This is a genomic window from Limnohabitans sp. 2KL-51 (assembly GCF_003063645.1).
Taxonomy (GTDB): domain Bacteria; phylum Pseudomonadota; class Gammaproteobacteria; order Burkholderiales; family Burkholderiaceae_C; genus Limnohabitans_A.
This window is the reverse complement of sequence record NZ_NESJ01000008.1, coordinates 1-56,426: the sequence shown is the minus strand read 5'-3', so window position 1 is coordinate 56,426 and position 56,426 is coordinate 1. Positions and strand designations below refer to the sequence as shown.

Here is a 56,426-nt window from a genome sequence, read left to right as displayed (position 1 = left end):
GCCATAAATCACGCCCTCCACCTTGGCGCGGAAGGTGTCGCTCATCACCGTCATGTCGGCCACCGTGGTGGTGGCGTCGAGTTGCTGGCCATAGACCTGTTCGGTCAATGAGCGGTAGGCGTCCAGTTTGGAAGCACGGATCGCCAACAGACGTTGCTGGGCCGGGTTCTTGTGGTTTTGCACGCTGATCACGGCGTAACCGGTGGCCACCAGGGTTTCACGTTTTTCCACCAAGGGGCTGACCATTGAGGGGGCCGGGCTTGACGTGACCGTGCTGTCCTGGCCCATGATGTTCAAGGGCACGGATTGGCATCCGGCCAAGGCCAAGGTGGTCAGCAAGGCGGCTGCCAGTGATCGGTTACGGGTCATTGTGCTTCTCCATGAACGGGCACCCACGCCAACCAAAGCGGCGGGTGGATGTGTTGTGTCTTGATGCATACATCGACAGTAATGTCCAGGTCTTGAGTTGCAGCCGGGCTTTGCAGCGTCTGTGGGGTCATTTTTCGACAAATAAAAATCCAAATGTGAACTATAAAATTATTATTTTTTATGATAAAACTGTATTTTTTGGAAATACTTGCTAAAGTGTGATTTTTAATTGATAAAACAGCCAGTGAAATGACCGACACCTGCTCTTCAACTGCGGCTTGGCGCTTTCAGTGCAACTTGCCAGATCGGCATGCCCCGAACGCCGCTTGGTCCCACCCCACACTGAATTGACATGAAAGCCAGCGCCAAAACCCAAATCATTGGACAAAGCCGAGCGACGCAGTTTTTGCGAGAACTCATCCAGACTTTGGCGGCGTCATCTTCGACAGCCCTGGTCACCGGCGAAAGTGGCACTGGCAAAGAACTGGTGGCCCAGGCCTTGCATGCCCAAGGCCCTCGCGCTGGCGGCCCCTTTGTGCCCATCAACTGCGGGGCCATCCCGCGCGAGCTGATCGAAAGCGAACTGTTCGGTCACCGCAAAGGCGCCTTCACGGGGGCTGTGGCCGACCGTTTGGGCCGATTCGAGTTGGCGCACGGCGGCACCCTGTTTCTGGACGAAATCGGCGACCTGCCCATGGACATGCAAGTCAAGTTGCTGCGCGTCTTGCAAGAGCGCTGCCTCTTGCCCGTGGGCGCCTCGCGTGAAGTGCCGGTGGACGTGCGTGTGGTCGCGGCCACCCACAAAAACCTCGAATCAGAAGTGGCTGCGGGGCGTTTCCGGGAAGACCTGTATTACCGTATCAATGTCTTGCCCATCACCACCACCGCCTTGCGTGAGCGGCCTGACGACATCGCTGCCTTGCTGCAGTTTTATGCGCAAAAGCACACCCTGCCCGGCAACCGCCCCCTGAAGTTTGCAACCGACACGCTGCTGATGCTGCAGGCCTACGCCTGGCCGGGCAATGTGCGCGAATTGTCCAACCTGGTGGACCGCTTCTCGACGCTGTTCCCCTCGCAAACCCTGCAGGTGCACACCGTGCCCGCCTGCATGATGCCTTCGGGCCTGGCCGCTTTGCAGGCCCAACGCCTGAGCCAAATGCCCACGCCAGCCCCGCAGCCTTCGCTCATGGCAGCCGCTTCGGCCCCGCAAGAATCCTTGGCCCCGCAAGACGCTTTGGCACCGGAAGAGCCCAACTGGATAGCCGCCACAACTGGTGACGCCGAAAGCCCCTGGGCTGACAATGATCCGCTGAGCCATTTGTTTGCAGGCAGCGACAACCCTGCTCCCGTCCCCCGAGCCGCCTTCGCCCCCATGCCTTTGTCTGCCTCCAACGACGAAATGAGTTCGGTCGAAGAAGTCATCTTGCTGGCTCAAGGCATTCAGACCCTGCCGCCCGACGGCATCTCGCTCAAGCAACACCTGATCGACATCGAGCGTAACCTGATCGAGCAAGCCCTCAGCCGCACCCAAGGCAATGTGTCTCAAACGGCCAAGCTGCTGCAGCTGCAAAGAACCACACTCATCGAAAAAATCAACAAGTACGAACTGCGCGGCATGGCCTGAGAAGTCTTAAGGAAAGGCGTTGCAGACCCATTGTGGTCGAACTCAGAACGGCGGTTTGATCACTTTGGCGCAAGTGCCCTTGATGAGCTTGACGTTGCGCCCGTCATTCAGGCTCAGGGATTGCACAAAACGTCCTGTCTTGCGGTCCACGACAAACTCTTCGCCGGTGATCATCACGCCAAACCGCTGAAACATGGCAGGGCGGTAAATCTTCAGTCGTGTGCCCATCAGCTGCAGGCTCCCAGAACGGCTTTCGGAGATGGCAATTTTGCCTTGGTACCAGCCTGACTTTTTCTCGAAATCAATCTGTGCCATGGTGATCCTGGAGGGCTCGTTTTCCTTGATGCCCAAAGCCAGTTGACCGTCCAGGTCCAGTTCCAGCTCGCAAATCAGATCCATCACCCCCTTGCTGTCACCGGGCATGCTTTCGGCGGTCAGATTGGGCTCAGAAAGACTTTCCCCCATGAGGTGCACCATGCCCCAGATGCCACCCATGACCAAAAGACCAATGGCGATGCCGATTGCAGTGTTTTTCAACATGGGGAAACCTTTAAAAGGTGTTGGCGCAAGCCAAGGCGATAAGTCATCTTAACGTGCAATAAAGTTGCATTCACACCTGATTACTGGTTAAGCACCGTGATGCTGACGCGGCGGTTGCGCGGGTCGGCAGCATTGCCCGGTACTTTGGGATTGGTATCAGCCACCCCCTCGATGCGTGAGAAACGATTGCCACTGATGCCCTGGGACTGCATGAACTGCCGCGTGGCATCGGCCCGCTCGGTCGACAAAGTCCAATTGTTGCGCATGCTGTCGGGTGCGAAACCCATGCTGTCGGTATGCCCACGAATCGACAATTTGTTGGGCAGTGGTTTGAGCGATTGGGTCACTTCGGCCATCAGGGCGGCCGCTTTGCTGCCCATCACCGCGCCGCCAGAGCTGTACATGGCAAAGTCGGCCTTGTCGATCACCTCAATGCGCAAACCGTCTTTCTCGCGCGTGATGCTGACCTGGTCCTTGAGCTTTTCAAATTCTTTGCTTTCAGACAATTTCTGTTTGATCTCTTTTTCAATCTTGTCGAAATTTTCCTTGTCCTGTTTCTGGCCTGACGAGCCACTGCCGCCACCCTCGCCGGGTGAGCCGGAACCCGTGGCTTTGCCGGGGTCTTGGTCAGAGGGGCCGTCCTTGTTGTTCTCTTCCTTGGATGAGCCAAAGCTTTCGCCAGGGCCACCTTGGGCCTGAGGCGTCAAACGCTCAAGCAATGCGGTCTGCTTGGCGGAGAAAGGGAACCCATCGGTGTCGATGATGGACTTGCCACCGAACAAACCATTAGAGCCCGCCATTTCACCAAACACGATCTGGCTGTGGGAAGCGGGCCTGAAATAGTCCGCCACACTTTTGCGCCTGTCCTCGGTGCTGGCACCCAACAGCCACATCAACAAGAAGAAAGCCATCATGGCTGTCATCATGTCGGCCAGGGCGATTTTCCAGGCGCCGCCGTGCGCTCCCGCATGGCCATCGTCGGCGATGATTTTTTTGACAATGATGATGGGCCGCAACGCCTCTGCAGCAGCAGCAGCTGCTGCTGCGACTTCCTCGGGCGTTCCCGCTGCGGCTTTGTCTGCCTCGGCCATCAGGATCCTCGCATGCCGTCAAAGACTTCGGAAAAACTCGGTTGGTTATGGTGTGAAATGCAGGCCCGTGCGGACTCGATCACCAACGGTTGCGGGTGGCCCTTGAGGTTTCCCACGATCATCTCGCGGATCACGTCGAAGGCTTGCGCGTCTTCGTTGATGATCTGGGTCAGTCGCCCTGCAAAGGGCTCAAACATGCCGTAGGCCAAAAACACGCCCATCAGCGTACCCACCAGCGCGGAGCCAATCAGCGCACCCAACACAGGAGGGGGTTGATCAATCGAACCCATGGTTTTCACCACACCCAACACGCAGGCCACGATACCCAGCGCGGGCAAACCCCCCGCAATGCCGGCCAAAGCGCCGGGAGCCAACAAGGCCTCGTGGTGGTGCACCTTGATCGCCTTTTTCATCAAATCATCCAAGGCATCGGCGTCCAGATTGCCCTGCGAGATCACCATCAAACGAAGGGGATCGCAAATCATTTGAACGATGGAGTGGTCCTTGGCCAGCTTGGGGAATTCACCAAAAATCGGGCTGGAGTCTGGGTTTTCAACGTGCGATTCTAGCGCCACCACGCCTTCTTTTTTCATCACCGTTTGCAGTTTGCCCACCAGCAGCATCAAAGCCAGGTAGTCGGCTTGGTGAAAACTGGGTCCTTTGATGCACTTGCCGATGCCGCCCATGGCCGCCTTGAAAACAGGAAAGCTGTTGGCCACCAAAGAAGCGCCAATGGCCGACCCCCCGATGATCAGAAATTCGAAAGGCGCGGCCTTGATGATGGGGGCCATCTTGCCGCCAGCGATGACGTAACCGCCAAACACCGCACCAAAAACAACCGCTAAACCGACAAAGAAAAACATGGTGGCCCTTTAAGTCTAGACAATGCACCAAACACCGATGCACCAACCCAGCGTCCATTGAAAAAAGAAGTCGATCAAATTGCCCAGCAAAATGACAGGCAGACCCAAATACAGCGCCCCCCACGCCCACCCCGAAATTGTCAAGCGGGCTTTAGAAATGTCATGCCCCAAGATGGCATGTTCTTTAGGAGATGACGAGCTCATTTTTTCCGTTAACACCTGTATTTATCGGTTTCAAATGCGTTATCTTGAGTCGAATTTGAAAAATTTGCCTATTATGACGAGATGGATTTGAAATGGGAGCAATTGCCACAAGCCGATTGGGAAGAATTTCATTCGACCCAGCGCGGCGCTTTGCAGCAGGCATGGAACTACGGCGAAGCCTTGACCGCATTGGGTGTGAACATGTCGCGGGCCATGGTCTGGCAAGAAGGCCAACTGGTGGCCATTGCCCAATTCATGTGCAAACGGGTGCTGGGCTACATCTCTTTGGCCTCTTGCACGCGGGGCCCGATCTTTCATCCCGACCTCAGCCCCGCGCAACGTGCGGACATCTACAAGCGCCTGCGCCAAACGATCCCGCTGCCGCGCCTGAAAGTCCCCTTGTTTTCGCCCGACCGCACCGGCGAACAACTCGATCCGCTCGAAACCCGAGGCCTGTCGCGGGTGATGACTGGCTACTCCACGGTGCTGCTCGACTTGACTCAGCCGCTCACTACTTTGAAAGCCCAGCTCGAGGGCAAGTGGCGCAACCGCTTGAACAAAGTGCAGGCCAATTTGAAGCTGCGCGTCCATGTACAACCGAGCCGCAAGCGTTGTGATTGGCTGCTGGGCCAGGAACTGGCCCAGCGCGAAGCGAAAAAATTCCATGGCTTGCCCACCGATTTTGTGCAGGCCTACATCGCCGCTGCGACCGACCCGCGTCAGGCCTTTGTGGTGGCCTATGCAGAACTCGGCAAGAACACCGTGGGGGGCATGCTCTTTCTGATTCATGGCCGAGTGGCCAGTTACCATATGGGCTGGGCTGACGAAGAGGGCCGGCAAATCAATGCCCACAACGCATTGCTCTGGCAGGCCATGGCTTACTTGCAAGAGCAAGGCGTCGAGCTGCTCGATCTGGGGGGCGTCAACACCCACGATCTGCCGGGCATCTCTCGCTTCAAATTGGGCACCGGTGGTCAAGCCATCACCCTGGCGGGCACTTATTTTTGAGAACAAACATGACGATGCGAGCATTTTCAATGCGTGCTGTAGTGCGCTGGAGCCTGTGCTGTGCAGGCTTGGCCGGCGGCCTGAGCCCACTGACCGCCCAGGCCTGGACCCGCATCGGCGAAACCCAGGACGTGACGCTGTTCGTGAACCGCAAAAGCATCGAGCGGGATGACAACATCCGCCGGGTCTGGGAAATGCAGGACCTCAAAACACCGGACGCCGAAGGGGTGCGGTCCAGGCGCTACCTGAACGAATACGACTGCACTTACAAAATGCACCGATTGGGGCAGATGACCAGTTACGCTGGCCCCAAACTCACCGGCAACAAAGTCGCCGAAGTCAAAGAGATGGGCTACTGGCGAAAGATCCCCCCCAATGGCGTGTTTGTGTTGACCTACATCGCCGTGTGCGTTGAATAAGACCCTTGACGGCACACCGTCCAGAACCGCTTCACTGTGATGGGCCTTGACTGTGCAGTGGGCTGTTCAGGGTCGATGCCTGAGGCCTAGGCGAACGTTCGGTACCCCCAGAGCCTGAAGCGCTGCGCGCAAAAGCAGCCACACCCACCAAGCCCAAACCCAGCAAAGCCAGCGCCGGCAGGGGATGAATCACCCAATAGCGCCCATGCCGTGGCCCCGGGTGCCAATGGCCGTACCACCCCTCAGCCCGCTGCAAATACAGCACCTTTTGGTCCATCCCGCCGGGTCCGATTTGCACACCCGGGTCGGGCGTCAGGCGCACACAGCCACATGTCGCCAGCGCAGTACACAGCGCCAACACCAGCGCTGCAGCAACCCAAGCGGCGCGCGAGCGCCAACTCAACAGGGATGCTGACGGCGCAGGCTCGTGAAAACCATAAAACAACATCACCCCCGCCCAAGCCGCCAGCCCATTGACCAGCCAATCGTTGAAATCCAGATAGTGGCTGTAGCTTTGGGTGGTCCAAAGGTATTGCGCCGTCTCATCCAGGGCCCCGAGCAGCGTGGTGATCAAGACCACGCTCAAGACAGGCCAACGCGTTCGTTCCCCATCCAAGGCCCGAGCCCAAAGCCAAGCCAGCAGCGCAAATTGCGGGTAATGCGCGTATTCGTTCACCGTGAACGTCAGCCAACGGTCCACCATGACACAACAGGCCAGCCACACCAGCCAAGACAGCCCCACCACGCGCAGCCGTGCAGAGCTTGCGGAGCGCGATTGCCGCCACACCCACAAGCACAACACCAACGCCGCCAACATCGAGACATACGGCACAGCATCCTTGAAAGCCCAAGGCCCAGACGCCCCCGCTCGTTGGCTCACCAGCCAAATCGAAAACGGCAAATGCCCCAAGATCGAGACCACCGCCCAACCCAAAGCCAGCCCAGCCCACAACCAGCTCACCCGCGCAAAAGGATTCGACCACTCAACAGTTTGATTCACAAAACACCCCTGATTTCATTCACCATTCGCACCACCCCAAAGTCATCCCAACCCGAATCCGGGATCCGAGTATTTTGTCATCCCCGACCATTCAATGGTCATGCCAGTTCCAATGTGGAACATATCTTTGAAGGGCAGGGCGGAGATTGAATTGGCCAAGCCCATTTACAAAAACTCTGCACGGATCTGACTGGCAATGTCCGACCCGTTGGATGGGTTGGTTGACCCAGAGAAAAGGCAAAACCCGTACAATTAATAAATTGAAATCCTGTACGACATGAGCATGACTTGGTAGGCCAAACCACCTTCTCAACCTAATGACCCTCCGGCATATTTACCGCTTTGTCAGTACACTGATTTTTGCGGCCTTCATGTTGACCATGCAGCCCGTTCTGGCGCAATTGCCAGAAAAAATCCGGGCCAGCACGGTGACTTCTCAATTGCTGCTGAGCAAAGCATCAGCGTTGACAGCCGGACAAAGCTTGGTTCTGGACGACATCGCCGTCACCGCCGCGGGACCTCAATCACTCACACTCCAAAAGTTCGAGGTTGGCAATCAAGACACCCAAATTGTTGTTCACGATGGGGGTTTGCAAACCATTCGAGCTCTCACGCCACGTCATTACTTCAAAGGGTCTATTGACGGCCAGCCCGGTAGTTTTGTTTTCTGGCAGATAGACGACCAGGGCAATATGAAAGGCATCGTTCACTTGGGCGAACGCATTTTTGTCAGTGAACATGTTTTTGATGCCACCGGCAGAACGCTGAGCTCAAGAACCCAGGAAACGGATGGCCCCCCAAACGATCGGCCCTTTCAATGCGACGCCGAAACAGCCGATCAGCCGCAGTTTTTAGACGCAAGTTCACTTGCATTGCGCCAACAATTGCAAGATGCCATCACCTCCAACATCTTGACCGGAAAAGCCCTGACCCCACGCCGGGCCGATGTGTACGTCGAAACAGACTACCCCTTGTTTCAGAAATTCGGCAATGCCACCGCTACCGCCAACTACGTCACCGACCTGTTTGCTTACGTCAGTGCCAAATACCAATCCGAAATCAGCACACGACTCAACATCAAGCAAATCGATGTTTACAGCACCGCTGCCGACCCCTGGACGTTCACCACAACCACGAATGCACTTTCGCAACTGCGATCACGCTGGAATACCGCCCCCTTGATCAGCTTGCCGCGAAACCACGTACACCTGCTGAGCGGTGCCAGCCTCGGCGGCGGGGTTGCCTACATGAACTCGCTGCACAGACCCAATGTTGCCTATGGCGTCAGTGGCAGTATCCAGGGCAATTTCAGTCTGGCCAACCCGACAATCATTTGGGACTCCATCGTGGTGGCGCACGAACTCGGCCACGCATTTGGCAGCGACCACACCCATGCCTTTGCAGCGCCCTACCTAGGCTCAACGACAGGCGGCGCCATCGATGAGTGCACCACGGGTTCTTTGCCTGGGCTGGGCGCTGCCACCGGGGGGACTCGGGGCCAACGTGGTGGACTGATCATGAGTTATTGCCATCAGGTCGCCGGCGGCTTTACCAACATTGGATGGACCTTTGGAACCGACCATGCCTATGGATCCAATCCATCCCGGGTTGCGCAAGTCATGCAAAATGCCTCGCAAACCTATTTGCCCGCCGACACCATAACGGTCAACAACACCATGACCGTGACGAAAGACGTCAACGCCACCGGCACCGGGTCGGTCACCAGCACACCCAGTGGCATCAGCTGCGGCAGCACTTGCACTGCCACTTTTACTGAAACCACCACCGTCACGCTCACTGCAACCCCTGCAAGCGATTCGACATTCATCGGCTGGTCGGGCGCCTGCTCTGGCACCGCCAGCTGCACCTTGGACATGAAATCATCCCGAGATGTGGGGGCCACCTTCAACATCACGCAAAGATTGCTCACAGTGTCCAAATCCGGCACCGGCCAAGGCAGCGTCAGCAGCACGCCTGCTGGCCTCAGTTGCAATGCCATCTGCACATCGTCAACACAATCTTTTGTGCAAGGCACCTCCGTCACGCTCACGGCCAGCCCGGCCACAGGTTCCCAGTTTGCCGGATGGTCTGGCGCTTGCTCGGGCAGTGGCTTGAGCTGCACCGTCTCTCTGTCGTCCAGACTGACCGTCACTGCGCAATTCAACACGGCAGTCAGCAGTCAATATGCCCTGCAAGTCAGCTCTGCCGGAGGGGGCTCAGGCACCATCACCAGCAACCCCAGCGGCATCAATTGCCCGGGCACCTGCACAGCCAACTTCAACAGCGGTGCGTCCGTCACACTCCTGGCCACTGCAGCCACGGGCAGTATTTTTGTGGGTTGGTCGGGTGCATGCCAAGGGTCGGGCAGCTGCACCGTGGCCATGAACGGTGGCAAAGCAGTGACTGCCAATTTCGTCACCCCATCGAGCGCAGGCATCGTCAGCGGCAGCTTTGCATCGCTTGCCGCCACCATGGGCAGCCCCCTTGATTTCTCCATGCTCATTCCGAGCAACGCCGTCAACCTGACGTTCAAGCTATCGGGCGGCACAGGCGACGCGGACCTGCTGGTCAATGCCGAGCAAGCAGCCAGCGCCACTGACTACGACTGCGCCTCTTACCGCGGTGACAATGAAGAGTTGTGTGTCATTCCTGTCAGCCAAAGCACCAATGGCCAGTACTTTGTTCGTCTGGATCCGTATGCCGACTTCAGCAACACCAGTCTTGAATACAGCTACGAAATACCTTACACCCTCACGGTCAGCAAAACCGGGGTTGGCCAAGGCACGGTCGCCTCAACGGCCATCAACACCAGTTATGCCATGCCAGCGCCCGCCGTCAACACCAGAATCGTGGGTGGCAGCAGCGCAGCGGCCAACTCATGGCCCTGGCAGGTCAGTCTTGAAGACACCAACAACAACCTCTCTTGTGGTGGATCGCTGCTGTCCAGCACCTGGGTGGTGACGGCGGCGCACTGCGTGGTCAGCAACGGCACCACCATCTCCCCCAGTGCGTTGCAAGTGCGGGCCGGATCTTTGACCAGCGGCAGCGGCGGTCAAATGGTCACGGTCTCGCGCATCGTGGTGCATGGCAGCTACCAAAGTGCCACCTTCGACAACGACATTGCACTGCTGCAGCTGGCAACGCCCGTCGTCCTCAACGCAGCCGTACAACCCATTGACCCCATCTCGCTGGACAACGAAGCCCTCTGGGCCGCAAACAACGACACATCCACCGTCACCGGTTGGGGTACTTCGAGCTCTGGCGGCACTCTGGCCGCCAACTTGCTACAAGCCAGCATGCCCATCATCAGCACAGCCGTCTGCAGAAGTTCAAGCGGCTATGGCAACGGCATCACCGACAACATGATCTGCGCGGGCTATTTGGCTGGGGGCAAAGACTCTTGCCAAGGGGACAGCGGGGGGCCTTTGGTGGTGGCCAATGGCCGCGGGGGTTATGCACTGGCAGGCGTTGTCAGTTACGGCAATGGCTGTGCACTGCCCACTTACCCCGGTGTTTACACCCGGGTGGCCAACTACCGCAGTTGGCTCGTCTCACAAACAGGCATCAGCTTTGACCAACCCTTGATCTCTTGCGGCAGCAGCTGTTCTGCCAGGTTAGGGGCCAACTCGAGCGTGACTTTGACTGCCACCGCCACGGCAGGGTCAGTTTTTGCAGGCTGGAGTGGCGCATGCAGCGGCACCGCCAGCTGCACAGTGAGCATGGACCAAGCACGCAATGTCAGCGCACAATTTGATGCCAGCGCTGTCAACAACACCATGACCGTGACCAAAGACGGCTCTGGCACGGGTTCGGTCACCAGCACACCCAGTGGCATCAATTGCGGCAGCACCTGCACTGCCACTTTTCCTGCCAGCACCACCGTCACGCTCACGGCCAGCCCGGCAACGGGCTCGACATTCATCGGTTGGTCGGGCGCTTGCACTGGTACCGCCAGCTGCACCTTGGACATGCAATCACCCCGTACCGTGGTTGCCACCTTCAACATCACGCAAAGATTGCTCACACTGTCCAAATCCGGCACCGGCCAAGGCACTGTCAGCAGTTCCCCTGCCGGCCTCAGTTGCGATGCTAACTGCCCATCGGCCACACAATCCTTTGCGCATGGCACCTCTGTCACGCTCACGGCCAGCGCAGCAACGGGCTCGCAGTTTGTCGGATGGTCTGGCGCTTGCCTAGGGTCGGGCAGTTGCACAGTCAGCATGGACCAAGCACGCAATGTGATCGCACAGTTTGATGCGGTGGTAGTCAACAACACCCTGACCGTGACCAAAGACGGAACTGGCACGGGGTCGGTCACCAGCACACCCAGTGGCATCAACTGCGGCAGCACCTGCACTGCCACTTTTCCAGCCAGCACGTCCATCACGCTCACGGCCAGCCCGGCCACAGGCTCGCAGTTTGCCGGATGGACTGGCGCTTGCTCGGGCAGTGGCTTGAGCTGCACCGTCTCTCTGTCGTCTAGCCTGACCGTCACTGCGCAATTCAACACGGCAGTCAGCAGTCAATATGCCCTGCAAGTCAGCTCTGCCGGAGGGGGATCAGGCACCATCACCAGCAACCCCAGCGGCATCAATTGCCCGGGCACCTGCACAGCCAACTTCAACAGCGGTGCGTCCGTCACACTCCTGGCCACTGCAGCCACGGGCAGTATTTTTGTGGGTTGGTCGGGTGCATGCCAAGGGTCGGGCAGCTGCACCGTGGCCATGAACGGTGGCAAAGCAGTGACTGCCAATTTCGTCACCCCATCGAGCGCAGGCATCGTCAGCGGCAGCTTTGCATCGCTTGCCGCCACCATGGGCAGCCCCCTTGATTTCTCCATGCTCATTCCGAGCAACGCCGTCAACCTGACGTTCAAGCTATCGGGCGGCACAGGCGACGCGGACCTGCTGGTCAATGCCGAGCAAGCAGCCAGCGCCACTGACTACGACTGCGCCTCTTACCGCGGTGACAATGAAGAGTTGTGTGTCATTCCTGTCAGCCAAAGCACCAATGGCCAGTATTTTGTTCGCCTGGATCCGTATGCCGACTTCAGCAACACCAGTCTTGAATACAGCTACGAAATCCCTTACACCCTCACAGTCAGCAAAACCGGGGTTGGCCAAGGCACGGTCGCCTCAACGGCCATCAACACCAGTTATGCCATGCCAGCGCCCGCCGTCAACACCAGAATCGTGGGTGGCAGCAGCGCAGCGGCCAACTCATGGCCCTGGCAGGTCAGTCTTGAAGACACCAACAACAACCTCTCTTGTGGTGGATCGCTGCTGTCCAGCACCTGGGTGGTGACGGCGGCGCACTGCGTGGTCAGCAACGGCACCACCATCTCCCCCAGTGCGTTGCAAGTGCGGGCCGGATCTTTGACCAGCGGCAGCGGCGGTCAAATGGTCACGGTCTCGCGCATCGTGGTGCATGGCAGCTACCAAAGTGCCACCTTCGACAACGACATTGCGCTGCTGCAGCTGGCAACGCCCGTCGTCCTCAACGCAGCCGTACAACCCATTGACCCCATCTCGCTGGACAACGAAGCCCTCTGGGCCGCAAACAACGATACATCCACCGTCACAGGCTGGGGCACAACTTACTCAGGCAACCTGTCCGCCAACTTGCAACAAGCCAGCATGCCCATCATCAGCACAGCCGTCTGCAGAAGTTCAAGCGGCTATGGCAACGGCATCACCGACAACATGATCTGCGCGGGCTATTTGGCTGGGGGCAAAGACTCTTGCCAGGGCGACAGCGGGGGGCCTCTTGTTGTATCGAACGGCCGAGGCAGCTACGCATTGGCAGGCATTGTCAGTTACGGCAATGGCTGTTCAGAGCCCACCTACCCCGGTGTTTACACCCGGGTGGCCAACTACCGCAGTTGGCTCGTCTCACAAACAGGCATCAGCTTTGACAAACCCTTGATCTCTTGCGGCAGCAGCTGTTCTGCCACGTTGGGGGCCAACTCGAGCGTGACCCTGACTGCCACTGCCACGGCAGGGTCAGTTTTTGCAGGCTGGAGTGGCGCATGCAGCGGCACCGGCAGCTGTACGTTGAGCATGGACCAGGTTCGCAATGTCAGCGCGCTATTTGATGCTGCGCCTGTCAACATCACCGTCTCGGTGGCCAAACAAAGCAGTGGCAGCGGCAGCGTCAGCAGCGCCATTGCCGGCCTGGCCTGCGACAACACCTGCAGCAGCAGCCAGGCCAGCGTTGCCCCTGGCACTGTGGTCTCGCTTACTGCAACGCCGGCCAGCGGCTCCAGCTTTGGCGGCTGGAGCGGCCCTTGTAGCGGCACCGGCACCTGCAGCTTCACAGCAAGTGCCAGCGGCAGCAACTCGGTGCAAGCCAGCTTTGTTCCGGCGGCGGCCAGCCCAGCCGTGTTGAGTCAAGGCCGCTCGCTCACCAACTTGGCTGCTGCAGCGGGCGTGTCGGCCTATTACCAATTTACGGTGCCCCAATGGGCAACACGCGTTTCGGTGCGCACCAGTGGCGGCACCGGAGATTCCAACTTGTATGTGGGCATTGGCCAAGTCCCCACAACCACGGCCAATGCCTGCGCAAGCACCGTATCCGGCAACCAAGCGACATGCAATTTTGACGCTGAACACAGCCAATCCACCGTGTATTTCGTGCGGCTTGACGCTTTGAGCACCTACAGCGGCGTCACGCTCGACGTCAGCTGGCAAGAAGCCCCCATGCTCACGGTGCGCAAGGTCGGCATAGGCCAAGGCACCATCAGCCATGAGCAAGTCAGCTGTACCAGTACATGCACCTACACCAAGATGCTGAACAGCATTACCACGCTGCTGGCCACACCCGCTGCAGGCAGCACGTTCAAGGGGTGGGGCGGGGCCTGTGCTTCTGCGGGAACGAACAACACTTGCACGGTCACGGCGGATCAGGCCAAAGAGGTGACAGCCAACTTTTTTGACCCTAAAAAGATGGCCGCTTTGATGGGTGTGATTACCCTGTTGCTCGATGATTGACCGGTGTCGCCAATCCTAAAATTACCTCTTTGAAATCAAAAAACCGATTGGGTTGAAAAAACCGCATGACCTATTTTTGTCATCCCGTGCGATGACCCGGGATCCAGGTATTCGTCATCCTGGACGAAGGTCCAGGATCCATGCTGGCAGGGCCGATAGCCACCTAAGAGTGCCCTAAAGGCACCGACCGAAAACCGATCCCCGTGGGTCGAGCATTGAGGGTTCGACAAGCACCCTTTCAAAAATTGATATCATGATATCAATCTTGAAAAATACCCACAGCACTGGAGGCAGTCATGGCACAAGTCATCGTTCGGAACCTTGAAGAAGACATCAAACTGGCGCTCAAACAGCGTGCCAGCTTGCACGGCTGGAGCATGGAAGAAGAGGTTCGCTGCATTCTTCGGCGAGCCGTCAATGAAGAGTCCACCGTCACCAGCCAACTGGGGTCACGCATCGCAGCCCGGTTTGCCGACATCGGGCTTGCCGAGCCCTTGCCCGAACTGCGCGGTCAACCCATCGAGCCCATGAGTTTTGGTACATGATCATTCTCGACACCAATGTGCTTTCGGCACTGATGCAGCAGCAGCCCGACCCAGTGGTCGTGAACTGGCTCGATGCACAAGCAGCCGAGGCCATCTGGATCAGCAGCATCACCCTGTTTGAGGCCCGTTACGGCCTGGCGCTTCTGCCAGACAGCCAGCGCAAAACACAGCTGCAACAGCGCTTTGAGCAACTGGTGCAGTCCGACCTGGCCAACAGGGTGCTTGTGTTTGATGTACGAGCTGCTCACTTGGCCGCCCATCTGGCCGCCGAGCGTAAAAAACGCGGTCGGCCCGTTGACATGCGCGACACCTTCATTGCCGGCATAGCGCTTGCCCAAAGTGCCACGTTGGCCACACGCAACACCCGCCACTTTGACGATCTGGCAACTCCAGTCATCAACCCTTGGCCCAACACAACCGAGAGCGCCAACTGACGCCCTAGATCCAGCTATTCGTCATCCCGGACTCCGACCCGGGATCCATGCCAGCAGGGGAAATGGACCCCGCATCCAGTGCGGGATGACAGGCCAGGGATGGTTTTTTGTAGGAGCCCACCCCGTGGGCGATGGGCGTGGAACACGCCCTCAATTGCACATAAAACACAATCGCCCACAGAGGTGGACTCACACAAACACACCCGAAGGAGAACCGGCCCTTCCTGCGCCTGGCGCACGGCAACATGCTGGTATTGCCGAGGGAATGACCAAGCGCACGGCGCTGTCTGTCAACACTAACCCAAAGTCGCTACCAGTTCGATTTTTGGGGCAACTGCACGGACCATTTTCTGGATGCCGTGGCCAGGGTTGGCTTCACGGTTGGAAACGATCAACCCCAGCTTTTCAAGCAGGCCAACATCCTTTGTGATTGCCGAACGGTTACGGTGCAATCGTGAGGAGAGCTGACTGATGGTTTGAGGTTCATGCATGACCTCAAGCATCAGTTTGCGACGTGCTTCCGACAAAACCGCAAACATCCGTTGTGGGTCTTCAAACGACAGGGTGATACGACCGTCAAAGGGCTTACCCTGATCGGCGCGACGTGCCGCATCCTTGGCCCTGACAAAGAAGCCCGACACATCGTCCGTTCGTACAACGACTTTGGTCATGACGATTTCCCTTTCAAATTGTTCACGATCTCGATCCACTCCGCCTGAAAACGCTCAACCGTTTCAACGTGACTCACATAATCACAAGCTTCAACCGACCCCATGTAGTGCCGATGGTGATAGCCGTGTGCATTGTCGTAGCCCAGTACTCGACCGTTGTCTTTGCTACAGACTGCCTGGTTGATATAGGCCATGTTGTAGCGGGTCACAAAGGTTTTTCCGTTTTCAACATACCCCCAGACCTCGTAGCGCAATATCCCGCCGCCTGATTTCTGCTTGAGCTCGTGGCGCGCTTGTTCAAGCAGAGATTCTTTGGGTGGTTTTCGCATGATACGAGGCCTGCAGGTGTGATTCATGGTAACACACCTGGACTTACCAAGCATTGCATATCGAGCCAGAATGCCGCCCCCCGCGTCATCCCGGGCCCCGACCTGGGATCCATCCCCCGAAGACATGGATCCCGGATCAGGTCCGGGATGACAAAACAATCGGAATCTGACCCCAATTCATGTGACCCCAATTCATGTCAATCCATGTCCCAAACCAGACGACTCACTTGATGTAAATATAGATGTATATAAAATATCAATTTTCAAAAATATCTATTTTCATGCCTAAAACCGCTCGTGCCCTGGTGCAGTTACCGCCTTCAACGTCTGCAGCGATTGAAAAGCTTGGGGCTGATCTGGCGGTTGCCCGGTTGCGGCGAAAAGAGTCGCTCAAAACCTGGGCGATGCGCATGGGGGTTTCGGTGCCCACGCTGCAGCGGCTGGAGTCTGGAGACCCAGCGGTCAGCATTGGCATTGTGGCGACAGCGCTGTGGCTGATTCAGCGCGACGGAGAACTGAGCCACCTGGCTGCGCCAGAACAAGACCGTGGTGCCATCGAGATGGACATTCGTGAGGCGGTGGCGCTGGGCCGAGCCAGGGCAAAGGCCTCTGCACAATCGCGCACGACCAACAGCCGCAAAAAAACGTTGGACAAGGCCTGATCCATGAGGCTCGATGATCTGCACTTGTGGTTTTTGGGCGATCCGGCTGAGCCGCGCTATGTGGGGGCACTCAAACTGGTGGCCGCGGGCAAGGGTGTATCGCTGCACTACGGTCAGGAATGGCTGGCAAAGGGGTTCGCACTCAGCGAAGATTTGCCACTGGTCGACACCGAGTTTTTGCCGCAGGGCCGATTGCTGATGGATGCGCCCCATGCGGTGGGGGCCGTAGACGACGCCAGGCCAGACCGTTGGGGTGAAAAAGTCATTCGCTTTGTGGACCGGCCCCAGCGACTGTCCTTGATGGAATATCTGTATTACGCAGGGGATGACCGCTTTGGCGCATTGGGTGTCTCGACCTCTGCCAGCGCCTATGTGCCCAAGCCCTCGGGGCCACTGCCAAGGCTGCAAGATGCACAACAGTTGAGTGAAGTGGCCGCCAAGATTGAAGCGGCTGAACCACTGACCGTTTTGGAGGCCAAAATCTTGGCCGGAGGCGGGAGCCCCTTGGGGGGTGCCAAGCCCAAAGCGCTGATTACCATCGATGGTGAACAGTGGGTGATCAAATTTTTCAACAACGAGCCCGTAGATGCCCCTCTGATCGAGCATGCCAGCATGCGCTTGGCCGCGATGGCGGGCATCACAGTGGCACAAACGCAAGTGGTGCCCTTGCTCGGCTTGCATGCTGTGGCTATCCGGCGATTTGACCGCGCATCCGGTGTCCGCATTCACAGCATTTCGGCAGGTACGGCGATTCGAGCTGCAACAGCGGCGGGACAAGAGCCACAGCTGGGCTATCCCGAGTTGGCGCGTCTTTTAAGGCGGGCGGGTGTGGCACAAAACGGGGTGAACTTGCTGGACGCTCAAGAGTTGTTTCGGCGCATGGTGTTCAACATCTTGATGGACAACACCGACGACGATGAAAAGAACCATTCCTTGCTCGTCGTGAACCCTTTTGAGCATGGACGACTGAGGCTGGCCCCGGCATACGATGTGTTGCCTACCAACTCAGGGCAGGGTTATCAGGAATTCATTTGCGGTGCACATGGGCGCGATTCGACACTGACCAACGCGATGACCGAATGTGATGCATTTGGCCTGTCGCCTGCCGAGGCTGCAGCCGAAGTGATGCGTGTCATTGAAGTGGTGAGCGACTGGAAATCACACTTTAATGCGCAAGGTGTGAGTCAAAGAGACATCAAGAGCTTGGCCCAGCAAATTGATGCCGACTACTTGTTGGCGCAGCGAACGGGCTTTTCGCCGGAGCAATTTGACAAACCTGCATCCAAGAAGCCTCGCAAAGGACCATTCAAATAACAACGAAACAATCGGGATCTGACCCCAAAGAATCGAAACAGCGAGAATAGCTGTAACACCTATTCAAAGGAGCGACGAACATGCTCACCATGACCTCTCTTGCTGCTCAGAATCAATTTGGGATGCTCATTGATGCATCCCAGCGGCAACCCGTCGCTGTCACCCGACGTGGCCGCCCGGTGGCCGTTGTTCTGTCTTATGAAGACTACCAAGCAAGCATGCGCACCATCCCGTTTCAGGTGGCCATGCTCGTCAGTGAAAACTACCCGCTGCGCGGCAAAGAAGCTGGTGACTCAATGCGTCAGCACCTCGCAAAAATGAGCAACAAAGCCGCCGAAGAAGGCCTGACCGAAGCAGACGTCACGCGCATGCTCCATGAAGACTAAGCCCGCGTACATTGTCATAGACACCAACGTCCTGATCAGTGCCGGCCTGTTACCCCAGTCCAAGACTGCCCAAGTTCTGGCCCTCGCCGTTGAGCACTTTGTGATTGCTCAAAATCAGCAGACTTGGCATGAGCTGGAGACGCGCATAGCGCGGCCAAAGTTTGACCGGTATTTTGGGGACTCCGGCAGCATGGCGCACTTGGTCAAGATTGCCCAGTCCATGCAGCACTTCGAGGTGACGGCAGAGGTTGTCGTCAGTCGTGATTCCACAGACGATAAATTCATTGCACTGGCCCTTGATGCCGGAGCCAGCATCCTCATCTCTGGCGATCCAGACCTGACAGATGTGCGCATGCATCAGGGTGTTGAAGTTCTCTCGCAAGCCCACTTTTTCGAGAGGTTCAAGCCACTCTAAGCTGCTTCTTTCTTGTTGCCGACGCTCAACCAAGGCCCCCACAGGCTCCTTGAGTATTCAAACAATTGGGATCTGACCCCAATTAACGCAGGATAGGGCCTGATCCATGAGGCGCGATAAACTCGGGCCTTGGCCAGCCAACACTTCAGCCGCTTTGGCCCGCATTGCCAGCAGGAGCACACCATGCAAATACTTGTTGAAGTACCCGCTCACATGCCCGACGCAGCTCAGTGCAGCCCACAGCAATTTATGCAAGACGCAAAACTGGCCATGGCTGTCAAGTTGTTTGAGATGAAACGACTCTCGTCCGCAATGGCCGCATCGCTCTGGAGTAAAAATTCATGAATACTGTCAAGAAAATTGTTGAAGAAATACGTTTTTTACCCGAAATGCAAGCGCGCGAAGTGCTTGATTTTGTTGGTTATTTAAAAAGCAAACTCAAACACGCTGATAAAACGGATCAAAACGTCAATGACTTTGACCAATTTGGCTCGGTGTTTGATGGCAATTTTGATCGCGATGCCTGTTATGACCGCCAAATCATTTCTTGATACCAACATTGTCCTCTACACGATCGGACAAGATACGCACAAGAAAACGGTGGCTCGACAACTCGTCACCACTGGCCCCATGGTCAGTTCCCAAGTTATCAATGAATGCGTGAATGTTTGCCTGAAGAAATTCAACTTTGACAAAGTTCAGGCCTACGCCTTCGCTGACACCGTGATGAATAAGGTCAACGTGGTACCCGTGGATGAAGCAGTGATTCGCAAAAGTGCCGAACTCGCCATCAATCACCAACTGTCCAATTGGGATGCCTTGATTGTTGCCGCGGCTTTACTTGCTGACTGCGACACGCTTTGTTCTGAGGATATGCAACATGGGCGGCTCTTTGAAAATAGCTTAAAAGTCATCAATCCGTTCGTATAACAGATTGCTGTAACAATCGGGATCTGACCCCCATGGCACTCGGCGATTCGAGCAGCAACAGCGGCGGGACAAGAGCCGCAGCTGGGCTATCCCGAGTTGGCGCGCCTTTTAAGGCGTGCGGGTGTGGCACAAAACGGGGTGAACTTGCTGGACGCTGAGGAGTTGTTTCGGCGCATGGTGTTCAACATCTTGATGAACAACACCGACGACCATGAAAAGAACCATTCCTTGCTCGTCGTGAACCCTTTTGAGCATGGACGACTGAGGCTGGCCCCGGCATACGATGTGTTGCCCACCAACTCAGGGCAGGGATATCAGGAATTCATTTGCGGTGCGCAAGGGCGCGATTCGACACTGACCAACGCAATGACCGAATGTGATTCGTTTGGCCTGTCGCCCGCCGAGGCTGCGGCCGAAGTGATGCGTGTCATTGAAGTGGTGGGCGGCTGAACAATCGGGATCTGACCCCCCATGGCACAATCATTGCAATCACTTTGAGGAGCCTTGTATGAGCAGCATCACGATCCGAAACATCGACGACAAGCTCAAAGCCAGCCTGCGCATGCGCGCGGCAAGCCACGGCGTGTCCATGGAGCAAGAGGTCCGAAATATCTTGCAAACCACCTTGGCACAAGATGCCAGCCAAGACAGTGGGCTGAGCTTTGCGCTTCGTATCAACCAGCGGTTCAAAGGCTTAGGCGGTGATGGCCTGGTTTTGCCTGAGCGCACCACCTCGCGTCCATTGCCAGACTTCAGCAAGCCATGAGCAACAGCTAGACCCATTGACATACCAGACGCCCAAATTGCCGCTATCGCCCTCGCTGCCAACCTCCAGCTCGTCACCCGCAACACCAAAGACTTTGGAGGCATCGACGGCCTGCAAGTCATTAATCCCTGGCAACTGCACTGATCCCCCCATGGACTTCATCAACCTGAAAACCTAATGCAAGAGCGCACCTAATCGGTGGTGATGACTTTTGTACGACCGCCAGAAAAAACGCCGGAGAAAACGCTGGAGAAAACGCCGGAGAAAACGCCAAACCTGATTATTACCCTGCTTAGAGCGGCCCCCGATGCAACCATTTCTGAACTCGCCCAAAAGCTTGGCAAATCAGACAGTGCCATCGAGCGAGCCATACGCAAGCTCCGAGCAGAAGGCAAACTCACCCGCATCGGACCCGCCAAAGGCGGTCGCTGGCAAGTCATGGGTTGAAGTCATGACAATAAAAAACATGTAACGCACCCTACCCAACCCGCATACAACAACTAGAATCGTTCGTTTTCGTACAGTCAACCCGGCCACCCCGCGCCAAGACCCCCGAAAAAACACCCCCGTGCCCCCGCTGCAAAACAGCGCGCGCACTGCGGTAGCCTGCCCAAAGCACTGCACACGCCCCCCATGACCACCCGCCGATCCCAGCTGCAAGAAGACACCAACTACCGGGTGCTGCGCATGCTGCAAGACAACCCCGACCTGACACAGCGCGAAATCGCTCAGCAGCTGGGTGTCAGCACCAGCGGGCTTAATTACTGCCTCAACGCACTCATCGACAAAGGCTGGGTCAAGGTGCAGAACTTCAGCCAGTCCAAAAACAAATTTGGCTACATCTACGTGCTGACCCCGCAAGGAATTCTGGAAAAAGTCGCGCTCACCAGCCGATTTTTGCAGCGCAAACAAGCCGAATACGAAGCCCTGCGCGCCGAAATCGACAGCCTGAGCGCTGAGCTGAACGCGCCCCCACACGTCAGGTCTGCCAAACCATGACCTCGGCTGTTTGATTCAACATCGAATTCATCATAATATGATGCGAAAATTGATGCATCGAGGTAACCACCATGCGAACCACACTGACTCTTGACGATCAATTGCTGGCACAGGCCCAAAAAATCAGCGGCCTGACAGAACGTTCACAACTCCTGCGTGAAGCCCTACTGGCCTTGGTGCAGCGGGAAAGTGCCCACCGCCTTGCGCAACTGGCAGGCACTGAACCCCAACTCACCGACATCCCACGGCATCGTCCCGCTGCATGATTCTGGTTGACACCTCGGTCTGGATAGATCATTTGCGCCAAGGCGAGCCTGCCCTGGTTCAGGCCTTGATACAAACACAGGTGGTCATCCACCCCTTCATCGTGGGCGAGCTCGCATGCGGCAATCTGCACAACCGCCAAAACTTGCTTGAACTTCTGCAAGCACTGCCCCCCGTCAAAACTGCCATGGACCAAGAAGTCATGCAATTCATCGAAAGCCAAAAGCTCATGGGCAGGGGCATTGGCTACATAGACGCGCACCTCTGTGCCAGCGCACGGCTGTCAGGGTGCAAGCTTTGGACACGTGACAAAAGACTGCTCTCTGTGACTCAAATGCTGGCCTGCCATTGGCCAGAAGCCGTTCACTGACATCACTGCCCAAATACAAATGACCCCCATAACCCAACACATCACCCCCGTCATCCTGTGCGGCGGCTCTGGCACCCGGTTGTGGCCCCTTTCGCGCACAGGCTTCCCCAAACAATTCTTGTGCTTGACCGGAAACGACAGTCTGTTTCAGCAAGCCGCGCAGCGCCTGAACCAGCTGGGCAACGCGCACATCCAAGTCAGCCCCCCGCTCATCGTCACCGGCGAAGAGCACAGGTTTTTGGCGACCGAACAACTGCGCGAAACGGGCATTGAGCTGGGCCGCGCCCTGCTCGAACCCGTGGGCCGCAACACCGCCCCGGCCCTGACTTTGGCGGCCCTGGCGGCCATGGAAGGTGGGCAAGACCCCATCCTCGTCGTCACCCCCGCCGACCAAACCGTGGCCCAGCCCGCCGCCTTTACAGCGACCATGCACCAAGCAATCGCCCAAGCCGCCACCGGCAGCATCGTGATCCTGGGCATCACCCCCCACCACCCCGAAACCGGCTACGGATACATCCACGCACCCCGTCATTGCGAGGAGCGAAGCGACGCGGCAATCCGCCACACCATCCCGGTACAAGCCTTCGTCGAAAAACCCAACCAAGCCACCGCCGAAAGCTACCTGCAACAAGGCGGCTACTACTGGAACGCGGGCATGTTCGTGCTCAAAGCCTCGGTCTGGCTGCAAGCGCTGCAACAATTTCGGCCCGACATCGCCCAAGCTACCCAACAAGCTTGGGACACGCGCAGCACAGACGCCGCCTTTGTGCGCCCCGGCAAAGCCGAATTCACCGCCATTCCCTCAGAATCCATCGACTACGCCGTCATGGAACACTGCCCCGGCAGTACATTCCCCATCCAGATGGTGCCGCTGGACGCTGGCTGGTCTGACCTGGGCGCGTGGGACGCGGTGTGGAACGTGCTGCCCAAAGACGCCCAAGGCAACGCCCATGTGGGCGACGTGCTGGCCACAGACAGCCACAACACCCTGGTGCACGCCAGCAGCCGCCTGGTGAGTTTGGTGGGCGTGCGAGACCTGGTTGTCATCGAGACCCCTGACGCCGTGCTGGTGGTAGACAAAAACCGCAGCCAAGACGTCAAGCACATCGTTGCCCAACTGCAAGCGACAAAGCGCGAAGAACAAACCCTTCACCGCAAAGTGCACCGCCCCTGGGGCTGGTACGACAGCATCGACGAAGGAGGGCGGTTCAAGGTCAAACGCATCCTGGTCAAACCCAAAGCCAGCCTCAGCCTGCAAAAGCACCACCACCGCGCCGAACATTGGATCGTGGTGACCGGCACCGCCGAAATCACCAACGGCGACAAGGTGCTGACCCTGACAGAAAACCAATCCACCTACATCCCCCTGGGCACCGTGCACCGCCTGTCTAACCCAGGCATCATCCCGCTCGAAATCATCGAAGTCCAATCCGGCAGCTACCTGGGCGAAGACGACATCGTCCGCTTTGAAGACACCTACGGCCGGCAAACCCCCTAAGACCCGTGCGCCACGACTCCCATGTCATGTCAATTGTTGGGCCGTGCCAAAGCAACAGCCTCTGCGCAATCCCGCACAACGAACAGCAGCACCCAGACAATGAAAAAGTCCCGAACAACCATGCGGCGCGATAAACTTGGGCCTCGACCAGCCGGCACTGCCGCCGCTCTGGCCCGAATAGCCAGCAGGAGCACAACATGCAAATAGCCATAGAACTGCCTAACGACTTTGTCTCTTTTTTGGGAGCTAGCCAAGTTCAAAAGGAAATCCGCATTTCTTATGCACTGTGGTTGTATCAGCAAAGCCGCGTCACGCTGGCCAAAGCTGCCCAGATTGCTAGCGTTGACATTTATGAATTCATGAGCGTTTGCAAGGCAAACCAAGTGCCAACGCTGGACATCAGTCCTGAAGATTTAGCGCAAGAATTGTCCGAACTTAAAACAGCATGATTCTGGTTGCTGACGCCTCCGCACTCATAGCGCTTGCAACGTGTGATGGGCTTTTATGGCTCGAAAAACTCTTCGGTGAAGTTCTTGTACCCGAAACGGTGTTCTCCGAAGTAGCGATTTCCGACAAATCTCAGTCCCTTCGATTGAGAGCTTACTTAGAAGGCAAAGTGCGTCAAGTTGACATGAATGGTTATGTCTATCTTGACGCCTATGCCGACGCCGGCGAGACACAAGCCATGGTTCTTTACAAAGCCGTCAATGCTGACTACCTTTTGATTGACGACAAGCGCGGCCGTAAAGTTGCTCAGATTAACCAAATCAAAGTTGTTGGCTCGCTAGGTGTTCTTATCCAGGCCAAAAAAGCAGGCCTGATTGATCAAGTTAAGCCACGGTTGGACCAGATTGCACAAAGTCAAATTTTCATGGCCCCCACTTTAGTCAGTGCCGTGTTGGCTATGGCTGGTGAACAGTAAAGCGTCCTACTAACTTCTGAAAAAAATCGGGATCTGAGCACAATTACCCAATTAGCAGACCCCGCATCCAGTGCGGGGTGACAGGCCAAGGATGGATTTTGTAGGAGCCCACCCCGTGGGCGATGGGCGTGGCACACGCCCTCAAATGCGCATCAAAGACAATCGCCCACAGGGATGGGCTCCCACAAAGACAATCGCCTGCCGGGGCCGTGACAAAAAAACATGTAACGCACCACCCCCAACCCGCATACAACAACTAGAATTGTTCGTTTTCGGACAGTCATTCCGGCCACCCCGCGCCAAGACCCCCGAAAAACACCCATTTGCACCGCTGCAAAACAGCGCGCGCACTGCGGTAGCCTTCCTGCTTCTCTGTCATCCCGCCCCCCTGTCATCCCGGGCCCCGACCCGGGATCCATCCCCCAAAGACATGGACCCCGGATCAAGTCCGGGGTGACAGTTAAGATAACTCCACGGGCACACGCGAAGCAAATACATGCGCCTCAGCACCGATCAAATTCAAGCCATACGCCAAGCCGCCACAGCCGCATTTGGTGAAGGGGCGGCGGTTTGGTTGTTCGGCTCTCGTGTGAATGACTCCAAAAAAGGCGGCGACATTGATCTGCTCGTTTGCCCACAAGGCCCCACGGCCGGACATGCCACCGACTCCTCAAAGTCCCAACAAACCTTCATGCAAAAAATCAAGATGTTGAACTTGCTGGAGCGTGCTCTAGGGGAGCGCAAAATTGACATCGTTGTCGAGCACCCGCAGGACCAGCGGCCCATTGTTGAAGTGGCCCACACCACAGGCATCAGACTCCAATGAAGCAAACCCCCGAACAACTGGCGCTGCAGCACAGCATGTCACTGTGCCAAGGCCATGCCGAAGCACTACAAGAGGCCTTGCAAGACATTCAGCTGCGGGACATGGGTTTGGACGACTACACCCATTTGAACAAAGAAGACCGCCGATTGCTGGACCAATTTGCCTACAGATATACCCGGCTGCAAGACGACATGGGCGTCAAACTGGTACCTGCCGTGCTCAAAGCACTGGGCGAAGATGTTGCCCCCATGTCAGCACTCGACCGTTTTGCCCGGCTCGAGCAACTCGGTTGGCTGGCCAGCGCTGATGAATGGCAAACCCTGCGCCAAATCCGCAACCAGTTTGCCCACGACTACCCAGACAACGCACTTGAGCGGTTTGAACGCTTGCAAGCCGCCATCGGAGCTGCAGCCCAGCTCATGTCCGTGCTGACCCGCTTCCAAAACAAAAGCAAATCACAAATGACGGGCTAAGCGTGTCCACACCAACACGCCACCTTTAACCCCATGACCACCCGCCGATCCCAGCTGCAAGAAGACACCAACTACCGGGTGCTGCGCATGCTGCAAGACAACCCCGACCTCACGCAGCGCGAGATCGCCAGCCAACTCGGCGTCAGCACCAGCGGCCTGAACTACTGCCTCAATGCCCTCATCGACAAAGGCTGGGTCAAGATGCAGAACTTCAGCCAATCGAAAAACAAATTCGGCTACATCTACGTCCTGACCCCCAGCGGCATCGCCCAAAAAGCCGCCCTCACGGGCCGATTCTTGCATCGCAAAATGCACGAATTTGAAGCGCTCAAAGCCGAAATCGAAACCCTGCAGACCGAGGTGGGCGAGCAACACAGCGGTGTTGCACAAATACCAAGTCTTTCCCCGGTCCGTCAATTAGCACCGCCCAATCACCCATTTGCCACCCCATGCGCCTGACACCCGTCCAGATCGACACCATCAAAAATATCCTGAGTCGTTACGACCCACAGGGACAAGTGATCTTGTTTGGCTCCCGCACGCAAGACCAACTCAAGGGCGGTGATATTGACTTATTCATGCAAACCAGTCAGCCCATCAGCCTCAAACAGCAGATGCAAGCTAACTGGCAACTGGAAGTGGCGCTGGACACCTGCGTGGATTTGTTGCTGTGTAACCCAGGGGAATCCGAAGAGCCTATTCACACCATAGCCAAGCGACAAGGGGTGCGGATATGAGCCCGGAAGCCAGTCCCTCTCGTCTGGATCGGTTGAACCTCTTGCCAGAAGAAGCATCCTTTGTTATTCAAACTTTTCTGGAGATAGAAATCTATCTACGTGGGAAAGAATTGATCTGACCAAAGTTGCTTGAGCGTATTTTGGTGAGCACAAAATTGGCATCGCTTGAGAGCAGCCACAAGACCAGTGCCCCATTGTTCAAGTAGCCCACGCCCCCGTCATCCCGGGCCCCGACCCGGGATCCATCCCCCCCATGACCACCCGCCGATCCCAGCTGCAAGAAGACACCAACTACCGGGTGCTGCGCATGCTGCAAGACAACCCCGACCTGACGCAGCGCGAGATCGCCAGCCAACTGGGCATCAGCTCCAGCGGCCTGAACTACTGCCTGCGGGCGCTCATCGACAAAGGCTGGGTCAAGATGCAGAACTTCAGCCAATCGAAAAACAAATTCGGCTACATCTACGTGTTGACCCCCAGCGGCATCGCCCAAAAAGCCGCCCTCACGGGCCGATTTTTGCAACGCAAAATGCAGGAATTTGAAGCGCTCAAAGCCGAAATCGAGCTCCTGCAGTCCGAAACTGCGCAACCCAGCGCCGACCAGCCCCAAAGCACATGACCCCACACAAAACCATCGCCATCATTGGCCTGGGCTACGTCGGCCTGCCCCTGGCCGTTGAATTTGGCAAACACCGCGCCACGCTCGGGTTTGACATCAACCCAACCCGCATCAACGAACTGCAAAACGGGCAAGACCACACCCTGGAATGCAGCCCCGAAGAACTGCACAGCGCCACGCACCTGCGCTACAGCGCCAACGCCGCCGACCTGCAAGCGGCGAAAATCTACATCGTCACCGTGCCCACCCCGGTGGACCAGGCCAACCGCCCCGACATGACACCGCTCGTCAAAGCCAGCGAAACCGTGGGCAAAGTGCTCAAAGCCGGTGACATCGTCATTTACGAATCCACCGTCTACCCCGGCGCCACCGAAGAAGTGTGCGTGCCCGTTCTCGAAAAATTCAGCGGCCTCAAGTTCAACCAAGACTTCTTCTGCGGCTACAGCCCCGAGCGCATCAACCCCGGCGACAAAGTCAACACCCTCACCACCATCCGCAAAATCACCAGTGGCAGCACGCCCGAAGTGGCAGACGAAGTCGACGCCCTCTACAACGGCATCATCAAAGCCGGTACTTGGAAAGCCAGCAGCCTCAAAGTGGCTGAAGCCGCCAAGGTCATTGAAAACAGCCAGCGCGACCTCAACATCGCCTTCGTCAACGAACTCTCGGTCATTTTCGAGCGCATCGGCATCGACACCCTGGAAGTGCTGGAGGCCGCAGGCAGCAAGTGGAACTTCCTGCCGTTTCGCCCCGGCATGGTCGGCGGCCACTGCATTGGTGTGGACCCGTATTACCTGACCCATAAAGCAGAAGAGCTGGGTTACCACCCGCAAATCATCCTGGCTGGCCGCCGCATGAACGACAACATGGCCCGATACGCCGCACGCAACGTCATCAAACGCATGCTGCAAAACGGCATCGACGTGGCCCACAGCAAAGTCGGCGTCATGGGCATCACCTTCAAAGAAAACTGCCCTGACATCCGCAACAGCAAAGTGGCCGACCTGGTCAAAGAACTGCAAAGTTGGGGCGTCACCGTCGTCGTCACCGACCCCTGGGCCAATGCTGCAGAAGTCAAACACGAATACGGCATAGAGCTTGGCGAAGTCAATGCCCAGAACCCCGTTGACAGCCTGGTCATCGCCGTGGGCCACAAAGAGTTTCGGGCACTGACACCCGACACCCTCAAAAGCTACTGCAGCACCGCCCACCAGCCCGTGGCCGCCGACCTCAAAACCCTGTACGACCGCCACGCCATGGCCGACGCCGGCTTCACCGTCTTCCGCTTCTGAGCGCAGCCACAGCCCCTCATAAAACCATGAAAAACTTCGCACTCATCGGCGCAGCCGGCTACATCGCACCCCGCCACATGCGGGCCATCAAAGACCTGGGCCACAACCTGTCTGTGGCCTATGACATCAACGACTCGGTCGGCATCATCGACAGCATCTCGCCGCACAGCGAATTCTTCACTGAGTTCGAACGCTTTCAAGAATTTGCCCACCAGCTGCAGCGCATCCCTGCAACGCGGCTCGACTACGTGGCCATCTGCTCGCCCAACTACCTGCACCATCCGCACATCGCCGCAGGCCTGCGCCTGGGCTGCGACGTCATCTGCGAAAAACCCTTGGTCCCCACGCCCGAGCTGATGGACGAGCTGGCCCTGGTGGAGCAAGAAACCGGCAAACGCGTTTACAACATCCTGCAACTGCGCCACCACGACGCCATCCTAAAACTGCGCGACAAAGTCGCCGCCGCCCCGGCCGACACCAAATTTGACGTCGAGCTCACCTACATCACCAGCCGAGGCAAGTGGTACATGGAAAGCTGGAAAGGCGACAACCGCAAATCCTTTGGCGTGGCCACCAACATCGGCGTGCACTTCTACGACATGCTGCACTTCATCTTTGGCAAGCTCCAGAGCAACGTCGTGCACCACACAGGCACCCAAAAAGCCGCTGGCTACCTCGAATACGAACGCGCCCGGGTGCGCTGGTTCTTGTCGATTGACGCGAACGACCTGCCCGCCGAAGTGCAAGGCAAAAAAACGACTTATCGCAACATCGACATCAGCGGCGAACAGCTCGAATTTAGCGAAGGCTTTACCGACCTGCACACCACCAGCTACAGCGAAATCCTGGCGGGCCGAGGCTACGGCCTGGCCGACGCCCGCCACTGTATTGAAACCGTTAACGTCATCCGCACCGCCAAGGTCGTCAAAGGCGAGCTGGGTGAAGTGCACCCCTTTGTACCCAAGCTGGTCGATTGAGCCCCGGTTATTGTTCACCATCCAAATATGCAAATGATGGATGCAGGCCAAAAAAGCTTGCTACGGCCTGATATTCAAGCACTGCGTGCGATAGCCATATTGGCCGTCGTCATATGCCATATGAATCCGAAGTGGCTGCTTGGCGGCTATCTGGGCGTGGACATGTTTTTCGTCATTTCAGGTTTTGTGATTACACAGTCACTACTTATTCAAGAAAAAATAAACGTATGGAAGTTTTGGCTTCAGCGTTTTTTTAGAATAGTACCCGCCTACATTGTGATGTTGGGCGTTATCGGTATTGCAACGTCAATTGTATTTACCAGAGAAAATTTTACTCAATTCAAGACTTCATGGCTTGAAGCCATTTTGTTTTTCTCAAATCAATATTTTTCAAGTTACGGAGACTATTTTTCTCCAAAAATGAACCTACAACCCTTGTTGCATACATGGTCATTGGCTATAGAAATGCAATTTTACTTGTTGTTCCCCATCATTTTTATGCTCAGCAAACGGCTGAATTTTGTATGGTTCTTATTAATAGTTAGTGTTTCCGGTTTTGTTGCCGCAGAGTTGATTTGGCGAGCGAGCAACAACAGTCAGTCGCTGTATTATTCATTATTTCTGCGAGCGCCTGAGTTTTTGCTGGGTTGCTCACTTGCTATTATTTTAAATAAATATAAATTTGAGTGGATCAAAAATAATCAAATATTTTTTGCTCTTACTGGCTTTGTTTTGATATTGTATTCCATTAGTTTTATTAATAGCGATCAATTTTCGCCAGCTACAGCAGCCATAATTTGCTTGGGTGTTGCACTTGTCATAACTGCAGAAATTCAAAGCGGCTGGATATTCAAACTACTCGGCACACCAACTGTCCAGCTCATTGGGCTTATGTCTTTTTCAATCTATCTTTGGCACTGGCCAATTCTTGCGTATGGGCGTTACATATACGGCAATTTTGATTGGACGCTAGACCTTATTTTTGGATACGCATTTTTTGTCGCAGTTGCTGGCTATTTATCTTGGATGTTTATTGAAAGTAAATGTAGACTGAATATTAAAAAGACCTATCTTTTTAATTTCATAAAAATTACACCAGTGATTTGCTTGGGTATTTCACCTATAGTATTTGCCCAAGAAATCAATTCAAAAGTCCCTGATTTGCCAATTGAATATAAAAGGTATGCAGATCCTGAAACCATTTGTCACGGGAAAATATTGCCCATTTGTGATCGTGGTAGTAAATCCTCAGAGAGGAGAATATTATTAATCGGCGACAGTCATGCTGCGCAACTAAACCTCGCCGCAGATACATTTGGTAAAGAATTAGACATAAAAGTTGAAGTCATCACAGCCAGCAGTTGTTTGCCAATTATCGGATTCGATTTAATGCAAATACCAGAATATTCTCGCGCACAATGTCTCAGTCAGATTAAAGTGATTGATCCATTGATTAAAAAATCTAAAAATATCATTCTGGCAGGCATGTGGTCATATCAGTTGCAAAACCCGAAAAATCATAAATTAATTAAAAACTTATTGCGGTACGCCAGAAATAATAAGAAAAATATTTGGGTGCTTGCTCAAGTGCCGAAGATGAAAAGTAACCCACAAAGAGTAGCACACGTTTCACATTTGGGTGTGCGAGTGCCAACTCAAATGGATACAGATTGGCATGAAGCCAATGAATTGATGCGAAAAATGTCAGCTCAGTATTCAAATGTAAAATTTATAGATTTATCTAAAGATGTTTTTTTTAATGACTTGCCATTTAACAGCGGAGATCTTATCTATCATGATGAACATCATTTGAATGAAATAGGATCGAAACGTTATGGCGCATTGTTAATTAATGAATTCAAAAAATATTCGATAGCTAAATAAAACATGCAACAGTTCACCATCCATCCATCGGCCATCGTCGACCAAGGCGCACAAATTGGCGCAGGCTCCCGCATTTGGCACTTTGTCCATGTGTGTGGTGGCGCAAAAATCGGCCAAGGTGTGTCACTTGGCCAAAACGTGTTTATCGGCAACCAAGTCACCATTGGCGACCGCTGCAAAGTGCAAAACAACGTCAGCGTGTACGACAACGTCACGCTCGAAGAAGGCGTCTTCTGCGGCCCCAGCATGGTGTTTACCAACGTGCATAATCCCCGAGCCCTGATCGAGCGCAAAAACGAATACCGCAACACCTTGGTCAAAAAAGGGGCAACCCTTGGCGCCAACTGCACCGTGGTCTGCGGCGTCACCATTGGTGAATATGCCTTTGTGGGCGCAGGCGCAGTGGTCAACAAAGACGTGAAACCCTACGCCCTCATGGTCGGTGTACCCGCCCGCCAAGTGGGCTGGATGAGCCAGTTTGGCGAACAAATTCCGTTGCCGCTGCAAGGTCAGGGCTCAGCCACCTGCCCCCACACTGGTGCCAGTTACAGCTTGCAAGGCGACACGCTCACACGCGCAGCCTGACCCGCCCAAACGAAAGCCACCGCAATGGAATTCATCGACCGCAAAACCCAATACCAACGCCTCAAGTCCGAGATTGACGCCGGCATTCAGCGCATGCTCGACCACGGCCAATACATCTTCGGCCCCGAAGTGGCCGAGCTTGAAGAAAAGCTGCCAAATTAAATCGAAGTCACGTACTGCACCATCTTTTGCAATTAAATGTGCAACCAGTGACACATCAGTTGGAACACAAGATATTTTTTATGAGCAATTTTCTTGGTTCCTATAGTTTTAAAAATTTAAATTAAAAGTTATTGAGATATCAAATGGTTAACTCCTTACCAAAGCTAACATTCCTCAATCATGCTTCTTTCATGATTGAAAACAATGATTCAGTTTTACTGATTGACCCATGGTATGAAGGCGCGGCATTTAATCAAGGCTGGAACTTGTTAGATACGAGTATTAAAAATTGTGATGTAATCAAAAAACTAGTTGATAGCAATAAAAAAATATTTATTTGGTTCTCGCATGAACACTCCGATCATTTTTCGGTTCCTTTCATTAAAAAATTAAAAAATGAAAAAATTGATCTAACATTTTTATATCAAAAAACATTGGATGGACGTATTGGTAACTTTTTAAGAAAAGACAATTTTAAAGTGTTGGAGCTAAATGATGGGCAATCCTTTCACCTGAGTACAAATTTCGAAATTAAAAATTGGAAATATCACTCAGGAGATTCATATTGCTGGATTCGATGCGCCGATATATGTCTCTTAAATTTAAATGATTGCGTAGTAAATAATTCAGATGCAGCATTTGATATTGCAAATAAAATATCGAGCAAAATTGATATTTTGTTTACACAATTTGGCTATGCAAATTGGGTAGGCAATGAATCCGATAAAGAATATAGATCAAAAGTTGCACAAGAAAAATTTGAGCGAATTCAAATTCAGGCTGAAATTTTAAAGCCGAACATTGTAATTCCGTTCGCTTCTTTTATATATTTTAGCCACTCTGACAATTTTTACCTTAATGATGAACAAAATACGCCTGAAAAATTGCGGGTTGCAGAACAACTCATGCTTTTGCAAGAAAATATATTTTTTATGAAACCATATGATCAGCTAATTCTAAAAAACGGATTTGAGATTAGAAATAAATTACAGGTATCAACAAAAATGGCTGAGCAGCACTGGAATGATTTGATGAATAAAATACAGCCCAATATTAATAGTGACAGTACAATTGGTGCCGATTTTTTAGAAAAAAAATTCAAAAAATTTCGCAATAAAACATTTTCCAATTTTTTAATAGCACCTCAAATTTTAGAGTTTTTCGGTTTCATAAAACCATTAAAAATTGAAATTACTGATGCATTGATTAAAATTGAATTATCTTATATCAAAGGTTTCAAAATTTTAAACAATGATGTTGATTTTGATATTGCGATGAAATCGGATGTGCTGGACTTTATTTTTAGCAACGACTACGGATACAACGCAACAGCAGTAAATGGACGATACAAAACAGAATATGTGGATGCCAATGTCAAATTTGGTAGATTTTTTTCACCACAAGAATACCTCAAGAATGGATATGGACTATTGTCCCCATTAAATACCATTGTTATGGTTTTTAAAAGATTCTTTAATTAACCTCATCAAATCCAGGCAGCCATGGACTTCATCGACCTTAAAACCCAATACCAGCGCCTCAAGGCCGACATCGATGCCGGCATCCAGCGCGTGCTGGACCACGGCCAATACATCCTCGGCCCTGAAGTGGCCGAGCTGGAAGAAAAACTGGCCGCCTACACCGGGTCCAAGCACTGCATCACCGTGGCCAACGGCACCGACGCACTGCAAATTGCGCAAATGGCGCTGGGCATTGGCCCGGGGGACGAAGTCATCACCCCCGGCTTTACTTACATCGCCACCGCCGAGACCGTGGCCCTGCTGCGGGCCAAACCGGTGTATGTGGACATCGACCCACGCACCTACAACCTGGACCCGGCCCTGCTCGAAGCCGCCATCACCCCCCGAACCAAAGCCATCGTGCCCGTGAGCCTGTACGGCCAATGCGCCGACTTTGACGCCATCAACGCCATCGCAGCCAAACACGGCATCCCGGTGATTGAAGACGCGGCCCAAAGTTTTGGCGCAACGTACAAGGGCCGCAAGAGCTGCAACCTCAGCACCATTGCGTGCGCCAGCTTCTTCCCCAGCAAACCCCTGGGCTGCTATGGCGACGGCGGGGCCATTTTCACCAACGACGACGAACTGGCCAAAGTCATGCGCCAAATCGCCCGCCACGGCCAGGACCGCCGTTACCACCATGTGCGCGTAGGTGTCAACAGCCGCCTGGACACCTTGCAAGCGGCCATCATCCTGCCCAAACTGGCCGTGCTGGACGAAGAACTGGCTCAACGCCAACGCGTGGCCGACACCTACAACGAACTCCTCAAATGTCATCCCCGCGAAGGCGTGGATCCATCTTCTGTATCCCTCATCACCCCCCACATCGAACCCCACAACACAAGCGCCTGGGCCCAATACACCGTCCAAGTAGCTGACCGCGAAGCCCTGCAAGAACAGTTGAAACAAGCCGGCATCCCCACCGCCGTGCACTACCCCATCCCCCTGAACAAACAACCCGCCGTGGCCGACGCCAGCGTGCAACTGCCCGTGGGTGACGCAGTCGCGCAGCGGGTGATGAGCTTGCCTATGAGTGCAGATCTAACAGCAGCAGACCAACAAACTGTCCTAGGTGTACTAACAACATTGCTTGTTCGTGTCACTAACTGACGCTATCGCTGCGCGAGTGCGCCGCACACTAGCGGCGTCAAAGTACTTGCGTGATGTGCTTTTGCAGGCATCCGGTAACACAGCAGCACAAGTTATCGGCATTGCAGCAATGCCATTGCTTACGCGGCTCTATAGCCCAAGCGACTTTGCTGCACTCAATCTTTTTACTCAGTTCGTAGCCGGTTTAGCCATATTGATAACGCTGCGCTTTGAATATTTGGTCATGTTGCCAGCAGACCAAAATGAGTCTCATCGCGTGCTTGGACTAGTCTTTCGCCTTGGTGCTATTCATGTTTTTTTCTTGACGCCACTTCTAGTCGTACTGCCGGGTTATTGGCCATGGCTTCAAGCCCAAGGCAGCATGGTGGGTTGGCTCTGGTTGGCCCCGGTTACAGCTTGGGTCCTTTCGTTAGCTGTTGGGTTACAGCAAGTGGTGCAAAGAAAAGGTAACTTTCGTACATCGGCAACCGCAGAGTTTATCGGGCGATGCGCATATGTAGCTTGCACGTTAGGCGGAGCTTTAGCACTTCCAAACATCATAGGGTTGATACTTGCTACATTAGTAAATGCAAGCGGAAAAATAATTTGGCTTGTACAAGATATCCAAACATTGTCACCAGGCTTTTGGAAGTTTAAAGAACAGCCAATTTCCAATGCAATTAAAAAGATGGCTTTTTCTACGTCAGCGTCTAACTTAATTTCCTTGATTACAGGTTTTGCTCCACTGATATACATCGCTGACCGATATGGCACAGGCGCACTGGGACAGTATGGACTTGTGATTTCCACATTGTATCTCCCTTCAACGCTTATTGGGCAAGCAATTGGTCAGGTCTATTACCAACGAGCGTGTCAATTACATAATGACGGTAAAAATTTCAAATCATTACTTGTTAATACTGCATTGAATCTAAGTAAAATTGGAATACCGCTGTACGCATGTATATCCGTTATCTCACCTTTTGCATATCCTTTGATATTTGGTGAAAGTTGGCTAATAGCAGGTGAGTTAGCACCTTGGTTGTGCATTGCAGCAGCAACCAGTTTCATCACTACACCACTCGATCGGACAAGTATTATAGTTAATGCTTGGTGGTATACAATCAGTTGGCATTTAATCCGCGCTTTAAGCACATGCGCTTTACTGTTATGGATGTCAAGTAACAGCACAGGCATTCAAGGCTTTGTTGCTGCATTAGCAGTTCTTTCAGCTGCAATGTATTCAATTGATTATTTTGCCAGTTATTTATTTGCAAAAAAATAATTACAATCAAAGGCATTGAAATAAATGATTAAACTTGAAACCTTAAAAAGAATACTAGCTGTAATATTTTTTGCTGCAGGCTATCATGCAGTTTACATAAGTTATTTGCACCCAACATTTGAATATCTGTATTATCGCCTTGAAGATCGCGAATGGTTGCAATGGCTGTTTATTTATGTAATAGCCATTATTCCAGCTATTTGGCAACGCGCACGGAATGATGCAATAGTATGTGTGGTGTCTATTATTTATATGCTACTATACGTACCAGCCTTAATTACCATGTGTGCAATGTGGATCATGCCATTTAATGATCTGGTATTGGTGGCGCTAACACTAATGACAGGTCAATTTATTCTACAGTTTGCGACAACAAAAAATGAAATTAGGTATAGTGTAAAGAGTAAAGAGTTGGATTTTGCAACACCACGCGTCCAGCTTCTGGTGGCAATATTTACTGTTGTATCATTGATTATCTTCATCGATACAAACAGGTCTCATATGAATTTGGTAAGATTCTCGGATGTATATGATTTAAGATTTGCTTCTCGTGATGCATCTAGTGTATTGTCGGGTTATTTAAGCATGTGGTTGTTGGGTGTGTCGGTACCATTTTATTTGGCTGTCGCTGTGCTGCGCAAGCAGTGGCTACCATTAGCAGTTGCAGTATTTATATCTCTAATACTATATATGGGTAATGGTGCTAAGAGTGCTCTTTTGATGCCGATACAAGCAATGATCGTTGGTGCACTTGTCGACAAGAGTAGAAACCCAAGCCAGTTACTTGGGTTAATATTAGGTTCAACTATGTGGTTTCTGTATGCATTGGATTTTGAATCATTAAACACCTTAAAATCACTTTTAATTATGCGGACACTCAGTACGGGCGGTTGGATGATATCAATTTATTATGAATATTTTTCAGAAAATGGATGGACATACTTTACTCATGTAGGTCCGATAGCTAAAATTTTTGGAAAAGTATATCAACTACAACTAGGACAGATTATTGGCTTTGAATTTTTTTCATCGGAAGTAGCAAATCTAAATGCAAATTTCTGGGCAACTGATGGTATTGCTGCCTTTGGGATACCAGGTATAATTATTTCGTCTTTATTAGTTGCTCTTTCTCTTCAAGCAATTAAATTAGTCAGCCATGAATACAATCAAAAAGCAGTCGCAATACTTTTATCGGGCTTATGTCTTTCAATTTTGAATGGATCTATATTTACATCGATGTTAAGTGGTGGTGGTTTTATATTAATGGCGCTATTGATGATTGGAAAGTCAGAGCGCCATTAATGATACAGATAAATATATTACCCCATTTTCAATTGGCTGCAATTTTCATTAAAAAATACATATAAGAACAATCCATGAATATAGTCCATATTTGTATCTGCGGTCCGTTCACGGATGGTTTGACATATCAAGAAAATGAATTGGTAACTGAACATGTGAGATTAGGTCATACTGTAACGGTAATAGCTGCAAGTACAACTTATGGGGAGCAGAAGCATATCGTTGAAGCTAAAGTTGGTACGACCCAATTGCAATGTGGCGCAAAAATTACTCGCCTACCTTATACATGGAAAATTTTTGGTTGGATTTCAACAAAAATCCGCGCCCAGAAAGGTCTCCGGGAATATTTAGAGACACTTCAACCAGATTGCATTCTTTTTCACGGTTTAACAGCTTGGGGTCTACTGAGCGTGGCGGCCTATACGCGAAATAACCCACGGGTAAAACTTTTTGTTGATTGTCATGAAGACTTCAACAACAGCGCCAGAACATGGCTTTCAAGAGAGATACTCCACAAACGCTTTTACAAACCAATTTTTCGTAGATGTGTTGACCAAATTCACGAGGTTCTGTGTATTACGGTTGAATCACTAGATTTTGCTATTGAATTTTACGAAAGTCCACGTGAAAAAACGAGAATGTACCCATTGGGCTGTACGATTGAAGCACCTGAAACTGTTGCGTATCGACGTGCTGACTTCCGGGCAAGAAATGGTTTTTTAGAAACCGACATCGTCATCACCCAAACCGGCAAGCTGGACCACACCAAGAAACTTGAGGCAGCGCTCCAGGCATTTTGTGCTAATCCTTCACCTAATCTCAAACTGGTGATTGCAGGCAGGATGACCGATGCCGTGTGTGCCGTTTGTCTGCCACTTATTAAGAGTGACCCAAGAATTTTAGACTTGGGATGGCAGACACCGGATAAACTCCGCACGGTGCTGGCGGGGGCAGACTGCTTTCTTCAGCCTTTTGGGCAAACAGTGACCACCCAGATGGCTATGGGCTATGGCTGCGTAATACTGGCGCAGGATCTTCCTAGCCACCGTTGGCTTGTTGGTGATAACGACCTCCTTTTTAAAGATGCCAGTGAACTACCCGCCGTATTAAAGAAGGTGGTTGAAAATCAGGCTGGGCTAGACCAGCTTAAAAGGGCGAATTCGGAGTTTGCTGCTACCCATCTCGATTACAAGCAACTTGCCCTGCAGATCGTTAACTAAGCGCAACATATGAACAATCAAAGAATTCTGATATTGGGCCCCCACACCGATGACGGTGAATGGGGTGCAGGAGCCTCTATTGCACGTTGGGTCCGACAAGGAAACCAAGTGTGGTATGCGGCGTTCAGTGCTGCTGAGGAATCGGTACTTGCAGAGTTTTCGCCAGACGTATTACGTACTGAGATCGTCGAGGCCTCTTCAGTGTTGGGCATACCGAAGGAAAACCTGAGGGTCTTTCACCACAAAGTGCGTTATTTCCCAAGGGACCGGCAGGATCTCCTGGAGGAAATGATTCGACTGCGTCGTGAAATCAATCCAACACTGGTTGTGCTACCCAGTAGTTACGACACACACCAAGACCACAAAGTCATCAGTGAAGAGGGCTTTCGGGCTTTCAAACGGTGCAGTATTTTGGGCTACGAAATTCCCTGGAACAATCGGAAAATCGATTTGACCTACTTCCAGCAATTAGACGAGGAGGACATTGCAAGCAAGGTGCGTGCAATTGCGGCCTATAAGTCGCAAGCATTTAGAAACCCGCACTACGAGGAATTTATACGCAGCCTGGCCGTTCAGCGCGGATTTCAGGTGGGGTGTCGCTATGCAGAAGCTTATGAGGTGATCCGATGGGTCGCGCACTAAAAACAGGAGTCACAGCAGGGCAACTTGCGACTGCTTTGGGGTTGACACTGCAAGGGCCGGCAGAGGTTTTCATTAACCGTGTCGACGCTGCAGACGCTGCACAACTCGGCTCATTTTGTTTTGCAAAAAACAATGCTTGGGCCAGCAAGGTGGATGGATCCGCGGTGCTCCTGACCGCCCAAGAGCATTCAGTTGATCGAACGGGGCCAACCCTCTTATCGCCACAGCCACGTTTAGATTTCGCGCGTGCATTGGTTTTACTTGAATCTATGGCGGGTTTTCTTTGGTCCGACGCAGAACCAGTGGTTCACCCAACCGCCCGTATCAGTAAAAACGTGGTGTTAGGCCGTGGCGTGCGGATCGGTCCTGACACGGTGATCCTACACAACGCCGTAATCGGTGACGAAGTTGAAATTGGTGCGCGGTGTGTGGTGAAGTCCTGCGCCGTGATTGGTGAGGATGGCTTTGGGTTCGAACGGGATGCACGGGGCAAGGCTGTAAGGCTGCCTCATATTGGCACAGTAGTCATTGGCGACGATGTCGAGGTCGGATCGCTCACAACGGTGTGCCGGGGCACACTTGCCGATACTGTGCTGCGCAACGGCTGCAAGGTCGATGACCATGTTCACATTGCACACAACGTGGATATTGGCGAAGATGCTTTTGTTATTGCCTGTGCAGAAGTTTCAGGCGGTGTGAAGATTGGGCCCCGTGCATGGATAGCGCCAAATGCTACTGTGCTGAATCAGGTCAATATTGGTGCTGATGCAATTGTTGGGCTTGGGGCTGTGGTTATCAGATCCGTATTACCTAATGAAGTTGTTGTTGGCAATCCCGCAAAACCAAAGATTAAATAGTTTTAAAAATCTTTTTACTCGTAATTTGATGTCAAAAAATTTGTTATTTATTGCACCCTTACCTCCACCTATTGATGGTCAATCAAAAGCCAGTGCGGAGGCACTAAAGGCTTTCAATGAATTGGGTTGGTCAATCAATGTTCTAAACACGGGTCGTACGATTGTCAGGCGTTCTTTTGGAACAGAGTTGCGGCGCATATTAGAGGTATTTAATTTTTTATATAAAATTTTTTCCGGCGCCAAAAATGCAGACGTTATATATCTTTCATTGTCTGAATCTTATCTTGGCAACATCAAGGATTTATTGATTTATTGCCTTATACGAAAAAATCTGAAAAACACAGTCATTCACATGCTGGGCGGCTCCGGCATGGATATTTTGCTGAACAAGAATAAATTTACATCTTGGCTCAATGGTTATTTCATGAGGCAAATGAATGCTGTGATCGTTGAGGGCGAGCGAGGTAAATCGATATTTAAAAAATATTTTACTCCCGATCAGATCAAAATTCTACACAATTTTGCTGATGAATATCTTCACTCTACTACGGAAGAAGTTGCGGTGAGGTTCACCGATCAGAATCAGTTGAACATCTTGTACCTCAGTAATTTGTTGAGCGGGAAAGGGTATGTGGAGTTGCTTGACGCTTTTCGTGCACTGCCATTGGGTACAAGACGCAAAATGACACTTACTTTTGTTGGTGGTTTTCAAGATGACGCCAAAAGACAAGATTTTTTAGCCCAAATAAATAACGAAGTTGATATTAAATATTTGGGTAATTTTATCGATGGCACCGACAAAAAAGAACTTTATTTAAAATCACACATTTTTTGTTTGCCTACATATTACCCCTATGAGGGGCAGCCTATCAGTATCCTCGAGGCCTATGCAACCGGTTGTGTAGTCATAACTACAGCGCATGCGGGTATACAGGATATTTTCAAAGATCTGATCAACGGGTTTTTTGTTCAAAAGAAGAATAGCATTGATATTGTTCGTGCACTTGAATTTTCACTTGCAAATAGAAATAAACTTCCTGATATTTCCTACAACAACCTATTTGAGGCATCTCGTTTGTATAGGTCAAAAGCTTATCGCGAGAATGTTAAAAGAATTTTTTCAAAATTTTCAAATTAACAAAATCAAAAATGACATCAAATAATTCAACCGCAACGAAGCATATTTGTACAACTTGTATCATGGATACGTCAGATCCAGGTATTGTTTTTGATGTGGATGGACGGTGTGATTACTGTAATAATTACAATAAAACCATTCTACCTAGTTGGGATGTGGGTGAAAAAGGGCAGTTGGCTCTGGCTCAAATGGCGGCCACCATCAAGGCCGATGGCAAGGGTAAAGAGTTTGATTGCATAATCGGCCTGAGTGGTGGGCTTGACAGTTCGTATGTTTCTTACATTGCCAAGGCGAAAATGGGGCTTAGGCCTTTACTTTTCCATGTCGATGCTGGCTGGAATACCGACCAAGGTGTGGCCAATATTGAAAAGTTAGTTAACGGCTTAGGTTTGGAGTTGTATACCGAAGTGGTTAACTGGGAAGCCGTTAAGCGAATGCAGGTCGCTTTTCTTAAATCGGGTATATCTGACCAAGATTTGATTCAAGACGCTTCCTTTTTCTCGGCACTTTACCGTTTTGCACAAAAGCACGGTATCAAGCACGTCATCACGGGTTCTAACTATTCAACCGAATGCTGCCGCGAGCCGGAGGAGTGGGGCGGTTACCTAGGCATTGACACAACATTGTTTGCCGATATTTGGCGCAAGCATGGTGATGGAAAACCCAATGATGATTTCACCTTGGTCGATATATTTGTTTACAAAATCTGGTATCAAAAAATCCTAGGGATGAAGGTGCATCACCCACTTAACTTGATTCCATTCATCAAGACAGACGTAGAGAATGAGCTTGAGGAGCTGTTTGGCTGGCAGCGGTTCAAGCACAAGCACCACGAGTCGCGCTTCACACGCTTTTACGAAGACTACTGGCTGCCCCGTCGTTTTGGGTATGAGAAGCGCCGCGCTCATTTCTCAAGCCTGATCATGACCGGGCAAATGACCCGCGATGAGGCATTAGCGCGTATTGCCAAGCCCGAGATGGATGAGCATTTCTTAAAGCAAGAGTTTGAGTACGTGGCCCACAAGCTGGACCTGACGGTAGACGAGTTGCAAGCCTTGTTTGACGCACCCAAGCGCACGTTCAGAGATTACAAAAACAAGCGCAACCTGATTGGCTTGGGTGCCACTTTGATGCGCAAGTTGGGCCTGGAGAAAAGGTTTTTCAGATGATTCGCATCGTCGATTACGGCGTGGGCAATATCCAGGCCTTTATGACGCTCTACAAGCGCCTAGGCATTGATGCGCAGCGTGCGCAAGCTGCCGAAGATCTGGCCGGTGCTACCCGGCTCATATTGCCCGGCGTGGGGCATTTTGACCACGCCATGCAGCGCCTCAATGACTCGGGCATGCGCCCTGCGCTAGAGGCCATGGTCTTGGGCCAGGGCGTGCCGGTGTTGGGTGTGTGTGTGGGCATGCAAATGCTGGCAGCTGGCTCAGACGAGGGCAGCTTGCCCGGCCTGAACTGGGTGCCCGGACGCGTGCGCGCCTTTGCCACCAACCCCTTGTCGGCCAGCCTGCCCATGCCGCACATGGGTTGGAACGATGTGCATCCGGCTGCGGGCTCGCGCTTGTTTTCTGTAGGTTTTGACGACGCGGCGCAGTTTTACTTTTTGCACTCGTTTTACTTTGACGCGCAAGACAAAGCCGACGTGGCCGCCACGGCCCATTACGGGCTGGACTTTGATGCGGTGGTCAGCCGTGGTCACATTCATGGGGTGCAGTGCCACCCCGAAAAAAGCCACCATTGGGGTGCGCAGTTGCTCAGGAATTTTGTGAATTTCTAATCCTGAGGATCTTAAAAACTTTAATTTGGTTCTGTAGTATTTTAAAATAATAAACAAGCAACTTAAGTCACTCAAAAGAAGACGCAAATACCTGAGATTAGAATCGCCAACGCTGTAAAAACAAAAATCATTCAACCCCCAATATGAATAAACTATTAAGTATTTACCGAATAATTCGCGTAATTGCGAAACAAATGGTTGGTCTTGAGCCAATTATTTTAGTTCGCAAAAAAATCCCATTAAAATACCATGGAAACAAAGGCTACGGTGGCTGGTGTATACCAGAGGGTTTTATAAATCAAAAATCAATTGTGCTTGATATCGGGATTGGTGAGGATATATCTTTCTCCCAGTCCTTAATCTCAATGCACAGATGCACAGTTCATGGTTTTGATCCAACACCAAAAGCAATTAGTTTCGTAGAAAATCTAAAACCGGAAAAATTTATTTTACACAAGTATGGTCTTGGCGGTCACACTCGAATGGAACGTTTTTTCCTACCCAATGAGACAAACCATGTCAGTGGGTCAATCTCTCAAGCAGTACATCTTGGTGCAGCCGAAATTACCGTACAACTACTCGGGTTTTCCGATATTCTGAAACTCATCAACGAGGAAAAAATTACCATCTTAAAAATTGACATTGAAGGTGCAGAGTATGAGTTTATTGAATCATTGGATTTTGCCAATCTTTCCTCAAATATAAATATTTTATGTATTGAGTTTCATCACAGATGGACTCAATTTGGAGCGGTCGCGACACGGAAGGCAGTCAAAAAATTAGAAGATTGTGGATTCACGTGCGTTTGGCGTGCAACTGAGTCCAATGAAGAATTTACTTTTGTGCGCTCTTGAAGTTATTTTAACTAAATCAATAACTGAATAAAAATTCAAAAAAACGTAAATGCTATATTTAAATACAATATTTTAGTTTCGAAATATTTCCATTTGCAAAAATTTTTATCGGAGCTATAAACTATGTTGCGACCCCGAATCATCCCCTGCCTGTTGGTGCACAAAGGGGGCCTAGTCAAAACACAAGGCTTTAAAGACGCCAAGTACGTGGGTGACCCAATTAACGCGGTGAAAATCTTCAACGAGAAGGAAGCTGACGAGCTGATCGTGCTGGACATCGACGCCACCGTGCACGGGCGCGAGCCAGACTTTGCCCTCATTGCCAAGCTGGCCGCCGAGTGCCGCATGCCCCTGTGCTACGGCGGCGGCGTGACCACCGCAGCCCAGGCGGCCCGCATTGTCGAGATGGGCGTTGAAAAGGTGGCCGTCAGCGCCGCCGCCATTGCCAACCCCGCCCTGCTGGGCCAGATGGCCGATGCCGTGGGCCGCCAATCGGTGGTGGCGGTGCTTGACGTACGCAAAAAGTCGGGTCTGTTTGCCAAGGGCTACGAGGTGTGCACACGCAACGCCACCGTGACCCACAAGCTGGACCCAATTGCACTGGCGCAGCAACTGCAGGACGCGGGCGCGGGCGAGATCGTCGTCAATTCGGTGGACCGCGATGGTTTCATGCAGGGCTACGACCTGGAGCTAGCCAGCCAGTTCAGGCAGGCGCTGCGGGTGCCAGTCACCTTCATGGGCGGCGCAGGTTCTCTCGACCATATATCTGCGCTGGTGGCCAAGCTGGGTGTGGTGGGCGCAGCGGCCGGTAGCTTGTTTGTGTTCAAGGGCAAGTTTCGAGCGGTGCTCATCAACTACCCCACGCCCGCGCAAAAGACCCAGCTGTGCCGTGAAGCCCTAAAGGCCTGAGGCGCTGAATTTTTCATAAGTGATGTGCGCAACACCCATGGTGCCTTGCATCATTAAATGAGATCGGAAGAATGGACCATAAAAACATAATTATTGGCAGTGGCATGATTTCCAAAAGCCTCGCCGATGCAGACTTCGGGCGACCCACTTTGGTCCTGGCATCTGGTGTGTCTGATTCGCAAGAAACACGAACCGAGGCCTTTGGGCGCGAAGCGGCGTTGGTTGACAATGCAATAGCCAACTATCCCGACATGCATGTGCTGTACTGTTCAACTTGCAGCGTTGACAGCGGTATTGAGACACCCTATACAAAGCACAAGTTGGCCATGGAGGCGCGTGTGCTGTCAAAGTCAGCCTCGTGTCATGTATTCCGTTTGCCGCAAGTGGTGGGTCTGGTGCACAACCGCACTTTAGTTAGCTACTTTGTTGAGTCTATATTGCAGGATCGGGTGTTAAAAATTCAGACTCGCTCCATGCGCAATCTGCTTGATGTGCGTGATTTTGCCAGGGTGGCCACGCTGATAGTGCGTAGCAGCATGGGTGTGGGGATCCCGCAGAATATTGCCGCATCCACGCAAGTCTCTGTGCTCGACATTCACATGGAAATTGCGAACGTGCTGGGCCGGACGGCTAACGTAGAACGCGTGGACGCGGGCTATAGTCAATCGATCAATACTAAATTTTTGCACAACTTGCTACCAGATACAGACCCTTTGTTTGATCCAGACCACTGGCGTCGTGTATTGCAGTGGTATGTGCCGTTAATTGCCGCAGACATTGCGATGAATAAGGTGCAGGATTGACGCGGGCACGCGTCCTCATTAACTGTTCAAACCTGCACAATGGCGGCGGGGTAGCCGTAGCCACATCGGTGTTGGATTGTCTTAGCCGCAAGGACCATGGTGGGTTGGAGCTGTCTGTTCTGCTTTCATCAAAAGTTGCGCGCAATCTGCTTGATCTAGGTACTGACCTAGGGGTGTTCAAATCCTGCCATACGCGTGGCTATGCAGGCATCAGCGCCCTGTGGCAGGAGTTAAGTCATGAATTCGCTGGCTTTGACATTGTTTTCACAGTGTTTGGGCCCGCCTACTTTCTGCGTCGCAATACACGCCACTTATTTGGGTTTGCGCAGCCCAACATCGTGTATCCAAACAACCCCCTGACTGAACGCATGGGCTTTTTGCAGCGGTGGCGCACAAAAGCAAAATATGCTTTCCAGTCTTGGTTCAACTCACGCGCCGACGAGCTGGTGGTGGAACTCGAGCATGTAAAGACTGGTCTGCAGCGGCACCGTTTCTTCGTGCACAAGCAGATCCATGTCGTCTATAGCGCTGTGCATTCGGTCTTTGGCGAGCCGGAACATTGGGCACCCTTACACCTCCCCGCGCACCCAAGGCGGCTGCGGCTGGGTTTGATTTCACAAAACTACCCACACAAAAACCTGGCTATTCTGGCGGACGTAAAGCAACATCTTTGGGTGACCCACCGTCGTGATGTGGACGTGTTCGTGACCTTTTCGCCAGATGAATGGGCCGCATGCAGCCAACACTTTCGCAACACCATTGTCAATGTAGGGAGTCTGACTCTGAGTCAGTGTCCAGCCTTCTACGCTGCCATGGATGGTGTTGTCTTCCCTAGCCTTCTGGAGTGTTTTTCGGCCGTACCGATTGAGACCATGATGGTAGGCCGTCCGCTGTTCGCGTCAAATCTTTCTTTCATGCAAGACGTGTGTGGTGATCATTGCCAGTATTTCGATCCACACAATCCGGCAGACATTGCACGCGTCATAGACTCTTATTTCAGGCAGACAAAATCTGAAAAGCAACGCATGTGCGACGAGGCCCGTACCCATGTGCAGCGATACCCAAGCCCGCAACAGCGAGCAGAGAACTACCTGGGGGTCATACGCGATATGTTGACCCTACAACCACACGGCTAACGATTAGTCATTTTTTTATGTTCACAGACAAAACTCTCCTCATCACCGGGGGCACCGGCTCATTCGGCAACGCTGTGCTGCGCCGTTTTCTGGATTCAGACCTGCGCGAGATCCGCATCTTCAGCCGCGACGAAAAGAAGCAAGACGACATGCGCAAGAAGTACAACAGCCCGAAGCTGAAGTTCTACATTGGCGATGTACGCGATTACCAGTCGGTGCTGGGCGCGGTGCGGGGGGCAGACTTTGTGTACCACGCAGCGGCCCTCAAGCAGGTGCCGTCTTGCGAGTTTCACCCGCTCGAAGCTGTCAAGACCAACGTGCTGGGCACCGAAAACGTGTTGGAGGCCGCCATCAATTGCGGCCTGCAGCGCGTGGTGGTGCTCAGCACCGACAAAGCCGTCTACCCAATCAACGCCATGGGCATCAGCAAGGCCATGATGGAAAAAGTGGCCGTAGCCAAATCGCGCAGTGCTGGAGGCACGGTGATCAACGTCACCCGCTATGGCAATGTCATGTGCTCGCGGGGTTCGGTCATTCCCCTGTTCACCCAGCAGATTCGCGCCGGACAGCCCATCACCATCACCGACCCGGCCATGACCCGCTTCATGATGACGCTGGACGATGCGGTGGACCTGGTGCTCTATGCGTTTGAGCACGGCCAGCCCGGCGAGATTTTTGTGCAAAAGGCCCCTGCTGCCACCATCGACGTGCTGACCCAGGCGCTGACCGGCCTGCTGGGCAAGCCCGAGCACGAGGTGCGCGTGATTGGCACCCGCCACGGCGAAAAGCTGTACGAAGCCCTACTCAGCCGCGAAGAAATGGCCGCCGCCCAAGACCTGGGCGGCTATTACCGCGTGCCGCCCGACTTGCGCGACCTGAACTACGGCAAGTTTGTGGAGCAAGGCGAAGTGCGTATTTCTGAGGCAGTGGACTACAACTCCCACAACACCTCCCGCTTGGATGTGGAGGGCATGCAGGCGCTGCTGATGAAGCTGCGCTTCATGCAAGCCACGCTACGCGGCGAGGTCGTCGAGGCGGAGGAGTAAGCCATGACGAATGCTGTTTGCCGTGTTTTGGTGACCGGAGCCAATGGCTTCATTGGCAAAAACCTGGTGGTGCGCCTGCGCGAGTTGCCGCGTTTTGCGGTTGCTGAATTTGTGCGTAGCGACGACGTGGCCGCTTTGCCGCAGTTGCTGGCCCAGGCCGATGCGGTGGTGCACCTGGCCGGAGAAAACCGCCCGGCAGACCCGAGCGCGTTTGCGCAGATCAACACGGGGCTGACGGTGGACATTTGCAACGCCATTACCACGCAAGTGGCCAGTGGCGGGCGGCGTGTGCCGCTGGTGCTGGCTTCGTCCACCCAGGCCGAGCGGGACAACCCCTACGGCCAGAGCAAGCTGGCGGCAGAACATGCCGTGCAGGCGCTGGCCCAAGATGCGGGCAACCCGGCGGTGGTGTTCCGTCTGCCGGGCGTGTTTGGCAAGTGGTGCAAGCCCAACTACAACTCGGTGGTGGCCACGTTTTGCCACAACATCGCCCGGGGCTTGCCCGTGCAGATCAACGACCCGGCAGCAAGCCTGCAGCTGGTGTATGTGGACGATGTGGTTGCCAGCCTGGTGGCGGCGGTCGATGCCTTGTTGTTTCCTGACGCTGCCGGTGTGTCGCAGGGAGTGGTGGCCCCGCTGTACACCACCACGCTGGGCGAGCTGGCTGCGCAGATTCATGCCTTTGGCGATTGCCGCACCACGCTGATGAGCGAGCGGGTGGGCACCGGGCTGGTGCGGGCGCTGTACGCAACTTATGTGAGCTACTTGCCCAATGACCGCTTTGCCTACGAGGTGCAGCAACACGCCGACCCTCGCGGCGTGTTTGTGGAGATGCTCAAGACCCCCGACAGCGGGCAGTTCAGCTACTTCACGGCCCACCCCGGCATCACACGTGGCGGTCATTACCACCACACCAAGACCGAAAAGTTTTTGGTCATCAAAGGCACTGCGCTGTTCCGCTTCAGGCATTTGCTGACCGATGAGCGCTTTGAGCTGACTACATCGGGCGACAAGCCCCAGGTGGTAGACACCATCCCCGGCTGGGTGCACGACATCACCAACACCGGGCAAGACGAGCTGGTGGTGATGCTGTGGGCCAACGAAGTCTTTGACCGCGCCAACCCCGATACGGTGGCGTCACCCATTTAAATGACCATGAAAAAACTCAAAATCATGTCGGTCGTGGGCACGCGCCCCGAGATCATTCGCCTGTCACGCGTGCTGGCCGCACTGGACACGCATTGCGACCATGTGCTGGTGCACACCGGCCAAAACTACGACTACGAGCTGAACCAGGTGTTTTTTGACGACCTGGGCGTGCGCAAGCCAGACTTCTTTTTGAACAGTGCCGAAGGCAGCACGGGCGCGGCCAACACCATTGGCAACCTGATCACCGGGGTAGACGGTGTGCTGGCCCAGGTGCAGCCCGAGGCGATGCTGGTGCTGGGCGACACCAACAGCTGTTTGTCGGTGATTCCGGCCAAGCGGCGCAAGGTGCCGATATTCCACATGGAGGCGGGTAACCGCTGCTTTGACATGCGGGTGCCCGAAGAGACCAACCGCCGCATCGTGGACCACACGGCCGACATCAACCTGACCTACAGCACGATTGCCCGCGACTACCTGCTGCGCGAGGGCCTGCCACCGGACCAGGTCATCAAAACAGGCAGCCCGATGTACGAGGTGCTGCACCACTACCTGCCGCAGATCAAGGCGTCTGACGCGGTGGCGCGTTTAGGCCTGACGGCACAGCAATACTTTGTGGTGAGTGCGCACCGCGAAGAAAACATCGAGTCTGAAAAGTCGTTCACCAAACTGGTGGCCGTGCTCAACAGCGTGGCCGAAGAGCATGGCTTGCCTGTGGTGGTGTCGACCCACCCGCGTACGCAAAAGCGGGTGGACGCCACGGGCGCACAGTTTCACCCCAATGTGCGCCTGATGAAGCCGCTGGGCTTTCACGATTACGTGAACCTGCAGATGAACGCCCGGGCCGTGTTGTCAGACAGCGGCACGATCAACGAAGAGTCGTCGATCCTGAACTTTCCGGCGCTGAACCTGCGCGAGGCGCACGAGCGGCCCGAGGGCATGGAAGAAGCCGCCGTGATGATGGTGGGCTTGGAAGTGGACCGCGTGCGCCAGGGCCTGGCCATTGTGGCCACGCAGGCACGGGGCGAGCAGCGCGACTTGCGCTTGGTAGCCGACTACAGCATGCCCAATGTGAGCGCCAAAGTCGTTCGCATCATTCACAGCTATACCGATTATGTGAATCGGGTGGTTTGGAAGAAGTATTGAGTCGGATCTGATTGTTCTATGAGTCGGATTATTATTGCCGCCGAATACGTTGAAGAAAGTCAAAATTCAACGGGTTATTTTTGGTCGAGAATTGCTGCTGGTTTAAAAGCGGATGGCTTCGATGTTGAGGTCTTGAGACCGCGGTCTTTTAATAAATATGACTCATTCGAAGGTGATACGGGGATATTGAAAAGACTGTTAAACCAAATCAAAATTTCATTTGATTTGGTTTTTCAAATTTACAAAGCAATCCGAGAAAAAGATATCGTATTTACAGGAACTAACCCAGCAATTTTACTTTGCTTAATGCCGGTGCTGAAGGGCCTGTTAAGGTTTAAGTGGGTCCTGCTTGTTCATGATGTCTTTCCCGATAATTTACTCGCAGCGAGTCTTATAAAAAAAGGGAACCCTCTTTTTAAAATTGCAGCATATTACTTTTCATGGGTGTACGCAGCCCCTGATAAGCTGCTTTGCATTGGGCGTGATATGGAGAGCTTATTGCGTCAAAAGACAAATGGACGTGCTAGAACAATTTTTGTGCCTAATTGGGCAAACGGTGATGATGTCTATCCTGTGCCGCGAGGTGATTTAGAGTTTTTCAAAAACCATGGATGGGAAGACCATGTAGTTTTTCAATTCTTTGGAAATATAGGACGCGTGCAAGGCGTAGATAATTTGCTAAATGCAGTATCACTGACGACGGCTAAAAATGCAGCATTTGTATTTATTGGTGGTGGTGCGATGGTTCCCGCTGTAGAAAAATTCATAAAAACACACCCAAACAAATCGATCACATTTATTGGCCCCATGCCATTGGCTGAGAAAAATAAAGGGTTGGCAATGTGTGATGTTGCACTGGTATCCCTCGAAGCTGGTATGTTCGGTTTGGGCGTGCCAAGCAAAAGCTATTTTTCATTAGCAGCAGGCAAGCCAATATTGGCTGCTGTGGATGCAGATTCAGAGATTGGTTTGATGTTAGGCGAGTTCCCGGTCGGTTGGCGCTGTGATCCAAGTTCGCCTGAGCAGCTTGCGGCTGTAATAGATGAGATATGCCGTTCACCGGTGATCCTAAATGAAAAAATACCAAGAGATGTATTTTTACGAAACTATTCAGAAGATGTGGTGCTTAGTAAAATAAGTTCAACTTTAAGAGATGTAGTTGATTTGCATAACTAACTCCATGCGATTTGGTTTTATTCATTTGAAAGATGCCTGAGCACATGTATTTATTGACGGGGCCCACGGGTTTTATAGGTCGGCATATTGCACAGGCATTGTCGACGAATGGTGCCAGCGGAGTGATGATTGTTCGAGCAGCACCTGGAAATTCTGCAAGTGCCTACTCTGGCTTTCGGTGGCATGTTGTGGGCGACATAAACAGCCAGACAGACTGGCAGCCGGCGCTACATGGCGTGCAAACGGTGGTGCATTGCGCAGCCCGCGCCCACGTGATGCGTGAGAACGCTGCCGATGCGTTGGCCGCCTACCGCGAGGTGAATGTGGCAGGTACCCTGCGACTGGCACGGCTGGCAGCGGCGGCCGGCGTTAAGCGTTTTGTTTTTATGAGTTCCATCGGTGTCAATGGCAACCAGACCTCTGTGCCTTTTGACGAAGCGGCCGCACCCCATCCGCACGATACATATGCCGTTTCGAAATTAGAGGCAGAGCTAGCTCTGCTGGCTCTGGCCGCACAAACTGGTATGGAGGTGGTGATCATTCGTCCTCCTTTGGTCTATGGCCCGGGTGCACCGGGCAACTTTGCAAGTCTGGTGCGATGGGTGCAGCGGGGTTTGCCGCTGCCTTTGGGCGCGGTGCACAACCAGCGTTCATTCGTTGCTTTGGACAATTTGGTGAGTTTGGTACTGCTGTGTGCTGACCGTGCGCGTTCGCCGCAGGCGGCAAACCAGGTGTTTGTGGTGTCCGATGGCGAGGATGTGTCCACCAGCACCCTGCTGCGCAAAGTGGGGCTGGCCGCAGGGCGGCCCAGCCGTTTGCTGCCAGTGCCCGCCAGCTGGCTGCGTGCAGGGTCCAGCTTGCTGGGCAAGCGTGCGGTGGCCGACCGTTTACTGGGCAATTTACAGGTCGATGCCACCAAGGCCCGCACGCTACTAGGCTGGCAGCCGGTGGTGACCATGGACGAGCAATTGGCCAAGATGTTTGAGCACAAGGATTGAGTGATGGGTTTGATGCGTGGTTTTGTGTTGCGTTTGTTGGATGTGGTCTTGGCTGGCGTGGGCTTGCTACTTTTGTGGCCGGTGTTGCTGGTGCTGTGTGCACTGGGATGGCTGGATACGCGTTCGCCCCTGTTTATGCAAGAGAGGGTCGGCCGGCACCAGCGGCCTTTTGTGTTGGTAAAGCTGCGCACTATGCGCGTAGGCACGGCCTCGGTAGCCTCGCACCTGGCCAGCAGTTCGGCCATCACGCCTTTGGGCGCTTTATTGCGTCGCACCAAGCTCGATGAGCTGCCCCAGTTGTGGAATGTGTTGCTGGGAGACATGAGCCTGGTGGGCCCGCGCCCGGGTTTGTTTAACCAGACCGAGTTGACCGCCGCCCGCGCTGCACAGGGCGTGTTTACGGCCCGCCCCGGTATCACTGGGTTAGCACAAGTCAACGGTATCGACATGTCCACCCCCGAGCTTTTGGCCCAGACCGATGCGCAGATGTTGCGCGATCTCGATGTGGCCAACTACGTCCGTTTCATTGTGCTTACAGTGCTCGGCAAGGGCACCGGGGATGCAGTGCGCTGAAACATGATGACGCACTACCAACAACAGGACTCAACACCTTGATAAAAACCTTTGCACAGTGGACCCGCCCTGTTTTGAGCTTGGCGCGCCCAGTTAAGCGGGGCATTGTATTGGCCGTCGATGTAGCACTGTGTGTGCTGGCGGTTTGGCTGGCCTTTTACCTTCGACTCGGTGATTTTGTCAGTCTGCAAGGGCCAGTGCTTTTGGCATTGGGCGTGTCTTTGTGTTTGGCTTTGCCCATATTTGTGGCGTCGGGCCTGTACCGTGCCATTTTCAGATACTCCAACTTACGGGCAATGGCCACTGTGGTGCAGGCCGTGGCGGCTTATGGCGTGTTGTATGCCATGGTTATCACAGGTGTGGCTTTTGAGGGCGTGCCACGTACGGTGGGCCTCATCCAGCCGGTGCTGCTGCTGCTGTTGGTGGGGGCCTCGCGGACCTTTGCGGGGTTTTGGTTTGGGCGGGCTTACCAGAGTTTGGTCAAGCGCTCTGCCCTGCCCCAGGTGCTGGTGTATGGCGCAGGCAGTGCTGGCCGCCAGCTGGCCGCCGCCATGGCCCACGGTCACGAGATGCAGGTGGTGGGCTACCTGGACGACGACGACCGCCTGCATGGCCAGGTGCTCAATGGTTTGCGCATTTACAACCCGCAAAACTTGGGTGAGGTTTTGGGCCGTTTGCCGGTCACCGATGTCTTGCTGGCCCTGCCCACGGCCACGCGCCAGCGGCGCAACGCCATCCTGGCCGAGCTGGCCCACCACCATGTGGCCGTGCGCACCCTGCCCAGCGTGACAGACTTGGCCGCCGGCCGTGTGGGCCTGAGCGATGTGCGCGAGCTCGACATCGACGACCTGCTGGGCCGCGACCCGGTCAAGCCCAATGGCTTGCTCATCAACCGCAACACCCACCACAAAACAGTGCTCGTAACCGGAGCCGGTGGCAGCATTGGCAGCGAGCTGTGCCGCCAGATTTTGCAGTGCCAGCCGCAGCAGCTGCTGTTATTAGAGATGAGTGAGTTTGCCCTGTACCAGATTCACCAAGACCTGCAGGCGCAGCTGGCCCGCCAAGCCGACCAGACCGCGCTGGCGGGCGATGCCCCCGGCATACAGACCGAGCTGGTGCCGCTGCTCGGTTCTGTGTGCGATGAGTTGCGCATGCAAGAGATCATGCGCACCTGGCGGCCGCACACGGTGTACCACGCGGCCGCTTACAAACATGTGCCCTTGGTAGAACACAACCCGGCCGAAGGTGTGCGCAACAATGTGTGGGGCACCCTGGTGTGCGCCCAGGCGGCGGCCCGCAACGGGGTGGCCAACTTTGTGCTGGTGAGCACCGACAAGGCCGTGCGCCCCACCAACATCATGGGCGCCACCAAGCGCTTGGCCGAGATGGTGCTGCAGGCCCTGGCATTGGCCGCCACCCAGCGCCCCCAGCAGCACACCACCTTCACCATGGTGCGCTTTGGCAATGTGCTGGGCTCCAGCGGCTCGGTGGTGCCGCTGTTTCGCGAGCAGATTAAAAACGGTGGCCCCATCACCCTGACGCACCCGGACATCACACGCTATTTCATGACCATTCCCGAGGCGGCGCAGCTGGTCATTCAGGCCGGGGCCATGGGCACCGGGGGCGATGTGTTTGTGCTCGACATGGGTCAGCCCGTGCGCATTGCCGATTTGGCGCAGCGCATGGTGGAGCTGTCTGGCCTGAGCGTGCGCAGCGAGGCCAACCCCGAGGGCGACATTGCCCTGCAGGTGACGGGCCTGCGCCCCGGAGAAAAATTGTACGAAGAGCTGCTGATTGGCGACAACCCGCAGCCCACACAGCACCAACGCATCATGAAAGCGCACGAAGACTTGCTGCCTTGGGATGTGCTGCAGCCCCATCTGGACGCGCTGCAGGCATGCGTGTTGCGCAACGATGTACCCGGCATGCGGGCACTGCTGCAAACCCTGGTGCCGGGCTACACCCCGGCCGACGCGGTGGTGGACTGGGTGAGCCTGGCCCGGGCTAATAGCCCCAGATTGGAGACTTTGTGATGGTGCAAATGACAGCCTTTGCCGCCGTGATGGCGGCAGTCCTTTTTGCGCAGACCATGAGCATGGGTGGCCTGGTGCTGGTGAGCACGGTGCTGCAGGCGACGGCGGTGGTGAATGTACCCCTGGGCATCGCGGGCGGACAGGGTGTGGCCGCTTATGGCGTGTCGCCTTACATGTTCATGGCCCTGGTGGCCGGGTTGGTGTGGTTGTGGCGTTTGGGCCAAAGCCGCCGCTTGCTGCTGCCGCAGCACCTGCGCTGGCCGCTGGGCTTTTTGTTGGCCTATCTGGGTGTGGCAGCGCTGGGGGCTTGGCTTTTGCCCATTTGGTTTGCGGCTATGCCGGTCAATTTGTTGGTGGAGCCGGACGCTATCGACAAGCTGTCCCCTTTGCGGGCCACTTTGTCAAACTTGGTGCAGACACTGAACCTGGTGGTGCATGTGTCGGTGCTATTGTTTTTGCTACAGGCAGCGCAGCAGCCCAACGGACTTCGCGGCATCAAGGCCGGGGTGGTGGGGGCATTGGTGTTGGTGTTGGCGATTGGGTTCTATGAGCAGTGGGCTCGTTCAGCGGGTTGGCCATCCATGCTGCCCTTTTGGGGCAGCAATGCAGGTTATGCGCAGGCAGGTGTTGTAGATTATGGAGTCAACATCAATGGCAATTGGAAGCTGATTAACCCACGTATCGGGTTACCTTTTTCAGAGCCGTCCTATCTGAGCACCTACCTGGCAGCCACCACCGTTGGCCTGTGGGCAGTGGCCTTGCTGGGGCGGGGCTGGTGGTGGGCCTGGCTGGCGGCGGTTCTGTCGACACTGGGACTGATCAATACTTTGGGCTCCACAGGCTGGGCAGCCACCGGTGTGGCCATGTCTGCCCTGTGCCTGTGGGTATTGGGCAAAGCCCTGCGCCCAAGCACCCGCCGCAGCCACAGACTGCGGGCGTCAGTGCTGGGGACCCTGCTGGTGCTGACCGGCACCGGAGGGGTGCAGATGTACTCCCAATCCGATATCAAGCCCAAGGTCGATGCCATTGTTAACCATCTAATTGTCGACAAGATCAAGCAAAAAGACGGTGTACGCGAGTTGTCCAACAAACGTGCGCTGGAGATTGTGCAAGAAACCTATGGCCTGGGCGTGGGCATGGGCAGTAACCGCGCATCGAGCTTCATGGCCAGCTTGGTCAGCAACACGGGCGTGCTGGGCGCTCTGCTCTTTTGCAGCATGCTCGCGTCCCTGCTGTGGCGCTACATCAAAGCCCCCCAGCTCACCGACATGCAAATCTTCGTCGCCACCGCCCTCCCCACCGCCACCCTGGCCATGAGCCTGGGCATCCCCGACCTGAACCTCCCCATGTACTGGGGCTTCATCTTCCTCGCCTTCATCTTCTGCCCCGAGCCCTCCCCCTCTAAATCGGGGTCATAAATCGGGGTCAGATCCCAATTGTTTTTCACGTTCAAGGAGCCTTCGGGCTCCTTGCTTGTTGTGCGCCCAGCATGGGCGCACACCTGCGGGTGCAAGTCCCGCTGCGAGCTGGTCACAGTGAGCAAAGTGAAACGCAACTGCGTGAGGGTGACCGAACGTGGGAAGGAAGCGTGGATCGTAAATCG

General features: G+C 53.8%; 61 protein-coding genes and 1 pseudogene (1 of these 62 running past the window's edge). 54 read left to right on the top strand and 8 right to left on the bottom strand.

The genetic code is table 11. The features are described from left to right. Both B9Z49_RS10045 and B9Z49_RS21580 read right to left on the bottom strand, forming a co-directional pair. On the bottom strand, window positions 1-369 hold the 5' portion of the coding sequence (locus B9Z49_RS10045; protein WP_108353306.1) for an LPP20 family lipoprotein. It extends 126 nt beyond the left edge of the window; only the first 369 of its 495 coding nucleotides appear in the window; it begins with the start codon at window positions 367-369; its stop codon lies off the left edge, out of view. Further along, window positions 366-629, bottom strand: a complete 264-nt coding sequence (locus tag B9Z49_RS21580; RefSeq protein ID WP_146188515.1) for a hypothetical protein — start codon at window positions 627-629, stop codon at window positions 366-368. The genes B9Z49_RS10045 and B9Z49_RS21580 overlap by 4 nt, the downstream gene beginning before the upstream one ends. A 92-nt stretch (window positions 630-721) precedes the next feature. Between B9Z49_RS21580 and B9Z49_RS10040 the strand changes: the two genes are divergently transcribed. After that, window positions 722-1,993 carry a sigma-54 dependent transcriptional regulator gene (locus B9Z49_RS10040; RefSeq protein ID WP_108353305.1) on the top strand — a complete coding sequence of 424 codons (1,272 nt, stop codon included), beginning with the start codon at window positions 722-724 and terminating at the stop codon, window positions 1,991-1,993. Window positions 1,994-2,035: 42 nt separating this feature from the next. Here B9Z49_RS10040 and B9Z49_RS10035 read toward each other — a convergent pair whose 3' ends face one another. From B9Z49_RS10035 to motA, 3 genes are all read right to left on the bottom strand, one after another. Then, window positions 2,036-2,533, bottom strand: coding sequence for a hypothetical protein (locus B9Z49_RS10035; RefSeq protein WP_108353304.1), 498 nt, complete (start codon window positions 2,531-2,533; stop codon window positions 2,036-2,038). Window positions 2,534-2,613: 80 nt separating this feature from the next. Then, entirely contained in the window at window positions 2,614-3,624 is a 1,011-nt protein-coding gene (locus B9Z49_RS21795) for a flagellar motor protein MotB (RefSeq protein WP_158273473.1), read from the bottom strand. Next, window positions 3,624-4,487, bottom strand: a complete 864-nt coding sequence (gene motA, locus B9Z49_RS10025) for a flagellar motor stator protein MotA (RefSeq protein WP_108353303.1) — start codon at window positions 4,485-4,487, stop codon at window positions 3,624-3,626. The genes B9Z49_RS21795 and motA overlap by 1 nt, the downstream gene beginning before the upstream one ends. A gap of 285 nt (window positions 4,488-4,772) precedes the next feature. Between motA and B9Z49_RS10015 the strand changes: the two genes are divergently transcribed. After that, complete coding sequence (locus B9Z49_RS10015; RefSeq protein WP_108353301.1) at window positions 4,773-5,699, top strand: GNAT family N-acetyltransferase; 927 nt, start codon at window positions 4,773-4,775, stop codon at window positions 5,697-5,699. A gap of 8 nt (window positions 5,700-5,707) precedes the next feature. Beyond that, window positions 5,708-6,118, top strand: coding sequence for a surface-adhesin E family protein (locus B9Z49_RS10010; RefSeq protein ID WP_108353300.1), 411 nt, complete (start codon window positions 5,708-5,710; stop codon window positions 6,116-6,118). A gap of 31 nt (window positions 6,119-6,149) precedes the next feature. Here the strand turns inward: B9Z49_RS10010 and B9Z49_RS10005 are convergent, their stop codons facing one another. Then, a complete protein-coding gene (locus tag B9Z49_RS10005) occupies window positions 6,150-7,118 on the bottom strand; it encodes a VanZ family protein (protein ID WP_146188514.1) in 969 nt (322 codons plus the stop codon). 317 nt (window positions 7,119-7,435) lie between these two features. Here B9Z49_RS10005 and B9Z49_RS21790 point away from each other — a divergent pair, with 317 nt between their 5' ends. From B9Z49_RS21790 to B9Z49_RS09935, 3 genes are all read left to right on the top strand, one after another. Continuing rightward, the gene (locus tag B9Z49_RS21790; RefSeq protein ID WP_158273472.1) at window positions 7,436-14,107 is read left to right on the top strand and encodes a trypsin-like serine protease; all 6,672 of its coding nucleotides are present in this window, start codon (window positions 7,436-7,438) and stop codon (window positions 14,105-14,107) included. A 296-nt stretch (window positions 14,108-14,403) separates the two neighbouring features. Then, complete coding sequence (locus B9Z49_RS09940; protein WP_108353297.1) at window positions 14,404-14,652, top strand: toxin-antitoxin system; 249 nt, start codon at window positions 14,404-14,406, stop codon at window positions 14,650-14,652. After that, entirely contained in the window at window positions 14,649-15,086 is a 438-nt protein-coding gene (locus tag B9Z49_RS09935) for a type II toxin-antitoxin system VapC family toxin (RefSeq protein WP_108353296.1), read from the top strand. The genes B9Z49_RS09940 and B9Z49_RS09935 overlap by 4 nt, the downstream gene beginning before the upstream one ends. A gap of 296 nt (window positions 15,087-15,382) precedes the next feature. On the opposite strand, the gene B9Z49_RS09930 is transcribed toward B9Z49_RS09935, so the two are convergent. Next, a complete protein-coding gene (locus B9Z49_RS09930) occupies window positions 15,383-15,757 on the bottom strand; it encodes an HTH domain-containing protein (protein WP_108353295.1) in 375 nt (124 codons plus the stop codon). Next, window positions 15,754-16,086 carry a DUF6516 family protein gene (locus tag B9Z49_RS09925; RefSeq protein WP_108353426.1) on the bottom strand — a complete coding sequence of 111 codons (333 nt, stop codon included), beginning with the start codon at window positions 16,084-16,086 and terminating at the stop codon, window positions 15,754-15,756. Before B9Z49_RS09925 ends, B9Z49_RS09930 begins: the two co-directional genes overlap by 4 nt. 281 nt (window positions 16,087-16,367) lie before the next feature. Here B9Z49_RS09925 and B9Z49_RS09920 point away from each other — a divergent pair, with 281 nt between their 5' ends. From B9Z49_RS09920 to B9Z49_RS09690, 48 genes and pseudogenes are all read left to right on the top strand, one after another. Continuing rightward, window positions 16,368-16,748 (top strand): DNA-binding protein, encoded by a 381-nt coding sequence (locus tag B9Z49_RS09920; RefSeq protein WP_108353294.1) that lies wholly within the window; start codon window positions 16,368-16,370, stop codon window positions 16,746-16,748. Between the two features lie 3 nt (window positions 16,749-16,751). After that, entirely contained in the window at window positions 16,752-18,062 is a 1,311-nt protein-coding gene (locus B9Z49_RS09915; RefSeq protein ID WP_108353293.1) for a type II toxin-antitoxin system HipA family toxin, read from the top strand. Window positions 18,063-18,142: 80 nt separating this feature from the next. Beyond that, window positions 18,143-18,448 (top strand): type II toxin-antitoxin system Phd/YefM family antitoxin, encoded by a 306-nt coding sequence (locus tag B9Z49_RS09910; protein ID WP_108353292.1) that lies wholly within the window; start codon window positions 18,143-18,145, stop codon window positions 18,446-18,448. Next, the gene (locus B9Z49_RS22555) at window positions 18,438-18,863 is read left to right on the top strand and encodes a putative toxin-antitoxin system toxin component, PIN family (protein WP_108353291.1); all 426 of its coding nucleotides are present in this window, start codon (window positions 18,438-18,440) and stop codon (window positions 18,861-18,863) included. The genes B9Z49_RS09910 and B9Z49_RS22555 overlap by 11 nt, the downstream gene beginning before the upstream one ends. A gap of 183 nt (window positions 18,864-19,046) precedes the next feature. Beyond that, entirely contained in the window at window positions 19,047-19,208 is a 162-nt protein-coding gene (locus B9Z49_RS09900; RefSeq protein WP_108353290.1) for a UPF0175 family protein, read from the top strand. Further along, window positions 19,205-19,414: a hypothetical protein gene (locus B9Z49_RS09895; RefSeq protein ID WP_108353289.1), complete on the top strand. Its 210-nt coding sequence runs from the start codon at window positions 19,205-19,207 to the stop codon at window positions 19,412-19,414. Before B9Z49_RS09900 ends, B9Z49_RS09895 begins: the two co-directional genes overlap by 4 nt. Then, window positions 19,392-19,793 carry a PIN domain-containing protein gene (locus tag B9Z49_RS09890; RefSeq protein ID WP_108353288.1) on the top strand — a complete coding sequence of 134 codons (402 nt, stop codon included), beginning with the start codon at window positions 19,392-19,394 and terminating at the stop codon, window positions 19,791-19,793. Before B9Z49_RS09895 ends, B9Z49_RS09890 begins: the two co-directional genes overlap by 23 nt. Window positions 19,794-19,838: 45 nt before the next feature. Continuing rightward, window positions 19,839-20,243, top strand: coding sequence for a HipA domain-containing protein (locus B9Z49_RS09885; protein WP_108353287.1), 405 nt, complete (start codon window positions 19,839-19,841; stop codon window positions 20,241-20,243). A gap of 58 nt (window positions 20,244-20,301) precedes the next feature. Then, entirely contained in the window at window positions 20,302-20,559 is a 258-nt protein-coding gene (locus B9Z49_RS09880; RefSeq protein ID WP_108353286.1) for a pantothenate metabolism flavoprotein, read from the top strand. Window positions 20,560-20,763: 204 nt separating this feature from the next. Further along, window positions 20,764-21,006, top strand: a complete 243-nt coding sequence (locus B9Z49_RS09875; protein WP_108353285.1) for a winged helix-turn-helix transcriptional regulator — start codon at window positions 20,764-20,766, stop codon at window positions 21,004-21,006. Between the two features lie 186 nt (window positions 21,007-21,192). Further along, the gene (locus B9Z49_RS09870; RefSeq protein WP_108353284.1) at window positions 21,193-21,558 is read left to right on the top strand and encodes a MarR family EPS-associated transcriptional regulator; all 366 of its coding nucleotides are present in this window, start codon (window positions 21,193-21,195) and stop codon (window positions 21,556-21,558) included. 71 nt (window positions 21,559-21,629) lie between these two features. Beyond that, window positions 21,630-21,824: a type II toxin-antitoxin system VapB family antitoxin gene (locus B9Z49_RS09865; RefSeq protein ID WP_108353283.1), complete on the top strand. Its 195-nt coding sequence runs from the start codon at window positions 21,630-21,632 to the stop codon at window positions 21,822-21,824. Further along, window positions 21,821-22,192 (top strand): type II toxin-antitoxin system VapC family toxin, encoded by a 372-nt coding sequence (locus B9Z49_RS09860; protein WP_108353282.1) that lies wholly within the window; start codon window positions 21,821-21,823, stop codon window positions 22,190-22,192. Before B9Z49_RS09865 ends, B9Z49_RS09860 begins: the two co-directional genes overlap by 4 nt. Window positions 22,193-22,211: 19 nt before the next feature. Further along, window positions 22,212-23,690: a mannose-1-phosphate guanylyltransferase/mannose-6-phosphate isomerase gene (locus tag B9Z49_RS09855; protein WP_108353281.1), complete on the top strand. Its 1,479-nt coding sequence runs from the start codon at window positions 22,212-22,214 to the stop codon at window positions 23,688-23,690. 197 nt (window positions 23,691-23,887) lie between these two features. After that, on the top strand, window positions 23,888-24,139 hold the full coding sequence (locus B9Z49_RS09850) for a UPF0175 family protein (protein WP_108353280.1): 252 nt from the start codon (window positions 23,888-23,890) through the stop codon (window positions 24,137-24,139). After that, on the top strand, window positions 24,136-24,612 hold the full coding sequence (locus B9Z49_RS09845; protein ID WP_108353279.1) for a DUF3368 domain-containing protein: 477 nt from the start codon (window positions 24,136-24,138) through the stop codon (window positions 24,610-24,612). The genes B9Z49_RS09850 and B9Z49_RS09845 overlap by 4 nt, the downstream gene beginning before the upstream one ends. A 496-nt stretch (window positions 24,613-25,108) precedes the next feature. Then, a complete protein-coding gene (locus tag B9Z49_RS09840) occupies window positions 25,109-25,438 on the top strand; it encodes a nucleotidyltransferase domain-containing protein (protein WP_108353278.1) in 330 nt (109 codons plus the stop codon). After that, window positions 25,435-25,911 carry a hypothetical protein gene (locus B9Z49_RS09835; protein ID WP_108353277.1) on the top strand — a complete coding sequence of 159 codons (477 nt, stop codon included), beginning with the start codon at window positions 25,435-25,437 and terminating at the stop codon, window positions 25,909-25,911. Before B9Z49_RS09840 ends, B9Z49_RS09835 begins: the two co-directional genes overlap by 4 nt. Before the next feature lie 33 nt (window positions 25,912-25,944). Beyond that, entirely contained in the window at window positions 25,945-26,370 is a 426-nt protein-coding gene (locus B9Z49_RS09830) for a MarR family EPS-associated transcriptional regulator (RefSeq protein WP_108353276.1), read from the top strand. Beyond that, on the top strand, window positions 26,361-26,648 hold the full coding sequence (locus B9Z49_RS09825; protein ID WP_108353275.1) for a nucleotidyltransferase domain-containing protein: 288 nt from the start codon (window positions 26,361-26,363) through the stop codon (window positions 26,646-26,648). Before B9Z49_RS09830 ends, B9Z49_RS09825 begins: the two co-directional genes overlap by 10 nt. A gap of 253 nt (window positions 26,649-26,901) precedes the next feature. Then, window positions 26,902-27,267, top strand: a complete 366-nt coding sequence (locus B9Z49_RS09820; RefSeq protein ID WP_108353274.1) for a MarR family EPS-associated transcriptional regulator — start codon at window positions 26,902-26,904, stop codon at window positions 27,265-27,267. Continuing rightward, a complete protein-coding gene (locus B9Z49_RS09815) occupies window positions 27,264-28,559 on the top strand; it encodes a nucleotide sugar dehydrogenase (RefSeq protein ID WP_108353273.1) in 1,296 nt (431 codons plus the stop codon). The genes B9Z49_RS09820 and B9Z49_RS09815 overlap by 4 nt, the downstream gene beginning before the upstream one ends. 26 nt (window positions 28,560-28,585) lie before the next feature. Continuing rightward, entirely contained in the window at window positions 28,586-29,536 is a 951-nt protein-coding gene (locus tag B9Z49_RS09810; RefSeq protein WP_108353272.1) for a Gfo/Idh/MocA family protein, read from the top strand. 27 nt (window positions 29,537-29,563) lie between these two features. Then, complete coding sequence (locus tag B9Z49_RS09805; protein WP_108353271.1) at window positions 29,564-31,420, top strand: acyltransferase family protein; 1,857 nt, start codon at window positions 29,564-29,566, stop codon at window positions 31,418-31,420. A gap of 3 nt (window positions 31,421-31,423) precedes the next feature. Beyond that, on the top strand, window positions 31,424-32,005 hold the full coding sequence (locus B9Z49_RS09800) for an acyltransferase (protein ID WP_108353270.1): 582 nt from the start codon (window positions 31,424-31,426) through the stop codon (window positions 32,003-32,005). A 24-nt stretch (window positions 32,006-32,029) separates the two neighbouring features. Continuing rightward, window positions 32,030-32,158 (top strand): annotated as a pseudogene (locus B9Z49_RS09795) (aminotransferase DegT); the annotation flags it as partial. Window positions 32,159-32,310: 152 nt separating this feature from the next. After that, the gene (locus tag B9Z49_RS09790; protein ID WP_108353269.1) at window positions 32,311-33,648 is read left to right on the top strand and encodes an MBL fold metallo-hydrolase; all 1,338 of its coding nucleotides are present in this window, start codon (window positions 32,311-32,313) and stop codon (window positions 33,646-33,648) included. A gap of 21 nt (window positions 33,649-33,669) precedes the next feature. Beyond that, window positions 33,670-34,797 carry a DegT/DnrJ/EryC1/StrS aminotransferase family protein gene (locus B9Z49_RS09785; protein WP_108353268.1) on the top strand — a complete coding sequence of 376 codons (1,128 nt, stop codon included), beginning with the start codon at window positions 33,670-33,672 and terminating at the stop codon, window positions 34,795-34,797. A gap of 16 nt (window positions 34,798-34,813) precedes the next feature. Then, window positions 34,814-36,061, top strand: coding sequence for a lipopolysaccharide biosynthesis protein (locus B9Z49_RS09780; RefSeq protein WP_158273470.1), 1,248 nt, complete (start codon window positions 34,814-34,816; stop codon window positions 36,059-36,061). Between the two features lie 24 nt (window positions 36,062-36,085). After that, window positions 36,086-37,363 carry a hypothetical protein gene (locus tag B9Z49_RS21575; protein WP_146188513.1) on the top strand — a complete coding sequence of 426 codons (1,278 nt, stop codon included), beginning with the start codon at window positions 36,086-36,088 and terminating at the stop codon, window positions 37,361-37,363. A gap of 74 nt (window positions 37,364-37,437) precedes the next feature. Next, window positions 37,438-38,583: a glycosyltransferase family 4 protein gene (locus B9Z49_RS09775; protein WP_108353266.1), complete on the top strand. Its 1,146-nt coding sequence runs from the start codon at window positions 37,438-37,440 to the stop codon at window positions 38,581-38,583. Window positions 38,584-38,592: 9 nt separating this feature from the next. Beyond that, entirely contained in the window at window positions 38,593-39,225 is a 633-nt protein-coding gene (locus tag B9Z49_RS09770) for a PIG-L deacetylase family protein (RefSeq protein WP_108353265.1), read from the top strand. Further along, complete coding sequence (locus tag B9Z49_RS09765; RefSeq protein WP_108353264.1) at window positions 39,210-40,082, top strand: hypothetical protein; 873 nt, start codon at window positions 39,210-39,212, stop codon at window positions 40,080-40,082. The genes B9Z49_RS09770 and B9Z49_RS09765 overlap by 16 nt, the downstream gene beginning before the upstream one ends. Then, entirely contained in the window at window positions 40,039-41,220 is a 1,182-nt protein-coding gene (locus B9Z49_RS09760) for a glycosyltransferase family 4 protein (RefSeq protein ID WP_158273469.1), read from the top strand. Before B9Z49_RS09765 ends, B9Z49_RS09760 begins: the two co-directional genes overlap by 44 nt. A gap of 11 nt (window positions 41,221-41,231) precedes the next feature. Next, entirely contained in the window at window positions 41,232-42,389 is a 1,158-nt protein-coding gene (locus tag B9Z49_RS09755) for an N-acetyl sugar amidotransferase (protein WP_108353262.1), read from the top strand. Next, complete coding sequence (hisH, locus tag B9Z49_RS09750; RefSeq protein ID WP_108353261.1) at window positions 42,386-43,003, top strand: imidazole glycerol phosphate synthase subunit HisH; 618 nt, start codon at window positions 42,386-42,388, stop codon at window positions 43,001-43,003. The genes B9Z49_RS09755 and hisH overlap by 4 nt, the downstream gene beginning before the upstream one ends. A gap of 143 nt (window positions 43,004-43,146) precedes the next feature. Next, a complete protein-coding gene (locus tag B9Z49_RS09745) occupies window positions 43,147-43,857 on the top strand; it encodes an FkbM family methyltransferase (RefSeq protein ID WP_108353260.1) in 711 nt (236 codons plus the stop codon). 123 nt (window positions 43,858-43,980) lie between these two features. Further along, window positions 43,981-44,766 (top strand): AglZ/HisF2 family acetamidino modification protein, encoded by a 786-nt coding sequence (locus B9Z49_RS09740; RefSeq protein WP_108353259.1) that lies wholly within the window; start codon window positions 43,981-43,983, stop codon window positions 44,764-44,766. Between the two features lie 71 nt (window positions 44,767-44,837). Further along, window positions 44,838-45,569: a hypothetical protein gene (locus B9Z49_RS09735; protein ID WP_108353258.1), complete on the top strand. Its 732-nt coding sequence runs from the start codon at window positions 44,838-44,840 to the stop codon at window positions 45,567-45,569. Next, entirely contained in the window at window positions 45,566-46,705 is a 1,140-nt protein-coding gene (locus B9Z49_RS09730; RefSeq protein WP_108353257.1) for a glycosyltransferase, read from the top strand. Before B9Z49_RS09735 ends, B9Z49_RS09730 begins: the two co-directional genes overlap by 4 nt. Window positions 46,706-46,722: 17 nt before the next feature. Continuing rightward, a complete protein-coding gene (locus B9Z49_RS09725) occupies window positions 46,723-47,751 on the top strand; it encodes a polysaccharide biosynthesis protein (protein WP_108353256.1) in 1,029 nt (342 codons plus the stop codon). A gap of 3 nt (window positions 47,752-47,754) precedes the next feature. Continuing rightward, window positions 47,755-48,900: an NAD-dependent epimerase/dehydratase family protein gene (locus tag B9Z49_RS09720; protein ID WP_108353255.1), complete on the top strand. Its 1,146-nt coding sequence runs from the start codon at window positions 47,755-47,757 to the stop codon at window positions 48,898-48,900. A gap of 6 nt (window positions 48,901-48,906) precedes the next feature. Further along, a complete protein-coding gene (gene wecB, locus B9Z49_RS09715) occupies window positions 48,907-50,043 on the top strand; it encodes a non-hydrolyzing UDP-N-acetylglucosamine 2-epimerase (RefSeq protein ID WP_108353425.1) in 1,137 nt (378 codons plus the stop codon). Window positions 50,044-50,061: 18 nt separating this feature from the next. Beyond that, window positions 50,062-51,219 carry a glycosyltransferase family 4 protein gene (locus B9Z49_RS09710; RefSeq protein ID WP_108353254.1) on the top strand — a complete coding sequence of 386 codons (1,158 nt, stop codon included), beginning with the start codon at window positions 50,062-50,064 and terminating at the stop codon, window positions 51,217-51,219. 32 nt (window positions 51,220-51,251) lie between these two features. Further along, window positions 51,252-52,217 (top strand): NAD-dependent epimerase/dehydratase family protein, encoded by a 966-nt coding sequence (locus B9Z49_RS09705; protein ID WP_108353253.1) that lies wholly within the window; start codon window positions 51,252-51,254, stop codon window positions 52,215-52,217. Between the two features lie 3 nt (window positions 52,218-52,220). After that, on the top strand, window positions 52,221-52,790 hold the full coding sequence (locus B9Z49_RS09700; RefSeq protein ID WP_233254581.1) for a sugar transferase: 570 nt from the start codon (window positions 52,221-52,223) through the stop codon (window positions 52,788-52,790). A 38-nt stretch (window positions 52,791-52,828) separates the two neighbouring features. Next, window positions 52,829-54,823 (top strand): nucleoside-diphosphate sugar epimerase/dehydratase, encoded by a 1,995-nt coding sequence (locus B9Z49_RS09695; RefSeq protein ID WP_108353252.1) that lies wholly within the window; start codon window positions 52,829-52,831, stop codon window positions 54,821-54,823. Then, a complete protein-coding gene (locus tag B9Z49_RS09690; RefSeq protein WP_108353251.1) occupies window positions 54,823-56,241 on the top strand; it encodes a hypothetical protein in 1,419 nt (472 codons plus the stop codon). Before B9Z49_RS09695 ends, B9Z49_RS09690 begins: the two co-directional genes overlap by 1 nt. Window positions 56,242-56,426: the final 185 nt, after the last annotated feature.

Bases quoted from the DNA above. Each gene is read 5' to 3' on its own strand.
- B9Z49_RS09735 (WP_108353258.1), top strand. From the start codon at position 44,838: ATGGACCATAAAAACATAATTATTGGCAGTGGCATGATTTCCAAAAGC.
- B9Z49_RS09940 (WP_108353297.1), top strand. From the start codon at position 14,404: ATGGCACAAGTCATCGTTCGGAACCTTGAAGAAGACATCAAACTGGCG.
- B9Z49_RS21795 (WP_158273473.1), bottom strand. From the start codon at position 3,624: ATGGCCGAGGCAGACAAAGCCGCAGCGGGAACGCCCGAGGAAGTCGCA.
- B9Z49_RS09775 (WP_108353266.1), top strand. From the start codon at position 37,438: ATGAATATAGTCCATATTTGTATCTGCGGTCCGTTCACGGATGGTTTG.
- B9Z49_RS09900 (WP_108353290.1), top strand. From the start codon at position 19,047: ATGCAAATACTTGTTGAAGTACCCGCTCACATGCCCGACGCAGCTCAG.
- B9Z49_RS09870 (WP_108353284.1), top strand. From the start codon at position 21,193: ATGACCACCCGCCGATCCCAGCTGCAAGAAGACACCAACTACCGGGTG.
- B9Z49_RS09935 (WP_108353296.1), top strand. From the start codon at position 14,649: ATGATCATTCTCGACACCAATGTGCTTTCGGCACTGATGCAGCAGCAG.
- B9Z49_RS09745 (WP_108353260.1), top strand. From the start codon at position 43,147: ATGAATAAACTATTAAGTATTTACCGAATAATTCGCGTAATTGCGAAA.
- B9Z49_RS21790 (WP_158273472.1), top strand. From the start codon at position 7,436: ATGACCCTCCGGCATATTTACCGCTTTGTCAGTACACTGATTTTTGCG.
- B9Z49_RS22555 (WP_108353291.1), top strand. From the start codon at position 18,438: ATGAAGACTAAGCCCGCGTACATTGTCATAGACACCAACGTCCTGATC.
- B9Z49_RS09700 (WP_233254581.1), top strand. From the start codon at position 52,221: ATGGGTTTGATGCGTGGTTTTGTGTTGCGTTTGTTGGATGTGGTCTTG.
- B9Z49_RS09850 (WP_108353280.1), top strand. From the start codon at position 23,888: ATGCAAATAGCCATAGAACTGCCTAACGACTTTGTCTCTTTTTTGGGA.
- B9Z49_RS09915 (WP_108353293.1), top strand. From the start codon at position 16,752: ATGAGGCTCGATGATCTGCACTTGTGGTTTTTGGGCGATCCGGCTGAG.
- B9Z49_RS09860 (WP_108353282.1), top strand. From the start codon at position 21,821: ATGATTCTGGTTGACACCTCGGTCTGGATAGATCATTTGCGCCAAGGC.
- B9Z49_RS21575 (WP_146188513.1), top strand. From the start codon at position 36,086: ATGATTAAACTTGAAACCTTAAAAAGAATACTAGCTGTAATATTTTTT.
- B9Z49_RS09760 (WP_158273469.1), top strand. From the start codon at position 40,039: ATGAAGTTGTTGTTGGCAATCCCGCAAAACCAAAGATTAAATAGTTTT.
- B9Z49_RS09830 (WP_108353276.1), top strand. From the start codon at position 25,945: ATGACCACCCGCCGATCCCAGCTGCAAGAAGACACCAACTACCGGGTG.
- B9Z49_RS09855 (WP_108353281.1), top strand. From the start codon at position 22,212: ATGACCCCCATAACCCAACACATCACCCCCGTCATCCTGTGCGGCGGC.
- B9Z49_RS09725 (WP_108353256.1), top strand. From the start codon at position 46,723: ATGTTCACAGACAAAACTCTCCTCATCACCGGGGGCACCGGCTCATTC.
- motA (WP_108353303.1), bottom strand. From the start codon at position 4,487: ATGTTTTTCTTTGTCGGTTTAGCGGTTGTTTTTGGTGCGGTGTTTGGC.
- B9Z49_RS09930 (WP_108353295.1), bottom strand. From the start codon at position 15,757: ATGACCAAAGTCGTTGTACGAACGGACGATGTGTCGGGCTTCTTTGTC.
- B9Z49_RS09805 (WP_108353271.1), top strand. From the start codon at position 29,564: ATGCAAATGATGGATGCAGGCCAAAAAAGCTTGCTACGGCCTGATATT.
- B9Z49_RS09785 (WP_108353268.1), top strand. From the start codon at position 33,670: ATGGACTTCATCGACCTTAAAACCCAATACCAGCGCCTCAAGGCCGAC.
- B9Z49_RS09720 (WP_108353255.1), top strand. From the start codon at position 47,755: ATGACGAATGCTGTTTGCCGTGTTTTGGTGACCGGAGCCAATGGCTTC.
- B9Z49_RS09765 (WP_108353264.1), top strand. From the start codon at position 39,210: ATGGGTCGCGCACTAAAAACAGGAGTCACAGCAGGGCAACTTGCGACT.
- B9Z49_RS09770 (WP_108353265.1), top strand. From the start codon at position 38,593: ATGAACAATCAAAGAATTCTGATATTGGGCCCCCACACCGATGACGGT.
- wecB (WP_108353425.1), top strand. From the start codon at position 48,907: ATGAAAAAACTCAAAATCATGTCGGTCGTGGGCACGCGCCCCGAGATC.
- B9Z49_RS09810 (WP_108353272.1), top strand. From the start codon at position 28,586: ATGAAAAACTTCGCACTCATCGGCGCAGCCGGCTACATCGCACCCCGC.
- B9Z49_RS09890 (WP_108353288.1), top strand. From the start codon at position 19,392: ATGACCGCCAAATCATTTCTTGATACCAACATTGTCCTCTACACGATC.
- B9Z49_RS09825 (WP_108353275.1), top strand. From the start codon at position 26,361: ATGCGCCTGACACCCGTCCAGATCGACACCATCAAAAATATCCTGAGT.
- B9Z49_RS09705 (WP_108353253.1), top strand. From the start codon at position 51,252: ATGCCTGAGCACATGTATTTATTGACGGGGCCCACGGGTTTTATAGGT.
- B9Z49_RS09815 (WP_108353273.1), top strand. From the start codon at position 27,264: ATGACCCCACACAAAACCATCGCCATCATTGGCCTGGGCTACGTCGGC.
- B9Z49_RS09740 (WP_108353259.1), top strand. From the start codon at position 43,981: ATGTTGCGACCCCGAATCATCCCCTGCCTGTTGGTGCACAAAGGGGGC.
- B9Z49_RS10040 (WP_108353305.1), top strand. From the start codon at position 722: ATGAAAGCCAGCGCCAAAACCCAAATCATTGGACAAAGCCGAGCGACG.
- B9Z49_RS10035 (WP_108353304.1), bottom strand. From the start codon at position 2,533: ATGTTGAAAAACACTGCAATCGGCATCGCCATTGGTCTTTTGGTCATG.
- B9Z49_RS10015 (WP_108353301.1), top strand. From the start codon at position 4,773: ATGGATTTGAAATGGGAGCAATTGCCACAAGCCGATTGGGAAGAATTT.
- B9Z49_RS09875 (WP_108353285.1), top strand. From the start codon at position 20,764: ATGACTTTTGTACGACCGCCAGAAAAAACGCCGGAGAAAACGCTGGAG.
- B9Z49_RS09835 (WP_108353277.1), top strand. From the start codon at position 25,435: ATGAAGCAAACCCCCGAACAACTGGCGCTGCAGCACAGCATGTCACTG.
- B9Z49_RS09920 (WP_108353294.1), top strand. From the start codon at position 16,368: ATGCCTAAAACCGCTCGTGCCCTGGTGCAGTTACCGCCTTCAACGTCT.
- B9Z49_RS09880 (WP_108353286.1), top strand. From the start codon at position 20,302: ATGAGCAGCATCACGATCCGAAACATCGACGACAAGCTCAAAGCCAGC.
- B9Z49_RS10010 (WP_108353300.1), top strand. From the start codon at position 5,708: ATGACGATGCGAGCATTTTCAATGCGTGCTGTAGTGCGCTGGAGCCTG.
- B9Z49_RS09820 (WP_108353274.1), top strand. From the start codon at position 26,902: ATGACCACCCGCCGATCCCAGCTGCAAGAAGACACCAACTACCGGGTG.
- B9Z49_RS09800 (WP_108353270.1), top strand. From the start codon at position 31,424: ATGCAACAGTTCACCATCCATCCATCGGCCATCGTCGACCAAGGCGCA.
- B9Z49_RS09790 (WP_108353269.1), top strand. From the start codon at position 32,311: ATGGTTAACTCCTTACCAAAGCTAACATTCCTCAATCATGCTTCTTTC.
- B9Z49_RS09690 (WP_108353251.1), top strand. From the start codon at position 54,823: ATGGTGCAAATGACAGCCTTTGCCGCCGTGATGGCGGCAGTCCTTTTT.
- B9Z49_RS09865 (WP_108353283.1), top strand. From the start codon at position 21,630: ATGCGAACCACACTGACTCTTGACGATCAATTGCTGGCACAGGCCCAA.
- B9Z49_RS09755 (WP_108353262.1), top strand. From the start codon at position 41,232: ATGACATCAAATAATTCAACCGCAACGAAGCATATTTGTACAACTTGT.
- hisH (WP_108353261.1), top strand. From the start codon at position 42,386: ATGATTCGCATCGTCGATTACGGCGTGGGCAATATCCAGGCCTTTATG.
- B9Z49_RS09840 (WP_108353278.1), top strand. From the start codon at position 25,109: ATGCGCCTCAGCACCGATCAAATTCAAGCCATACGCCAAGCCGCCACA.
- B9Z49_RS09910 (WP_108353292.1), top strand. From the start codon at position 18,143: ATGCTCACCATGACCTCTCTTGCTGCTCAGAATCAATTTGGGATGCTC.
- B9Z49_RS09845 (WP_108353279.1), top strand. From the start codon at position 24,136: ATGATTCTGGTTGCTGACGCCTCCGCACTCATAGCGCTTGCAACGTGT.
- B9Z49_RS09925 (WP_108353426.1), bottom strand. From the start codon at position 16,086: ATGCGAAAACCACCCAAAGAATCTCTGCTTGAACAAGCGCGCCACGAG.
- B9Z49_RS09895 (WP_108353289.1), top strand. From the start codon at position 19,205: ATGAATACTGTCAAGAAAATTGTTGAAGAAATACGTTTTTTACCCGAA.
- B9Z49_RS09710 (WP_108353254.1), top strand. From the start codon at position 50,062: ATGAGTCGGATTATTATTGCCGCCGAATACGTTGAAGAAAGTCAAAAT.